36 protein-coding genes and 3 pseudogenes (2 of these 39 cut by a window edge) are annotated in these 57671 nt (G+C 64.5%); 16 read left to right on the plus strand and 23 right to left on the minus strand.

Going from position 1 to position 57671, the window contains the following annotated elements; genetic code table 11:
* On the minus strand, positions 1-149 hold the beginning of the coding sequence (gene uvrA, locus ABLI39_RS09240) for an excinuclease ABC subunit UvrA (protein WP_349413117.1). The gene continues 2422 nt to the left of window position 1, outside the view; 149 of the gene's 2571 nt are visible here — the first part of the coding sequence; it begins with the start codon at positions 147-149; its stop codon lies off the left edge, out of view.
* Positions 150-214: 65 nt separating this feature from the next.
* Here uvrA and ABLI39_RS09245 point away from each other — a divergent pair, with 65 nt between their 5' ends.
* Positions 215-1327, plus strand: coding sequence for an adenosine deaminase (locus ABLI39_RS09245; protein WP_349413118.1), 1113 nt, complete (start codon positions 215-217; stop codon positions 1325-1327).
* Positions 1328-1405: 78 nt separating this feature from the next.
* On the opposite strand, the gene ABLI39_RS09250 is transcribed toward ABLI39_RS09245, so the two are convergent.
* Positions 1406-2380 (minus strand): aldo/keto reductase, encoded by a 975-nt coding sequence (locus tag ABLI39_RS09250; RefSeq protein WP_349413119.1) that lies wholly within the window; start codon positions 2378-2380, stop codon positions 1406-1408.
* A gap of 226 nt (positions 2381-2606) precedes the next feature.
* Here ABLI39_RS09250 and ABLI39_RS09255 point away from each other — a divergent pair, with 226 nt between their 5' ends.
* Positions 2607-3482, plus strand: a complete 876-nt coding sequence (locus ABLI39_RS09255; RefSeq protein ID WP_349413120.1) for a pullulanase X25 domain-containing protein — start codon at positions 2607-2609, stop codon at positions 3480-3482.
* 124 nt (positions 3483-3606) lie between these two features.
* Entirely contained in the window at positions 3607-4404 is a 798-nt protein-coding gene (locus tag ABLI39_RS09260) for an alpha/beta fold hydrolase (protein ID WP_349413121.1), read from the plus strand.
* Between the two features lie 355 nt (positions 4405-4759).
* On the opposite strand, the gene ABLI39_RS09265 is transcribed toward ABLI39_RS09260, so the two are convergent.
* Positions 4760-5971: a mechanosensitive ion channel family protein gene (locus tag ABLI39_RS09265; protein WP_349413122.1), complete on the minus strand. Its 1212-nt coding sequence runs from the start codon at positions 5969-5971 to the stop codon at positions 4760-4762.
* A gap of 212 nt (positions 5972-6183) precedes the next feature.
* Here ABLI39_RS09265 and ABLI39_RS09270 point away from each other — a divergent pair, with 212 nt between their 5' ends.
* Positions 6184-6942, plus strand: coding sequence for a hypothetical protein (locus tag ABLI39_RS09270; protein ID WP_349413123.1), 759 nt, complete (start codon positions 6184-6186; stop codon positions 6940-6942).
* Positions 6943-7126: 184 nt separating this feature from the next.
* Positions 7127-7696 carry a hypothetical protein gene (locus ABLI39_RS09275; protein ID WP_349413124.1) on the plus strand — a complete coding sequence of 190 codons (570 nt, stop codon included), beginning with the start codon at positions 7127-7129 and terminating at the stop codon, positions 7694-7696.
* Positions 7697-7750: 54 nt separating this feature from the next.
* Here the strand turns inward: ABLI39_RS09275 and ABLI39_RS09280 are convergent, their stop codons facing one another.
* Entirely contained in the window at positions 7751-8017 is a 267-nt protein-coding gene (locus ABLI39_RS09280) for a YegP family protein (protein WP_349413125.1), read from the minus strand.
* Between the two features lie 155 nt (positions 8018-8172).
* On the opposite strand from ABLI39_RS09280, the gene ABLI39_RS09285 reads away from it, so the two are divergent.
* On the plus strand, positions 8173-8490 hold the full coding sequence (locus ABLI39_RS09285) for an acylphosphatase (RefSeq protein ID WP_349413126.1): 318 nt from the start codon (positions 8173-8175) through the stop codon (positions 8488-8490).
* Here the strand turns inward: ABLI39_RS09285 and ABLI39_RS09290 are convergent.
* Positions 8465-10231: a RecQ family ATP-dependent DNA helicase gene (locus ABLI39_RS09290; protein WP_349413127.1), complete on the minus strand. Its 1767-nt coding sequence runs from the start codon at positions 10229-10231 to the stop codon at positions 8465-8467. The genes ABLI39_RS09285 and ABLI39_RS09290 overlap by 26 nt on opposite strands.
* Before the next feature lie 154 nt (positions 10232-10385).
* On the opposite strand from ABLI39_RS09290, the gene ABLI39_RS09295 reads away from it, so the two are divergent.
* The 4 genes from ABLI39_RS09295 (at position 10386) to ABLI39_RS09310 (ending at position 14757) form a co-directional block, all read left to right on the plus strand.
* Positions 10386-10721 (plus strand): cupin domain-containing protein, encoded by a 336-nt coding sequence (locus ABLI39_RS09295; RefSeq protein WP_349413128.1) that lies wholly within the window; start codon positions 10386-10388, stop codon positions 10719-10721.
* A 175-nt stretch (positions 10722-10896) separates the two neighbouring features.
* The gene (locus ABLI39_RS09300) at positions 10897-11217 is read left to right on the plus strand and encodes a GYD domain-containing protein (protein ID WP_349413129.1); all 321 of its coding nucleotides are present in this window, start codon (positions 10897-10899) and stop codon (positions 11215-11217) included.
* A 93-nt stretch (positions 11218-11310) separates the two neighbouring features.
* Entirely contained in the window at positions 11311-12675 is a 1365-nt protein-coding gene (locus tag ABLI39_RS09305; RefSeq protein ID WP_349413130.1) for an MFS transporter, read from the plus strand.
* Positions 12676-12858: 183 nt separating this feature from the next.
* A complete protein-coding gene (locus ABLI39_RS09310; RefSeq protein WP_349413131.1) occupies positions 12859-14757 on the plus strand; it encodes an FAD-binding monooxygenase in 1899 nt (632 codons plus the stop codon).
* A 29-nt stretch (positions 14758-14786) separates the two neighbouring features.
* Here ABLI39_RS09310 and ABLI39_RS09315 read toward each other — a convergent pair whose 3' ends face one another.
* Positions 14787-15371, minus strand: coding sequence for a histidine phosphatase family protein (locus ABLI39_RS09315; protein ID WP_349413132.1), 585 nt, complete (start codon positions 15369-15371; stop codon positions 14787-14789).
* Between the two features lie 120 nt (positions 15372-15491).
* On the opposite strand from ABLI39_RS09315, the gene ABLI39_RS09320 reads away from it, so the two are divergent.
* Entirely contained in the window at positions 15492-16580 is a 1089-nt protein-coding gene (locus tag ABLI39_RS09320; RefSeq protein WP_349413133.1) for an AI-2E family transporter, read from the plus strand.
* Here the strand turns inward: ABLI39_RS09320 and ABLI39_RS09325 are convergent.
* Entirely contained in the window at positions 16577-17335 is a 759-nt protein-coding gene (locus tag ABLI39_RS09325) for a DinB family protein (RefSeq protein ID WP_349413134.1), read from the minus strand. The two genes, ABLI39_RS09320 and ABLI39_RS09325, sit on opposite strands and share 4 nt — an antisense overlap.
* Before the next feature lie 284 nt (positions 17336-17619).
* Here ABLI39_RS09325 and ABLI39_RS09330 point away from each other — a divergent pair, with 284 nt between their 5' ends.
* On the plus strand, positions 17620-18000 hold the full coding sequence (locus ABLI39_RS09330) for a VOC family protein (protein WP_349413135.1): 381 nt from the start codon (positions 17620-17622) through the stop codon (positions 17998-18000).
* A 96-nt stretch (positions 18001-18096) separates the two neighbouring features.
* Here the strand turns inward: ABLI39_RS09330 and ABLI39_RS09335 are convergent, their stop codons facing one another.
* From ABLI39_RS09335 to ABLI39_RS09345, 3 genes and pseudogenes are all read right to left on the minus strand, one after another.
* The gene (locus ABLI39_RS09335; protein WP_349413136.1) at positions 18097-19698 is read right to left on the minus strand and encodes an alpha-amylase family glycosyl hydrolase; all 1602 of its coding nucleotides are present in this window, start codon (positions 19696-19698) and stop codon (positions 18097-18099) included.
* Between the two features lie 8 nt (positions 19699-19706).
* A pseudogene (locus ABLI39_RS09340) lies at positions 19707-20057 on the minus strand (carbohydrate ABC transporter permease); the annotation flags it as partial.
* 4 nt (positions 20058-20061) lie between these two features.
* Positions 20062-21303 (minus strand): hypothetical protein, encoded by a 1242-nt coding sequence (locus ABLI39_RS09345; protein WP_349413137.1) that lies wholly within the window; start codon positions 21301-21303, stop codon positions 20062-20064.
* 597 nt (positions 21304-21900) lie between these two features.
* Between ABLI39_RS09345 and ABLI39_RS09350 the strand changes: the two genes are divergently transcribed.
* Positions 21901-25056, plus strand: coding sequence for a DEAD/DEAH box helicase (locus ABLI39_RS09350; protein WP_349413138.1), 3156 nt, complete (start codon positions 21901-21903; stop codon positions 25054-25056).
* A gap of 797 nt (positions 25057-25853) precedes the next feature.
* Here ABLI39_RS09350 and ABLI39_RS09355 read toward each other — a convergent pair.
* The 12 genes and pseudogenes from ABLI39_RS09355 to ABLI39_RS09415 form a co-directional block, all read right to left on the minus strand.
* Positions 25854-27953 (minus strand): DEAD/DEAH box helicase, encoded by a 2100-nt coding sequence (locus tag ABLI39_RS09355; protein WP_349413139.1) that lies wholly within the window; start codon positions 27951-27953, stop codon positions 25854-25856.
* A gap of 2 nt (positions 27954-27955) precedes the next feature.
* Positions 27956-29293: a BREX system ATP-binding protein BrxD gene (gene brxD / locus ABLI39_RS09360; RefSeq protein WP_349413140.1), complete on the minus strand. Its 1338-nt coding sequence runs from the start codon at positions 29291-29293 to the stop codon at positions 27956-27958.
* Entirely contained in the window at positions 29290-31980 is a 2691-nt protein-coding gene (gene pglZ / locus ABLI39_RS09365; protein WP_349413141.1) for a BREX-2 system phosphatase PglZ, read from the minus strand. The genes brxD and pglZ overlap by 4 nt, the downstream gene beginning before the upstream one ends.
* Complete coding sequence (locus tag ABLI39_RS09370) at positions 31977-35729, minus strand: DUF6079 family protein (protein ID WP_349413142.1); 3753 nt, start codon at positions 35727-35729, stop codon at positions 31977-31979. The genes pglZ and ABLI39_RS09370 overlap by 4 nt, the downstream gene beginning before the upstream one ends.
* Positions 35726-39318, minus strand: a pseudogene (gene pglX, locus ABLI39_RS09380) (BREX-2 system adenine-specific DNA-methyltransferase PglX). The gene ABLI39_RS09370 and the pseudogene pglX overlap by 4 nt, the downstream one beginning before the upstream one ends.
* A complete protein-coding gene (gene pglW, locus ABLI39_RS09385; RefSeq protein WP_349413145.1) occupies positions 39315-43541 on the minus strand; it encodes a BREX system serine/threonine kinase PglW in 4227 nt (1408 codons plus the stop codon). Before pglW ends, pglX begins: the two are co-directional and overlap by 4 nt.
* Positions 43542-43708: 167 nt before the next feature.
* On the minus strand, positions 43709-44023 hold the full coding sequence (locus tag ABLI39_RS09390; RefSeq protein ID WP_349413146.1) for a hypothetical protein: 315 nt from the start codon (positions 44021-44023) through the stop codon (positions 43709-43711).
* Between the two features lie 121 nt (positions 44024-44144).
* Positions 44145-46058, minus strand: coding sequence for a GmrSD restriction endonuclease domain-containing protein (locus ABLI39_RS09395; RefSeq protein ID WP_349413147.1), 1914 nt, complete (start codon positions 46056-46058; stop codon positions 44145-44147).
* Positions 46059-46129: 71 nt separating this feature from the next.
* Complete coding sequence (locus tag ABLI39_RS09400; RefSeq protein ID WP_349413148.1) at positions 46130-51346, minus strand: PDDEXK-like endonuclease domain-containing protein; 5217 nt, start codon at positions 51344-51346, stop codon at positions 46130-46132.
* Positions 51347-51865: 519 nt separating this feature from the next.
* Complete coding sequence (locus tag ABLI39_RS09405) at positions 51866-52603, minus strand: NAD(P)/FAD-dependent oxidoreductase (RefSeq protein WP_349413171.1); 738 nt, start codon at positions 52601-52603, stop codon at positions 51866-51868.
* A gap of 154 nt (positions 52604-52757) precedes the next feature.
* A pseudogene (locus ABLI39_RS09410) lies at positions 52758-53132 on the minus strand (NAD(P)-binding protein); the annotation flags it as partial.
* Between the two features lie 2 nt (positions 53133-53134).
* The gene (locus ABLI39_RS09415; RefSeq protein WP_349413170.1) at positions 53135-53524 is read right to left on the minus strand and encodes a TfoX/Sxy family protein; all 390 of its coding nucleotides are present in this window, start codon (positions 53522-53524) and stop codon (positions 53135-53137) included.
* 141 nt (positions 53525-53665) lie between these two features.
* Between ABLI39_RS09415 and ABLI39_RS09420 the strand changes: the two genes are divergently transcribed.
* Positions 53666-54160: an SRPBCC family protein gene (locus ABLI39_RS09420; protein WP_349413149.1), complete on the plus strand. Its 495-nt coding sequence runs from the start codon at positions 53666-53668 to the stop codon at positions 54158-54160.
* A gap of 142 nt (positions 54161-54302) precedes the next feature.
* Complete coding sequence (locus ABLI39_RS09425) at positions 54303-55541, plus strand: acyltransferase family protein (RefSeq protein ID WP_349413150.1); 1239 nt, start codon at positions 54303-54305, stop codon at positions 55539-55541.
* 22 nt (positions 55542-55563) lie between these two features.
* Here ABLI39_RS09425 and ABLI39_RS09430 read toward each other — a convergent pair whose 3' ends face one another.
* Complete coding sequence (locus ABLI39_RS09430; RefSeq protein WP_349413151.1) at positions 55564-56289, minus strand: YoaK family protein; 726 nt, start codon at positions 56287-56289, stop codon at positions 55564-55566.
* Positions 56290-56820: 531 nt separating this feature from the next.
* On the opposite strand from ABLI39_RS09430, the gene ABLI39_RS09435 reads away from it, so the two are divergent.
* On the plus strand, positions 56821-57671 hold the 5' portion of the coding sequence (locus ABLI39_RS09435; protein WP_502935214.1) for an ABC transporter substrate-binding protein. It continues 538 nt past the right edge of the window; only the first 851 of its 1389 coding nucleotides appear in the window; it begins with the start codon at positions 56821-56823; its stop codon lies beyond the right edge, outside the window.

Genomic DNA, 57671 nt, shown 5'->3' on the forward strand with positions numbered 1-57671 from the left:
CCGGTGAAGGCGACGATCGCGTCGCGGGGCACGTCCACGTCCACGTTGCGCAGGTTGTTTTCCCGGGCGCCGCGGACCCGGACAAAGCCGTCCGTCGCATGGTCCGGCGCCTGGCCGGCGGGATCGGAAGCCTGCTGGGTATTCTGCATCTGTTCGACTCTATCCGCCCTGCCCCGGACGGGCATCTCGGTGCCGGCGGGCATATCCTTACCGAATGGAAACTTACGACGGCGGCGCTCGGGCGCCGCGGGCGGACCAGGAGGCAGATCAGGATGCGGAGCGGGAAGCTGCCCCGGAAGCTGAGGGCGTTGCCGAGTTCGCCGAGATCCCCGAAGCGGTGCACGCCGCCCTTCCGGTCGCGGAGCTGCACCTGCACATCGAGGGCACCCTGCAGCCGGAACTGATCTTTGCGCTCGCCGAACGCAACGGGATCACGCTGCCGTACGCGGACCTGGACGAGCTCCGCGCGCGGTACGAGTTCACAGACCTGCAGTCGTTCCTGGACCTCTACTACGCCAACATGGCCGTGCTGCAGACCGAGCAGGACTTCGCGGACATGACCCGCGCGTACCTGGCCCGGGCCGCGACCGCCGGGGTGCGGCACGCCGAGATCATGCTTGACCCCCAGGCGCACCTGTCCCGCGGGGTTTCCCTGGCGACCTGCGTGAACGGCGTGGCCTCGGTGCTGGCCACCTCCCGGGAGGAGTTCGGCATCTCCACCCTGCTGATTACCGCGTTCCTACGCGACCAGTCCGAGGAATCGGCGCTGGAGGTGCTGGAGCAGCTGCTCGCCATGGACGCGCCGATCGCCGGGATCGGGCTCGACTCGGCCGAGGTGGGCAACCCGCCGTCGAAGTTCGAGCGGCTTTTCGCCCGGGCCAAGGACGCCGGGCTCCGGCGGATCGCGCACGCCGGCGAGGAGGGCCCGCCGTCGTACATCATCGAAGCGCTGGACCTGCTGGACGTGGAGCGTATCGACCACGGCATCCGCTGCATGGAGGATCCCGAACTGGTCGAACGCCTGGTCCACGAGCTGATGCCCCTGACCGTCTGCCCCCTCTCCAACGTCCGGCTCCGCGCCGTGGACACGCTGGCCGAGCACCCGCTGCCGGGCATGCTCGCGGCCGGGCTGAACGTGAGCGTGAACTCGGACGATCCGGCCTACTTCGGCGGGTACGTGGATGACAACTTTGCCCAGCTCAGGTCCGTGATCGGGCTCTCCGAGTTCGACTGCGTCCGGCTCGCCGCCAACTCCATCCGGTCCTCCTTCGCGAGCGAGGAACGCAAGACCGAGCTGCTGGCAGAACTGGCCGCCTCGGGCCGCTAGGCCTTTAAAGCAACGCGGGGTCACTTACGGCCCATCCGAGAGGTCGGAATCGGCCGTAAGTGACCCCGCGTTGTCTTCTTAGACGTCGATGCTGTCCATGTGCGGGTACCGTGCGCCGGCTGCGACGCCGGCCGGAGCCAGCTCATCGAGCCGGGCCAGGTCGTCCGCGGAGAGTTCGACGTCGACGGCGCCCAAGTTCTCGCGCAGCCGTTCGCGCTTCTTGGTCCCGGGGATCGGCACGATGTGCTCGCACTGGGCCAGCAGCCAGGCCAGGGCCAGCTGCGCCGGGGTGCAGTCCTTCTCTGTAGCGAGTTCGGTGACCCGGTCCACGAGTTCGAGGTTGCGGGTGAAGTTCTCGCCCTGGAAGCGCGGGGAGTGGCGCCGGAAGTCGTCCGACGCGAAGTCCTCCTCGCTGCGCAGCTGTCCGGTGAGGAAGCCGCGGCCCAGCGGGCTGTAGGGCACGAAGCCGATGCCGAGCTCGGCCAGGACCGGGAAGATCTTGGTCTCCGGCTCCCGCTCCCACAGCGAGTATTCGGTCTGCAGCGCGGCGATGGGGTGCACGGCGTGGGCGCGGCGCACCGTGTCGGCGCTGGCTTCGGAGAGCCCCAGGTGCTTCACCTTGCCGGCCTGGACCAGCTCGGCCATGGCGCCGACGGTCTCCTCGATCGGCACGGTCTTGTCCACCCGGTGCTGGTAGTACAGGTCGATGTGGTCGACGCCGAGGCGTTGCAGGCTCGCGTCGCACGCCGCCCGGACGTACTCCGGCGTGCCGTTGATGCCCACCCACGAGCCGTCCTCGCGGCGTTCGTTGCCGAACTTGGTGGCCAGCACGACGTCGTCGCGGCGGCCGGCGATGGCGCCGCCCACGAGCTTTTCGTTGGTGGAGGGGCCGTACATGTCCGCGGTGTCCAGCAGCGTGCCGCCGGCGTCGAGGAATGCCTGGATGGTGGCGACGGATTCCTGCTCATCGCCTTGGCCGTAGAACTCGCTCATGCCCATGCAGCCCAGGCCGAGGGCCGAGACAGTGAGCGAGCCGAGGGTGCGTGATTCCATGGGGATCTCCTGAAGCAGAGGGGGATGGAATGCCGCCGAGGAGCCCGGGCAAAGCGGGCCGGCTGTGGCGGCGATCAAGCCACTCTAGTCAGCTTGCTTGCCATGGGCAACGGTTGTCTGCCTCGTCACAGTGGGTCATGACGCACAAAGTTAACCTTGTCCAGTCGCGGAACCCGGGCGAAGCTTGGCAAAATGCAGGTGGATCAATTGCTGCAAAAGGAGACCCATGGGCGCGAACGCTGCGGAAAACACCAACCTTCGGCTTAAGGCTGTGCTGGATGTCCTGGCTGAGGGGGTGTGGTCGGGCGAGAAGCTGAACGCCGGCGTCGTCCTCGGCGAGGCGATCGCGCGGGTGCCGCTCAACGACCACGAGCGCGAGCTGCTCAGCGGCGGCATCCCCCGCGGCCACAAGGCCCTCACCAGCGCCACGGCCAAGCTGGTCAAGGCCGGCTGGCTGGTCAAGGGCCGCTCGGGCTGGACGATCACCGAGGACGGCCAGCGCGCCACGGTCGCCTTCGCGGATCCCGCCGCCTTCACTGCAGCGCTCGACGCCGGCACCCCGGTTCCGGAGGGCACCCCGCTGCCGTCCGCCCCGGCAGCAAAGCGGGCACCCAAAGCCAAAGCCAAGACGGCAAAGACCGCCCCGAAGGCCGTCAAGGTAGCCGAAGAGGTCGCCGAGAAGATGGCCGAGCTGGTCGAAGAGGTCGTGGCTCCGGTCGCCAAGGCCGTCCGGAAGCGCAAGGCCGCCGCCGGGGCGCCCGCGTCCGCAGCCCCGGCTGCCCCGGCAGCGGTGGAGACCGTCGAGCAGCCCGCGGAGGTTGCCGTCGCCGGCGACTTCAACGTCCTGCTGGGCGCGCCCGCGAACTGGGCGCCGCAGTACGACGAGTCCCAGATGCAGCTGGACGAGGTGGACCAGCTCTGGAAGCTCGCCGCGGACCTGCCGGCCGGGTCGTACAGCTTCAAGATCGCGATCAACCGGTCCTGGGACGAGAACTACGGTGCCTTCGGCGTCTTCGACGGCGCCAACCACGAGGTGCACCACCGCGGCGGCCTGCTGGTTATCCGGTACGACCACCGCACCCGCGACATCGTCTCCGGCTAGGCACCGACAAGAAATCGTCCTGCCGAAGCGCAAAAGAGCTTGCGGCACCCGAAATCGGGTGTCGCAGGCGGATTCGCTGATCCTGAACCTGCCGGAAGGCCGCGGATCGACCTAGCATTGCGGTATGGACACCGTCGACGTTGCGGGCCTGCGCATCCGGTACCGGCGTGCGGGCGAGGGGCCGCCGCTGGTCCTCCTGCACGGCGCTTACGAAGATAGCCGCATTTGGAAACGCCAGCTCGACGCGCTGTCGGATGAATTCACGGTCTTTGCCTGGGACGCACCGGGGTGCGGCGGATCGGACGATCCGCCGGCGGACTTCACCGCCCATGACCTGGGCGACGCCCTGTTCGGGTTCCTCCGGGAAGCGGTACCGGGCAAGCCGCACCTCCTCGGATTCTCCATGGGCTCCGGCATCGCGCTGGAGCTCTGCCGGGCTCACCCGTCCGTCCCCGCGTCGCTGCTGCTGGTCTCGGCCTACGCCGGCTGGGCGGGATCCCTGCCGCCCGAGGAAGTCGAGCGCCGCTATGCCCAGGTGCTGGCCGAACTCGATCTGCCGCCGGAACGATTCATCCCCGCGTGGCTGCCAACACTCTTCACAGACCGTGCAGTTCCTGCGGTTGTGCAAGAAGCCAGCGCCATCATGGCGGACTTTCATCCGGCGGGAATGCGGGCACTCTTGAACGCGAGCGCACGTGCCGACTACCGCGATGTCCTGCCGACCATCGCGGTGCCCACGCTGCTCCTGTACGGTGCCGAAGATGTGCGCGCGCCAATGAGCGTGGCACGCGAGATGCACCGGCAGATCCCGGGCTCGAAGCTCGTCATTATCCCCGACGCCGGACACATGGCGGCGCTCGAGGCGCCGGAGGCCTTCAACGCCGAGGTGCGCCGCTTCCTGCACGGCGTTACCGAAGGTTGACGCGGGCTAGAACCGGGTGGGGTCCGGGCTCGGTGGAACGGGCGGCGGCGCGACCGGTCCGGGATCCGGTATCGGCAGCGGGCCGGGCGTGGGCGCGGGGCCCGGCGTCGGGCTTGGACCGGGCGCGGGGATCGGGGCCGGCGGTGTAGGGCCGGGTTCGGGCGGGAACGGGTCGCCTGGCTGCGGCTCCGGCGACGTCGGCCCGGGCTCGGGAGGGAACGGATCGGGCTCTGGCGACGGGGGAATGGTCATGGCACCGATTATCGACCCGCGCCCGTCGGGAGGGAAGACGCCGGAGCGCCGACCGGCCCCGGCCAGCGAAAGTGACCAGGGAAAGCGGACCGGCAAAGCGGCCCTAGTTCTGCGCCGCGACCGACTTGTCCCGGTCCTCGAATACGTCCTCACCGGGGCCGGAGAACGCCCGGGATCGCTGCACGGCCTCAACCGAGCCGGTGAACAGCTGGGAATCGTGCGGATCGGACGGAAGCCGCGATGCGGTCTCGTCCGACGCGCCGAGTTTGCCCGGACGGCGGGGCGCCGGCTGCGTGGAGGCCGCGGCCGAAGGCATGGTTTCGAGCCGGACGTGCGGCAGCGCTGTCGGGAATTCCTGCTGCAGGAAAAGCACCAGCTCTTCGCGGATCAGGCAGCGCAGGTCAAAGAGTGAGGCACTGTCCCCGGCGCTGACCAGGATGCGGACCCGGACAAAACCCGCCGTGGCGTCGGTGATCTGCAGGATGCCCACACGCTCGTCCCAGAGATCGGTCGTGGCCAGGACCCGCTTCAGTTCGGCCCGCATGGCTTCCACCGGGGCGCGCCAGTCGAGGTCGAACTCAACCGTGCCCATCACCTCGGACTGGCGCCGGGTCCAGTTCTCGAAGGGGGTGGTGGTGAAGTAGGTAGAGGGCAGGATCAGGCGGCGGTCGTCCCAGATGTGGACCACCACGTAGGTCAGGGTGATCTCTTCGATCCGGCCCCACTCCTTCTGGACCACCACGACGTCGTCCACCCGGATCGCGTCCGTGAACGCGAGCTGGATGCCGGCGAAGACGTTGACCAGCGAGGTCTGCGCGGCGAGGCCGGCCACAATCGAGATCACCCCGGCGGAGGCCAGCAGCCCGGCGCCGAGGGCCTGAATGGCTGGGAACGTCAGCATGATGCTGCCCAGGGCCACGATCGCGATCAGCGCCACGCCGATCCGCCGGGCCAGGATCACCTGGGTGCGGAGCCGCCGTGCACGCCGGTTGTCCGCCACGTCCACCCGGTAGCGGGTGAGGACCAGGGTCTCGATGATCAGCAGCACGGCGATCGCCAGCCAGGCCACTGATCCGATCAGCGTGATTACCAGGGCATGGTCCACGTTGCGGCGCCACTCGGCGTCGTCGGTGGTGAGGGCCAGTGCGATCCGCACGCCGATCAGGCAGAGCGCCAGGCGCAGGGGCGTTCGCGCCACCCGGGAGGTTTCCCGGAGGGCTTCCTGCTTGCGGTTGAGCCGCAGGACCACCCGGCGCAGCACCCACGAGGCGATCAGCCCGGCGGCCACGGCCAGGGCCACGGCGAGGAAAGGCATGGCCGAAGAAAGGAAGTCTTGCATCCTTTAAGGTCTAGCAAGCTTCACCGATCAACTGAAATCGGTGGAAAGTCAACGTGGGTCTGGTCACGCCAGTGCCCCCGGGCCGGGCGTTCCCGTGCCCGGCCGCCGATTCGGGACCTACGGCCCTACATTCCGCGGCGGAAGCCCAGAGAATTGTGCAACCACTTGCATCTCCGGGGGAGGGTGACATGCGTCGCACCGCATCATTGGCCACGGTAGGTTCTGCCGCACTCTTCGCCGCGGGGTTGTTGGCCGGGTGTGGGTCGCCCGGCGCCGCGCCGGCGGCCAGTTCATCCCCGGCGTCGAGCCCGGCAGCGACGTCGACGGCCGCCTCCGCGGCGCCGTCGGCGGGCGCCTCGCAGAGCGCCGCGTCGGGCACCGCGTCCCAGGCTCCGACCTCCCCGGCCCCGGCGGGCTGGAAGTCGTTCACCACCGGGGACGGCACGCTGACCTTCATTTACCCGGAGAAATGGACCATCAACGATGCCGCTCCCGGGGCCAACGGGGCGGCCGTGGATGTGCTCACGGACTACGGCAAGACGATCGCCTCGCTCCGCACCGGGGTGGTCACGGGGGCGCAGTGCACGGAGAAGATGCCGTTTATGCAATACGACACGGCGCCGGTGCCGGCCCTGGCCGAGAAAGGAACGGTTCCGCGCTTCGTCTACGAGGCCCGGACGGACCGGACCGCGACCGACCCGGCGAAGGCCACCATTTTCGCCTACGGCCTGACCTCCGAGCCGGAACCCATTGGGACCGAGGCATGCCCCATGACGCACTTCTTCAACTGGCCGCCCAGCGGCGCCTCGTTTGGCGGCGTCTACGACCCGTTCGACACCACACCGGGCGGTCCCATGCACGTGGACAGCCCCGAGGTGTACAAGGACACCCCCGAGTACCAGTGGGCCAAGCAGATGATCATGTCCCTGCGGCCGGCGGGAAAGTAGCGGCCAGGTGACGCGGGTTCGGGCGGCGGCGGCCGCCCTGGGACTGGCCGTGTTTCTCGGCGGCTGCGGCGCCCCGGCAGCACCGGATAGTCCGACGGCGCCCGCCTCACCTAGTAGCGGCTCACCCGCCGCCAGCACCCCGGCGCCGGGGAGCGGAGCGCCGGCGACCGGAGTCCAGGCGACCGTGACGCCGTCGGACTGGCAGACCTTCACGACGTCGGACGGGCTGTCCTTCGACTATCCGCCGGACTGGACGGCCCGGGATCCCGGCGGCAAGCTCGGCGGGGCGTTCGTGGACGTCACCAATGCGGCGGGGAAGGCGATGGCCCAGCTGCGCACCAACATTGTCACCGGCGCGGAATGCGCTTCCCAGTACCCCTATCAGGTCTACGATTCCCAGACCCTCCAGGGGCTGGTGGAGCCGGGCACCGCTGACCGCGGGGCGCCGCGCTATGTCTTTGAGTCCCGCGGCGACGGCACCGAGCCCGGGCCCACGCAGTCCACCACGGCCGGGTACGGGATCACCATGATGCCCGAGGAGACCGGGGCGCTGGCCTGCCCCATGTTCCACCTGTTCCTGTGGCCGCCGAGCGGGGCGCTGTTCGGCGGCACCTACAACCCGGCAAACAACACCACGCCGGGGGATCCGGCGCTGCCGTACCTGGAGAAGGCGAAGCTGTACAGGGACACGGCGGAGTATCGGCAGCTCCGGACCATGATCACCTCGCTGCGGCCGGCGAAAACCGCGGGTTAACGACGCCGCCCGGCCGGACCAGTGGTCCAACCGGGCGGGAGCCTCACACGATGCTCACACTGCCGGGAAGTGCCTCCGCCTCCGGGTGTGGCCGTGGGGCACCTGGCTGCTCTTGGTCCAGGTGGTGCCGCCCCAGGGGGTGGAATGCGTCTCCCGGATCAGCCCGGTGCCGGCGCACTCGCGGACCGCCATGATGCCGTCCGCCGCGGAACGTTTGTCCTCGAAAGCCTTTGAGACAGCGAGCACTGTGCCGTCAGCCCCCAGCAGCCGGAACCGGACGTTCGATTCTGCGTCGGTGAAGATCTCGAATTGTCCTGCCATTGTCTTTTCCTTTCAGGCGTTCCGGTGGGCGAGGCGGGGTGTCCGCAGCGCACAGTTCCGGAGGTCTCCCTCCACCCTCCTTGGGCGCCCGCGGTGGCTGAAAGGGGCGAAAGGCCCGGATGTGGGCGACCCGGGGCCGGGACTACATTGGAGGCATGGCTGAAATCGCTGAGGGGTCCGGAGCCGCAGACACCGGAACCGCCGTCCGGCTCACGGCCCGGGTGGAGGGCGTGGTGCAGGCCGTCGGGTTCCGGTACTGGACGGTGCTCAAGGCCGAGGAACTCTCCTTATGCGGAACCGTCAGGAACAACGACGACGGTTCGGTCGCCGTCGTTGTGGAGGGACCGCAGGCGGTGGTGCTGCAGTTCCGGAGCTGGCTGCGCTCGCCGGACGCGCCCGGGCGGGTGGATCATGTAGACGAATGGATCACCCCGGCCACCGGGGCGTTCAGCAACTTCCGGGTGGTGTACTGAGCGCGGGTCCGGCTCCCGGCGCCGGCGTGAGCAGCCCGCTCGCCAGCACCGCCTTCCGGGACAGGGTTTTGTAACCCTCGCGCTCGAACAGCACCGTGATCAGCCCGTCGTCGTGCCGCATCACCAGACCCGGGCCCCAGAGGGCATGCTCCACCGCCGAGTTCAGCGGGAACGCCGCGGCGTCGGCCGGGCCTGCGCCGGCCGACGCGGCCGCGGCAGCCCCGACGTCGTGCGCCCGGGACGCCGACCCGTCCGCGCAGTTGTCGCAGTTCCCGCACGGGGCGGGGAGGTCCTCGCCGAAGTAGCCCAGCAGGAACTGGCGCCGGCAGCGGTGCGTCTCGGCGTAGCTGCGCATCATGGCGATGCGGGACTTGTCCACGCGTTCGCGCGCCGCGGCGAGGGCGACGGCGCGTTCCACCAGCTGTGCGGGATCGGCGTCGGGGTCCAGGCGGATCCGGCCGTCCGCCACGGAGACGCCGCCGGTGTCCTGCAGCTGGTTCAGCAGCCCGGTGAGCCGGCGCCGCGGGTAACCCGTGGCGGCGGCCAGGTCTGCCGTCGGCACGGAACCGCCGGCGTCGCGCAGGACAGCAAGGACGGCGAGCAGCGCGGACTCGTCCGGGCGGTGGGTGGCGAAGTAGCGGCGCAGGCCCAGGTCCTCGGACCGGTAGTGCAGTACGGCCTGTGCGGGCAGGCCGTCGCGTCCGGCCCGGCCGATCTGCTGGTAGTAGCTGTCCAGCGACTCCGGGATGTCCGCGTGGAGCACGAACCGGACATCCGGCTTGTCGATTCCCATGCCGAACGCGGTGGTGGCCACCACTGCGTCGAGTCCGCCGGCGAGGAACTGCCGGTGGACCTCCTCCCGCTCCGTCGGTGTCCGGCCCGCGTGGTAGGCGGCGGCGCGCAGTCCCTTCTGCGATAGCTTCGCGGCGTACTTCTCCGTGTCCTTGCGCTTGGCGGCGTAGACCAGGCCCGGGCCGTGCAGTTCGCCGACTAGCGCGGCGGCCTGCCGCACCACCGCGCGGCGCTTCTCCTTGTCCTCGTGGTGCCGGACGACGTCGAGGCTGATGTTGGGGCGGTCGAAGCCCCGGACCAGGACCAGGGGATGCGTCAGCCTCAGGCGATCCAGGATTTCCTCACGGACCGGGGGAGCAGCGGTGGCGGTCAGGGCCGCCGTCCTCGGGTTGCCCAGGCGCTCGCGGACCTCGCCGAGCCGGAGGTAGTCGGGCCGGAAGTCGTGGCCCCAGGTGGAGACGCAGTGCGCCTCGTCCACCACAAACAAGGCGGGGTGGAGGGCCGCGATCCGGTTCACCGTGCCGGCCTTCGCCAGCTGTTCCGGGGCGAGGAACAGGAAGACGGCGTCGCCGCGCTCCGCCGACTGCCAGGCGCGCTCCTGATCGGAGGCGCTGTGCGAGGAATTGACGGCGACGGCGTGGTCCGGGCCGAGCGCTTCCGCGAGGCCGTCCAGTTGGTCTTCCTGCAGGGAAATCAGCGGGGAAACGACGACGGTGGGCCGCTTCAGCTGCCGGTGCAGGAGCAGGGCGGGGACCTGGTAGAGGGCCGACTTCCCGTAGCCGGTGGGCATTACCGCGAGGACGTCCTGGCCGGCGGCGAGGGCGCGCATGCCCGCGAGTTGCCCGTCGCGCAGTTCGGGAAGGCCGAAGGCGGTGGCGGCGAGGGTGCGGAGGGCGTCGTCGTCGGGCGATTCGACTGCTTCCCGGCCCGGGCCGATGGCCTCGCTCATAGGGCGCTTCCCTTTCGCGATCTCGAGGGCGATGGCGGCCGGTGCTGGCCCCTGAGTTCAGCGTAGGCGCAGGCGGGGGTTACAAGAAGCGCGTTGCGCGGGCCGGGACAAATGGCCCTCGGCACGGACCGCAGCGGTGGGTAGGGTGGCCCGCATGCAGAAGATATCGATCGATGCCCTGGCCCGTCAGCAGGTCACCGCGGCGCTCGCGGCCGGCAGCGGGCGGGCCGCCGACACCGTCTACGGCGGCCACGAGAAGGTGCTCCGCCAGACCGTGATGGCCTTCAAAGCGGGGACCCAGCTGAGCGAGCACCAGAATCCGGGGGATGCGACGGTCTACGTGATTCGGGGCTGTGTCCGGCTGCAGGCGGGCAACGAATCGTGGCAGGGGAAGGCCGGTGACCTGCTGATCGTGCCGGACGGTTTGCACAGCCTGATGGCGGAAGAGGATTCGGCCATCCTGATGACGGTGGCGAAGGCCAGGGGCTGAGCCAGGGGCGGCCCGCCCGCCGGACTTTCCGGAAGCTGTTGTCAGTGCGCAGGTGTGGGCCTACGCTGTGGTTCGGCGGCCCCATTCCGGGGACCGGCTCCAGGATCCTCCCTCATGGGGGTGCCATGCCCACCCCCGGATGCCTGCGTCCTGGAATCACGGGACAGGAAAGACCATGAGCAAATATCTGTTTGAAGCCAATTACCTGGGCGAAGGAATCAAGGGACTCATGCGCGAGGGCGGCAGCAAGCGCCGCGACGCCCTGGTGGACGCGCTCAAGTCCGTTGGCGGAACCCTCGAGTGTTTCTATTACGCCTTCGGGGACACCGACGTCCTGGGCGTCCTCGAGGCCCCGAGCGACGCCGACGCCGCGGCTCTCTCGCTGATGATCAATTCCACCGGCAGCGTCAACGTGCGCCTGAAGCCGCTGATGTCGGTCGAGGACATCGACGAGGCCGTCAAGAAGACGCCGTCGTACCGGGCGCCGGGGCAATAACGGGCTGCCGCCGGCCTGCTGTGTGACGCGCCAACCCGCCCGGGGCTGGCCACGGGTTCGGTCCGGGCCACCGCCGTAGGACAGACTGTTGCCGTGAGCAACTCTTCCCGGACCGGCGTCGCCATCGCAGGGCTCAGCCTCGGCACGGCGCTGAACCCGCTGAACTCCTCGATGATCGCCGTGGCGCTGGTGGTGCTGCGCGCGGATTTCGCGCTCGACGTCGCCACGGTCACCTGGGTGGTCACCTCCTTCTACCTCACCTCCGCGGCGGGCCAGCCGCTGATGGGACGGCTCGCCGACCGCTTCGGACCGCGCCGGCTGTTCCTGCTCGGCATGGCACTGGTGGCGGTGACGTGCGCGCTGGCCCCGTTGGCGCCGAACTTCGCGCTGCTCTGCGTGGCGCGGGCGTTTATGGCCCTCGGGACCGCGACGGCGTACCCCAGCGCCGTGGTGATGGTGGCGGCCCTGGCGCGGCAGGCGAACGTCAATTCCACCCGACCGCTGGGCCGGATCCAGATGGCCAACACCTCCGCGGCCGCCGTCGGGCCGGTGGTGGGCGGCCTGCTGGTGAGCCTGGTGGGCTGGGAGGCGCTGTTCCTGATCAACGTCCCGCTCGCCCTGGCGGCGATCCTGGTGGTCCGGCGGTTCGCCCCGGCGGACAAGGAACGCGAACGCGGCCGGGTGTCGGAATTGCTGCGCGACTCGGACCTGCCCGGCATCGGCGCGTTCATCTGCGCCCTCGTGCTGGTGATGATGGCGCTGCTCAACGTGCTGCCGGCCTACCGGTGGTGGCTGCTCGGCGCAGGCTTGCTGCTCGCAGCGCTGTTCGCCCTGCGGGAGCTGCGCTTCAGCCCGCCCTTCCTGGACCTGCGGCTGCTCGGCCGCAACCGGCCGCTGCTGCTGGTCTACCTGGGCTTCGCGCTGTTCAACGGCGTTTACTACTTCGCGTTCTTCGGCCTGCCGCAGCTGCTGCAGACCGCCGGCGGGTACGACCCGGGCATCGTGGGCCTGCTGATGCTGCCGCTCGCCGCCATCTCGGTGGTCGGGACACCCTTCGCGGTCCGCGCCATCGACCGGTTCGGCGTGCGGCGGGTGCTGATCGCCGGCGTCGTACTGCTAATCGCGGCGTCGGGCACCATGTGGCTGCTGACCGCATCGCTGGCCGCTCCGCTGGTGCTGGCGATGACGGCGCTACTGGGCGTGCCTTATTGCGTGGTCAGCATCGCCTCGAGCCAGGGCATGTACCTGTCCACCCGGCTGGAGGAGCGGGGGGTGGCGGCCGGGATCTACCAGACCTGCCGTTACCTGGGCGCGATCACCGCGACCGTCCTGATCGGCATCTTCTATGGCACCGGCGTGACCCAGGCGAACTGGGGGCTGATGGTCTTTGTCATGCTGGGCCTCGGCGCGGTGGTGTTTGTGGTGTCGCTGCTGTGGCGGGAGCGCCGGCCGGCATAGGCCGGCGCCGGGACATCTTGACGAGTGGAAGAGCTGGGTCCAGTGTGTGAGCGGAACCACAGAAAAGTTGCCCGCACCCTCACGCGACGCCTATAGTCAAGGCAGCGATTCGATAATCGAACAGGAAGTTCTATTATCGAACACACGGCGGCAGCCAACCCTACAAAGAAGTGAGGACAGCCCGTGCATTTCCACCACCACGGTTACGTATCCGGGGACCCGCGGGTTCAGCCCGCTGCCGACGTCGGCATTGACCGGCCCGCCGAACTTCCCGACGTCGTCGACGTCCTGATTGTCGGCACCGGTCCCGCCGGCATGGTCGCGGCTGCCCAGCTCTCCCAGTTCCCCGGCGTCACCACGCGAATCGTGGAGCGCCGGCCCGGCCGGCTAGCGATCGGCCAGGCGGACGGCATCCAGGCCCGCAGCGTGGAGACGTTCCAGGCCTTCGGCTTCGCCGAGCGGATCATAGCCGAGGCGTACCGCATCACCGAGATGGCGTTCTGGAAGCCGGACCCCAAGGATCCGTCCCGCATTGTCCGCGCCGCCCGCACCCTCGACGACCCGGCCGGGATCAGCGAGTTCCCGCACCTGATCGTCAACCAGGCCCGCGTCCTGGACTACTTCGCCGAGGTCATGGCCAACGCCCCCACGCGGATGACGCCGGACTACGGCTACGAATTCAAGACCCTGGAAGTCGGCGAGGGGGAGTACCCCGTCACCGTGACGCTCGCGCACACCTCCGGACCCGACGCCGGCGCCGAGCGCACCGTCCGGGCCAAATACGTCGTGGGCGCGGACGGCGCCCGGAGCAAGGTGCGGGACTCGATCGGCTGCACCATGGCCGGCGACAAGGCCAACCACGCCTGGGGGGTGATGGACGTGCTGGCCAACACCGACTTCCCGGACATCCGGACCAAATGCGCCATCACCTCGGGCAGCGGCGGCAGCATCCTGCTGATCCCGCGCGAGGGCGGCCACTTGTTCCGGATGTACGTGGACCTGGGCGTGGTCCCGGAGACCGACGCCGGCGCGGTGCGCAGCACCAGCATCGACCAGATCATCGCCAAGGCCAACGCCATCATCCACCCCTACACCCTCGACGTCCGCAACGTCGCCTGGCACAGCGTCTACGAGGTGGGCCACCGGCTCACCGACCGGTTCGACGACGTCCGCCCGGAGGACCGCGGCACCCGCACCCCGCGGGTGTTCATCACCGGCGACGCCTGCCACACCCACAGCGCCAAGGCCGGGCAGGGCATGAACGTCTCCATGCAGGACGGCTTCAACATCGGCTGGAAGCTCGGGCACGTGCTGGAGGGCCGCAGCCCGGAGAGCCTGCTGGCCACGTACTCGGCCGAGCGGCAGGTTGTCGCGAAGAACCTCATCGACTTCGACAAGGAATGGTCGACGCTGATGGCGAAGAAGCCGGAGGAGTTCGACAGCCCCTCCCAGCTCGAGGACTTCTACGTCAGCACCGCCGAGTTCCCGGCAGGCTTTATGACCCAGTACGCCCCGTCCATGCTGATCGGCGAGCCGGCGCACCAGGAGCTGGCCACGGGTTTCCCCATCGGCAAGCGCTTCAAGTCCGCGCCCGTGGTGCGGGTCTGTGACACCAACCCGCTGCACCTGGGCCACCAGGCCACGGCCGACGGCCGGTGGCGGATCTACGTCTTCGCGGACGGGGCTGCGGCCGGCGCGCCGTCGCCCACCACGGCCCTGGCCGACTGGCTGGCAAATGCGCCGGACTCGCCGTTGGCCGCCACCCCCGAGGGCTTGGACCGTGATGCATGGTTCGACCTCAGGGTCATCTACCAGCAGGACCACACCAGCGTGGACATCAGCGCCGTACCGGCCGTGTTCAAGCCGCAGGTGGGCCCGTTCCAGCTCAACTACCTTGAGAAGGTCTACGCCGCGGATCCGCGGGCGGACATCTTCGAGCAGCGCGGCCTGGACCGCGGCGGCGTCATCGTGGTAGTCCGCCCGGACCAGTACGCGGCCACCGTTTTGCCGTTGACGGCGACGGCGGAGCTAGGGACGTTCTTCGCGCCGCTGCTGGGGGAGCGGGTGACCGGGCGGCCGTAGCCGGAGGCGTCGGCGTCCGATGCTCGGGCTCAGACGCTTACGTCGGCCGGGAGCCGCTCGCCGTTGAGGTATTCGAGCTGCCAGCCGTCGACGTCGTGATGGTGGGCCAGGTTGAGCGCGGCATTGTCGATGCTCGGCAGCGGACGGCCCACTACCCGGCTGAGGCTCACCCGGAGCAGCGAACCGTGCGCCACCACCAGGACGCGGCCGCCGCGGAACTCGTCCGCCAGCGCTTCCAGTGCGCCCACCCCGCGGTCCGCGGCGTCGTCGTCGCTCTCGGCGCCGCGGAAACCGCCGGGGATGCGCAAGGCCTCCAGCTCCGGTCCCGCCTGCAGGCCCTCGGCCGGCCCGAAGGAGCGCTCGGTGAGTTCCGGGACGCGCCTGGCCACCCTGAGCCCCAGCCCGGCCGCGATCAGCTCGGCGGTCTCCGCGGCACGGCTTAGTGGCGAGGAGACGACGGCGTCCCACTCGTGCGCCGCCAGCACCGCGACGGCGTCGCGCGCCTGGCCGCGGCCGACGTCGTTCAGCGGAATGTCGGTGGAACCCTGCAGCCGGCGCTGCGCATTCCAGTCGGTCTGGCCATGGCGGATGAGGGCAAAGGTTGTGAGGGGCATTCGTCCATTGTGCCTTGAGCCGCCGTGGGCCCGACCATCCAGGCTCCGCACATATGATCGGAGGGCCGATTGTGGTGCGGCGACTGCCGCCCCGCAGCGCCAAGCGAAAGAGGACAACACATGCCTGATACCCGCGCCGGGCTGCCGGCGATCTGGACCGACAGCCTCGGTCGCGCCAGCATCCGGTCCCTCCAGGTCCTTGCTGTGGCCGCCTTAGCCTGGGCCGTCCTGTGGACCCTCACCCGGGTTCCGCTGGTCATCATTCCCGCCACGATCGCCGTGATCCTCGCTGCGGCTATCGCGCCACTGGTCCGCTGGCTCGCGGGCCACGGTTTCCCGCGGGCCCTGGCCGTTGCTGCCTCGTTCCTTGCGATCGTTGCCGTGTTCGGCGGCGTCGTCACGGGCATCGTGTTCCTGGTCCGCAGCCAGTGGAAGGAACTGAGCCAAAAGGCCGTGGCCGGCGTCGACCAGCTGCACACCTTCCTGAACACCGGCCCGATCCCGGTCAGCGACGAGCAGATCAATACAACCCGTGAATCCGTGCAGAAGTTCTTCACCTCCAGTTCCTTCGGCTCCGAGGCGCTCACCGGGGTGCGGACGGTCGGGGAGATCCTGGTGGCCATGATCCTCATGGCTGTCACCCTGTTCTTCCTGCTCAAAGACGGGTCAAAGATCCGGGACTTCCTCATCGGCTTCCTGCCCGCCGCCCACCGCGCCACCGCACACCTTGCCGCGGACCGGTCCGCCGTCGTCCTGGGCGGTTATGTCCGCGGTACCGCCCTCGTCGCAGCCTCCAACGGGCTCATCGTCGGGGTGGCCCTCGCCATCCTGGGTGTCCCGCTCGCACTGCCCCTCGGCGTCTTCGTGTTCATCGGCGGATTCATCCCGATTGTCGGTTCCACCGCCGCCGGGACGCTGGCCGTCGCCGTGGCGCTGATCTCCAACGGCCCGGTCTCGGCCCTCATCGTGCTCGCGGTCGTCGTCGGCGTGAACCAGCTCGAACACCACTTCCTGCAGCCGGTCCTGATGGGCAAGGTGCTGTCCATCCACGGCCTCGCCATCCTGCTGGCCCTGGCCGCCGGGACCATGCTGGCCGGTGTGATCGGGGCCCTGCTGGCGGTTCCGATCACCGCCGTCGGCTGGACCATCATCAAAACCGTGACCGGCCGCGAACCCGCCCCCGGTGCGGCCGACGCCGAGGCCTCCTAGCCGGTGAAGCCCGCCTGAATGACATCCAGGTCACGGACGGCGTAGCGGTGGTGCTCCCACTCCTCGTTGAGGATGGTGTGCAGGCACGAGCGAACGGTCACCGCGTGCTCGGGACCCCACGGGTTCCGGCGGGACGCGGACAGCTCCGCCTCGGTGACAGCGGCGAGGAAGTCGCGCACCCTGGCGGCCCTCTGGGCGCGGACCTCGAGCACCTCGGCATACGACGGCGGGACACTCGCGAAGACTGCCAGATCGTAACCGTCGGTCTCGTACTCGGCGTTGGGTTGGCCGATCGGGTGATACGGCTCGTCGATCTCCAGGATTGCTTTCCGAAGCCACGTGTCCGTGGCCATGACCAGGTGGCGCAGGGTCTGGGCGAACGACCACTCGCCGTCCACCGAGATGTCGACCGTGCCGGCCGGCATCGCCGCGACCCGCTCCACCGTTGATCGCCAGGTCCGCTCCAGTACGGCCCACGCGGCACGCAGCCCCTCCGGATCACCGGCGCGGCGTTGGGCGCGGCCGGGAAAGCGGCGGTTGAGTTCTGCCTCGACCAAGGGGACGACGTCGACGCCGTTGACGCGCAGGGCGCCGCCGCCGTCGGCCAACCACGGTGCGTCGATGTCCGCCCCGGTCACGTCGACCGCGCGCAGCACCGCGCCGGACAGGTCGGAGCGGACGAACCGGGCGCCCCGCAGGTCCACGTCGGTGAAGTGTGCACCCTGGAGGTCACTGGACTGATCAAAGGTTGCCATGCCGGCAACTTTGCCACGGCCAGGGCTGATCCCGCAGCACCCGGGCGGCACGGTGCGGCCGCCGGCCAGCGCCCTCTATTTCCGCAGGGTCCGCCGGTCCATAATGGCCCCATAAGCTTCGGGGGCCCCTTGCGCCGGTGATGGGTGGCGCGGCGTTGAAGAGGTCCCAGGTGGCCGCCCCGGTTCGGCGCGAGGGGCGGTCACGGGCTCCGGACAAGGGTTCCGGAGACCGACACCAGGGGGGCGACGCCAGCGCCGTCGTTGACGCACTGAAGGGAATCATCATGCTCGCGGATTCAAACATCATGGCCGTCCTGCCCGCGAAGGACATCAACAGGGCGAAGGATTTCTACCGGGACAAGCTGGGTATCGAACCCTCCGAATCAATGGAGGAGGGCAGCCTGATGTACAGCTGCGGCCAGGGAACCCGCTTCCTCGTGTACCAGACAGACAACGCGGGTTCAGCCAAGAACACCCAGATGGGCTGGGAAACGGACAACCTCGAAGCCGAGATGGCGGAGCTGCGAGGCCGCGGCGTCGTCTTTGAGGATTACGACTTTCCCGGCCTGAAGACAGAGAACGGGGTTGCCACCGCCGAGTGGGGGAAGGCCGCCTGGTTCCTGGACAGCGAGGGCAACATCATCAATATCGCCCAACGCGGGTAGGCGCGACGGCGTCACCCAGCGTCCCGGATGCGCTATCACCTATGGTCCTTCTCAAGGGCTGGGAACAGCCATAGGTGATAGCGCAACGGGTGTGAGTCAGTCCTGCAGCACCCACGCGGCGTTGTTGGGCTGCAACCAGCCGTCCTCGTCCAGCGGGATGGCGCTGAGCAGCACCGTTCCGGCCGGGAGCTTCACGGGTTCAGACCCCATCGCGACGGCGACGAAGAAGTCCGCGCTGCGTTCGCAGATCAGCAGGTTCCCCGCCTCGACACGCCAAGTGCCGCCGTCGTCCGCGGTGAAGGCCTCGTCGCTCCACAGCTTCCGACGCAGCGTTAGGGCAGCCTTGGTCAGATTCAGCACGGACTCCGAGTCCTGTTCCTGCAGCTCGACGGCGTGGCGGCCCCAGCCCGCGGGGACCGGGAGCCACGGCTCGTCCGCCGTCCCGGCCAGCGAGAATCCGTGGCTCAACGCGGGGTCCTCGGTCCAGGGCAGGGGAATGCGGGCGCCGTCGCGGCACACTCCGCCGCGGGCCCACATGGGATCAACCCTGGCCGCCAGCGGGACATCAACCTCGGGTAGCCCGAGTTCCTGGCCCTGGTAGATGTACGCCGGGCCGGGCAGGCCCAGTAGCGCCACCAGCGCGGCCCGGGCCCGCAGGGCGCCCACGTTGCCGCCGCCAAAGCGCTTCACGGACCGGACAATGTCGTGGTTTTCCAGCGCCCAGGTGGGGGTCGCGCCGTGCAGTTGGCGGGCAGCCTCGAGCTCGTTCCCGACGGCGGCCCACGCCTCCGGGTCCCAGCCGAGCTTCACGAACGCGAACGCGAAGGCCTGCTGCATCTGGTCGCTGCGGGTGAACCGTGCGGCTCGGGCCGGTTCCAGGTTCACCTCGCCCACCAGCAGGCGGTGCGGTTCATACTGCTCCGCGAGGGTGCGCCACCGGCGGTAAACCTCGTGGACTTCTTCCTGGTCGGAGACCTGCGGATTGGACCGAAGCCCGTCCACCACCCCGCCCTCCGACGGCGAATCCGGCAGACCCTCGGCCTTGAAGAGTGCATGCGCGACGTCGATCCGGAGGCCGTCCACGCCCTTGTCGAACCAAAATCGCAGCACGCCGTCGAAGTAGTCGCCCACCGCAGGGTTCCGCCAGTTCCAGTCCGGCTGCCCGGCGGAGAAGAGGTGCAGGTACCAGTCGAGATCTGTCTCGGACGAAGGATTCGCCCGGCTCCAGGCCCGGCCGCCGAACACGCTCTGCCAGTTGTTCGGCGGGGTGTCGGCGTCGATCCCTTCGACAAAGTGGAACATGTCCCGTTCCGGGGCACCCGGCCCGGCCGCCAAAGCAGCCTGGAACAGCGGGTGCTCCGAGGAGCAGTGGTTGGGGACGACGTCGAGCAGCACCCGCAGCCCCAGCGAATGCGCCAGTTCCAGCAAAGCATCGAACTGTTCCATGGTGCCGAACAGCGGGTCCACGCAGCAGTAGTCGCTCACGTCGTAGCCCTGATCCACCTGCGGGGACGGCTGGAACGGGGTCATCCAGATGCCGTCGACCCCGAGCGCTGCGATGTACGGCAGCCGGGCGTTCAGCCCGGCGAGGTCGCCCACGCCGTCGCCGTCGCCGTCCGCGAAGGAGCGCGGATAGACCTGGTAGATCGCCGCTGATTCCCACCAGGCGGCCGGGGCCAGGACGGTCTCTTCAACCAAAGCAGGGCTCATTTGCCGGTGCCCGCGGTGAGGCCTTCGACGATCCTGCGCTGGAAGACCAGCACCATGATCACCAGCGGCACGGTGACGATCACGCCGGCGGCCATCTGCTCGCCGAACGGCGCCTGGAATTCGGTGGCGCCGGTGAACTTGGAGATCGCCACCGTGGCGGTCTGGATCTTGGGGTCGTTGATCATGGACAGCGCGATGATGAATTCGTTCCAGTTGTGGATGAAGGTCAGGATCGCGGTGGTGAACACGCCGGGCGCGGCGAGCGGCAGCAGCACGCGGCGGAACGCCTGCCACTTGGTGCAGCCGTCGATCATCGCGGCTTCCTCGAGGTCGAACGGGAGGGCCTTCATCTCAAATGCTACTTCTACTGCTTTTGGCCCCAACCCGCCGGTTGGCCAAAGCCCGAGCAGCCCCTTCCCTATATTGAGGCGCTCCGGTCGAAAGGTGCGCCGACAGCAAGCGTAAGAGCAAATTGAGGAAGCAGATAATTGCGACGGCGGTGGTTATCTCTATCCGATCTGGGACCATTGCAGCGATTAATTGTTCCTGGCCAATCAATGTGACACGCCAATCAAAGCCGGCATCGCTCATGTACGTTTCAGGGTTATCGGGCAGGGAGAGCCCCCTGGTCAAGCGACCGCTCAGCGCCAACATGACGGCTGAGGGGCTCAAGGCAGCCGCCGTTACGTAGGTCGCCACGGGGAGAGCAATGTTCACGCTAATGCTTCCAAACCAGCCGTTCGCCGTAGTGGACGCTGAATTCCATATGAGAATGAAGCCTGCGATTCCGAACCCGACCATGGATCCAAGAACCGAACAATTGATGATGAAGTCGGTCGACAAGAATTTTTCGATGGTCGGATCCACCGGGAGGACAATAGATGACGCTACGGTCAGGACGCCGGTTATCGCCCCGGCCACCACTCCACGCCCCGCCAAATCGCCAGCCTTGGATAAAGCGCCTCTACCTGATCCGGAGCCTAGAACCAGCCCAAAGGCTAGCCAAGTAATGAAAGCTGGCACGCAAATCGATACGAGAGCAGAACTGCCCAGGAGAACCACAAAATTTATCGTCGTGATCCCCAAAGCCTCGCTCTGCGAAGGCAGTCCTCTGACAGCCATAATGGCCAACCCCACTGCCGCTGCCCAAAAGACCAGACGCCAGCGTCGCGAGACCCATTGGTGAGATCTAGCTGGTTTCCATTCTGGATCTGCTCCGAGGTGGTACACAGCCATGACATGACGTATCAGGTTGCGAAGGCGCTTACTGTTCTGCTGCAACATCAATGCCGGGAGGTTCGCATGGCCGCTGCGCATTGTCTGGTTGCCGATGGACCAGCGAGCTAAGGCGAACACGCCGACGACCGCGGTCCACGCGAGGAACGTGACGGTGGCTGTCGAGTCCGGCATCCACCCTGCTTGCTGCAAGCCAGCAACAAGCAACAGGTGCACAGCAGCAGTGAAGACACTGTGTCTAAGCAAAGTGGACGCTCGAACGCCCCAGCTTTCGTTTGTGTCAGACATGGTTGACCATCGTTGACTCGCTGTGCATAAAAAGACAAGATTTGCGCCAACCACGATCAATACAAACATGTATCCCCCAATATGTTGCTGCCTGTTAGCCCCAGTGTGTGATTCGGATGCGCAAAGTTCGGAGGCGTTTTGAGCCAACGAGTCAGTGGTCAGGTGGGAATCGGGTGGTATCACTCGTCCCCGACGGTTCCCTCCCGGCCAATGGACGCATCGAACGGGGGCAATCGCACACAATACCCGAATGACGGGTGAGGTATTTTCCTGTAGCGGCTCTTCATTGTTTGACTCTGTGTCGGGCCCAGGATGAAGCATGGCATGGATACTTTGATTAACCCGGTATGGTCGGGTTGGTCGCCTGCGAGGTGTCTTCTGAACCTTGAGGAGAATTTGCGGAGGACGGCAATGTTCTGCGGGAGCTTCGGGAAACCGTGAACAGGGATCGTCCACATCCGTCGCCGTGCAGGGTGACGGGCCGGCTTCCGAGGAGGTTGATATTCCGTTCACTGTTTCGGGTCGAGTCTGAGCCTGCCGTGACCTTCACGACTCTCAGGCCGAGGAAAGTGGGCTTGCGCCGCCACTTCAGCGGTGTCTGGGGCGCGCAATAATAGCCCGTCCAGAGATGCGCAGGTGAACGGTGTGGTGAAGTAGCCTGGCGCAGTGACTAATTTCGTTGGGGGAGTGGCCGCGGAGCAACTGCCCGAGGGCTTGTACGAACTTCTTAACACGGATGCCCTTGGAGTCCATCTGGGCCGTGAAGCCGACCTCCAGCCCGTCTTCGCAGACATAGAAGACGAAGACTCCCCGGACATCCTCTCCCGCCACGTAGCAGACGCCGTCCGGCGGGCCTTGGCCGCGGTCAGACCCGCCGACCGCGTGGTCCTCGCCAACAAGCTCCTCCAGGAACTGAACACCGGAGACCGCATCGCCGATGGTCCCACCCAACTCCATTCGCTCCACCGCCCGGACACCCTCAAGCGTCGCAACCTCCGCCGTCCCACCACGAAACTAAGCGACTCCGCACTGCTCACCAACAGCAAGGACGATCCCAACCTCGCGGCGGAGCTCAGGACGGAGATCGAATCAGCCAACACCGTCGACCTGCTCTGCGCCTTCGTCCGCTGGACCGGACTGCGGCTCCTCGAACCAGCTCTGCAGCAACTCAAGGAGCGCGGCGCCCGCCTAAGGGTCATCACCACCACTTACATGGGGGCCACCGAACGCCGCGCCATCGACGAACTCGTCAATCGCTACGGCGCCGAGGTGAAGATCAACTACGAAACCCAGGCCACCCGCCTGCACGCCAAGGCCTGGCTGTTCCGCCGCAACTCCGGCTTCGACACCGCCTACGTCGGCAGCTCCAACCTCAGCCAGGCCGCGCTCCTGGATGGCCTGGAATGGAACGTCCGGCTGAGCTCCGTCGGTACGCCCACCCTGCTGCAAAAGTTCGAGGTCACCTTCGACAGCTACTGGGAGCAGCGCGCCTTCCAGAGCTACGATCCCGAACGCGACGGCGAAAAACTGGACGCCGCCCTGGAACGCAACGGCGGACGACGCACCGCGGTCCCCGGGGCAGCCACCGGCCTCGAACTCCAGCCCTTCCTCCACCAGGAGGAGATGCTCGAAGACCTTGAAGCCGAACGGCTCAAGGGCTTCAACCATAACCTTGTCGTCGCAGCCACTGGCACCGGCAAGACCGTCATCGCCGCCCTGGACTACAAGCGCCTCTGCGAAGCGGCGGGCAAGGACCTGAAGCTGCTCTTTGTCGCCCACCGCCAGGAAATCCTCAAGCAGGCCATGCGAACCTACCGCGACGTCATGCAGGACGGCGCCTTCGGCGAACTCTACGTCGGAGAGCACAAACCGCAGCAGTGGAAGCACATCTTCGCCTCGGTCCAGTCGCTGGCCTCCCTCGGCATCGAGCAGTTGGAGCCGGATTTCTTCGACGTCGTGGTCATCGACGAATTCCACCACGCCATGGCGCCCACCTACCGCCGGCTGCGGGACCACCTGCGGCCGCAGCAGTTCCTCGGACTGACCGCGACGCCGGAACGCGGCGACGGCGTCGACGTCGCCCAGCAGTTCTTCGACGGCCGCACCGCCAGTGAACTGCGCCTCTGGGACGCCCTAGACGCGGATCTGCTGGTGCCGTTCCACTACTTCGGTGTCTCCGACGACGTCGACCTCAGCCAGCTGGAATGGAAGCGCGGCAACTACGACACCGCGCAGCTGAACAACCTCTATACCGGCAACGACGCCCGCGCCGCCAAGGTGATCCGCGAACTCCGTGACAAGGTCACCAGCACCGGGCAGATGCGGGCAATCGGCTTCTGCGTCTCGGTCCAGCACGCCCACTACATGGCGGAGGTCTTCAACCGCGCCGGGATCGCCTCCGTCGCGGTTGACGGCAGCACCGACGACGCCGACCGGGCGGCGGCGCTGAATCGTCTCGCCGCACGCGAGATCAACTGCATCTTCGCCGTCGACCTATTCAACGAGGGCCTGGACCTGCCGCAGGTGGACACCATCCTGATGCTCCGGCCCACGCAGAGCGCCACGATCTTCCTCCAGCAACTGGGGCGCGGGCTGCGCCGCGCCGAGGGCAAGGCGGTGCTGACGGTCATGGACTTCATCGGGCAGCAGCGCCGTGAGTTCCGCTTCGATCTGCGCTACCGGGCGCTCACCGGTTACGGGCGCAAGGAACTGGAGAAGGCTGTTGAGGACGAATTCCCGTACCTGCCGTCGGGCTCCCAGATTGTGCTGGACCGGGTGGCGCAGAAGGTCGTGCTGGACAACATCAAGGCGCAGTTGCGGTTCAACCGCGCCCAGCTGGTCCGGGACATCGCCTCCTACGCGGAGACGGAGCTGGAGGCCTACCTGGCGCGGTCCGGGAACGACGTGAAGTCGATCTACCGGTCCACCAAGGATTCGTGGACCGGCTACCTTCGCCAGGCCGGTTTGATTGAAGGGTTTTCGCCGCTGGAGACGGTCCTTAGCGGCCGGATTCGAGAGCTCTCCGACGCCGACGAGAAGAAGCTCCTCGGCCGGATGGCCGCGCTGATCCATGTGGATGATCCGGAACGCGCCGCGGCGTACTCGATGCTCGTCGGCGCCGACGCGCCCCGCTACGCGGAGCTGGGCAGGCGGGAGCAGACGTTCGCCCGCATGCTGTTCTACACGGTGTGGGACGACGGGGGTGGCTTCCCGTCGTACGACGCCGGCCTGGACTACCTGCGCGGCTACCAGTTTGTCTGCCGCGAGATCCGCCAGATCGTGCAGCTCGGCGTGGCCGCGTCCAAGCACGCTGCTAAGGGATTGGGTGCGGGGCTTCAGCACGTTCCGCTTCTCTCACACGCCACCTACCGGCGCGAAGAGGTCCTGGCGGCGCTGCAGTACGGATCGTTGGAGCTCGGCAAAAAAGTTCAGCACCGCGAAGGCGTTGCATGGTGTCCCGCGACGTCCACGGACGCCTTCTTCGTCACGCTCAACAAGGACGACAAGAAGCACTCAGCTACGACGATGTACAAGGACTATGCCATCAGTCCGGAGCTTTTCCACTGGGAATCACAGAACGCGACCTCGCCGGGAAGCCCGACGGGGAAGCGGTACCTGGACCGGGCAGCGCACGGCTCGAAGATCCTCATCTTCACTCGGGATACTTCAGAGGACGAGACCGGCCTGACCGTTCCGTACACATGCCTTGGCCAGGTGGACTATGTGCAGCACACGGGGGAGAAGCCGATCGCGATCACGTGGAAGCTGCACCGGCCGATGCCGGCGGATGTGTTTGCGACGGCTGCTGCGGTGGCGCAGTGAATTCAAATGGCCGGGAATGCCCAATGTGTGAAAAACACCTCGGCGTGCTTGCTGACATGGCCAGAATCCCGAATCACACGAGTCCACGAGGCCGCTACTGTTCGGCATCCGGATGGTCGTTCTCCGCGGTCGAGGCACAAATGAAACCCGTGGTCATCGAACCTGAACCGGACAAGCCGATAAGGATGGGTCGATGCCCTTCCTGCGGGCAAGAGAAGCAGCTGCTTACTGGGTCGACGCTCGTCCCAGCACACAGGTGGAAGTCCGGTCCGCGTTGCACGGGCGGCGGCCGGGAGGCGGAGCGGGTCCGCATACGCCGCCCGTTTCGGCCGAACTACGGTTTGCCTGAGTTTGGCACCGAAAGTGTTCGGGCTGCGCCATCGTCACCTCCAGGCACTGGCAAGCGACGCTAGTATGTCGAGTTTTCTCTAGCCCGTGTGCGTCTTTGCAGCTGCTTTGCATCGGGCTCCCTGGACCGGCGACGCCGGGCCTGAAGTCCTAACGTCGGTGTAGGCGACGGTATTTGAATATCCAACTTCCATGGGGGAATTGATGGCATCTGTTGCGAGCTCGAAACACAAAGGGTGGCAGTGTCTTGCCTGCCTCAAAACCCAGGCAGGGTCACCAAACATGAAAATGGCAGTCGTGATCTTGTGTAGGGGAGAAGACGAACCGGCTGTCGTCTCAGCTAAAGCACCGGAATGCTCGACGTAGGGGACCGACGGCGACGTCCACTGCAGATTCCACCAGCCGGGCCGACGGTGTGCTGACTTACGGCCGAACTGGGCGTCGTCAGGTCATTCTTGGTCAATACTTTCCGTGCCGGAGGACACGGTCATGGAGGACGAGGCAATAGCGGCCGCCGCATTAGAGTTGCTCAAACGTTTCGACAGGGTGGATTGTGCCAACGACAGTGGAAGCGCCGCAGAGAATTTCAGCCCCTGAATCATCTGCGGCGGTACAAACGGCAGCGAGTCGCCAACGCGGCTCCCTGCGTTACGGATATCGGCAACGGTCACGGATGCTGGAAGCCGGACCATGGCGTTATCGGCTCGCGCATCGTTGAGCTCAAGCGCAGCCAGCAGGGTGAGGTTGGCTTTCAACCCAGCCCAGGTCCAAAACACTTGGGTCTCTTCGGCACGCTGAAGGACCAGACTGGACTCTTCGACGGTTCCCGAGTGACCAGCTCGAAGCAGTGGCAGGTGCTCTTGGACACGCTTAGAGATTTGCACGTCGGGCGTGGCGCCCAGCAGGACCTCCCGCATGGCCTGCATCATCTCGTAGGACTCAGCGATGCTTCCACATTGCCATCGCGAACTACCCTTCTCAGTCATTTCGCTGACGCGGACAATATGCCTGTCCCAATCCACAGCCTCTACCAGCCACGAACGACCAGAAAGCAGCAGCTTCCGGGCAGCACCCTCCGGACCAGCCGCTACCAAACCAATTGGCGCAACTGAACCGATCTCGCGTTGGCCCGCGATCACGGTCAGTTCGGGCGCCGCAGTGAAAGCACTGAGAAGATCCATGAAGTAGCGGCGACCGAATTTCTTCTCCGCCTGAGGACCGATAAACAAAAGTCCTCCGTCCTCCGCCAGGAACTCTTCGGCCCGGAGGAACTTCAGAATTTCCTCCGCCTGGTCCATGACCGGCAGATCGCCCCACCAACTCTGCAATGCATCCGGGGCGAATTGCCCCTCCTGCAAAGCCAAGGCCAGGAGCTGCTGGGCAGCAATATGGTTAGGAGCGGCCGGTGGTTCAACGGCCTCCACGAAGCCCCGCTTCCAGAGCAACAGGACAGCGGACGCCCGAAGTAGTGTGTCGTAGTTGGTGGTCAGGAACAGCGCATTGAGCCGCGCACCCGCGCGTCGCCCCGTGCGTCCCAGCCTCTGGAGAAATGAGGAAACAGTCCATGTGGAATCCATTTGGATGACGCGGTCCAGGTCGCCTACGTCGATCCCGAGCTCAAGCGTGGAAGTCGCAACGATCACACAGTCTCGACTTTCCGCGAAAGCCCGTTCGCTAAGCCTGCGTTCGTCGGCTGACAGAGAAGCGTGCGAGACGAAGGCAGTGACGCCACGCTGCCGCAATGCGTAGGCCAGTTCTTCGCAATCTGACCGCGAGACGCAGAACGCGAGCCGCTTTTCTCCGCGGTGCAGTTGAGAAATGACCTGAGCCGCGTTCTCGATGGATCCGACGTAATCGAGCACAATGTCCACGTCAGGAGTCTGCGTGGCTTCTTCTGAAACAACCACGGCGGGCTTCCCCTGGGACACGGCCGACCCCTGCAGCCAGTCCAGAATCTGCTGTGGATTACCAACGGTCGCTGACAACCCGACGCGCTGGATCGGTCTGCCGGCAATTCGCTGCACACGTTCCAAGACGGAAAGAACATGCCATCCCCTGTCATCTCCAGCGAATGCGTGGACTTCGTCGACAACTATCGCCCGGATGTTCGCGAAGAAGGAGTGGTGATCTACGCGTCGGGACACCAGCATGGATTCCAGCGATTCCGGCGTCGTCAGCAGGATCTCTGGTGGATTGCTGAGAATGCGGTTGCGCTCCGACGGACCTATGTCCCCGTGCCAGAGTTCCGCGCGCCGGCCAACCCACGAAGAATAAGAGTTAATGCGCGGTTGGAGATTGTTCAATAGGGCCCGGAGCGGTGTGACGTAGAGGATGGAAAGACCGCTCCAATCCTGGTCGATCAAGTCGGACAGCAGCGGAAAGATGGCAGCCTCAGTCTTGCCGCCTGCAGTCGGGGCGAGCAGCAAGCAGTCGGATCCTGAACGAATCGGCTGCACTGCGGCTCGCTGGAGCGGCCGCAAAGCAGTCCAACCCAGTGAGTTCACAAGGTGGTACTCGAGAGCTTCGTTCAGGCCCGTCGGGTCACTCACGATCAGATTTCGAGGTCGACGTCGTCAACGGACCGGTCGCGCAGGTCACCCATCTTCGAAGCAGCCCGTTCTGATTCACTAAGCTCGCCGGCTCCCACCGTGAGCGAATAGTCCCTCCGCGGATCGAAATCTGGAAACTGGTCGACGCGATCGAGGACATCACCCACGAGCTTCTTGACAAAGAGCCTCGGGGCCACTCCGGTCCGCCCTCCGAGCTCCCCTGAGATGGACCGGGCAAGCAGCTGAACATAAGCGTCGTCCACAATTGACATAATTCGTTCCGGTGTGTCACTGCCCTGGGCGTAGATGTCCCGGACTCTGGTTCCCAGTTCTACCAGAGACTCCTGGCTGAACCCGGCAAGCCTGATTTGGGCTGCGCGGGGGTTGTCAAAGCGACTGTCGGTGCTGAAATCAACGGCCAAACGCTGGGCGAGCGGCTGTAGCCGCTGCATGCCCTGAGAGCCGTCGTAGAACGCTGGCGTACCGGTAATGAGGATGTACAAGCCGGGAAAGCGCCCCGCATCCACTTCATCCACAAGTTGTCGGAGTGCATTCAATGACTTCTCGCGAACATCCGAGCGGACCCGTTGGAGTGTTTCCACTTCGTCCAGAACGATAACCAGGCCCTTGTATTCGCTATCCCTGAGCACTGTGAGCAGCCCCTGGAGCGAGCCCAGGGCCCCGAAGTGGTCAAGCTCGCCTCTAATCCCTGCCGTCCGTCGGACCGAGGCTGCGACATGCGGCTGGCCGCCCAGCCATCCAAGAAGGCCTTCTGCCTGACCCGCGTCAGCGGTGCTGAGTGCTTCGCGGTAGCCACGTAGGACTGCCGAAAAAGCTGGGGCCGTGCGCGTGACGGCTTCCAGCCGGCGTTCCATCAGTGTCAAGACCGCAGCGTCAAATGCCTCGGAGTCGTCGCGGGAGGCGGAACCGGCCGCCACCACATCCTGCTCGAGGGCAAAAAACCACCCATCTACGATCTCTCGCAGGGCGCTCGGTGTGAACTCGGATGTCGCGAGGTTCTCGGTCACGCGACGGTAGACGGTCTCCAGCCGGTGAAGGGGTGTCTCCGTCTCGGAGACTTGAATCTCGGCAGTTGCGAACCCCCGTTTCTTGGCCGCTTCGATGAGCCAGCGGGCAAAAAAGGTCTTTCCCGATCCGTATTCGCCGCGGACCGCCTTGAAGGCGGCACCGCCCGAGGCCACGGATTCGAGCTCCTGTGCGATGGCGAGGTCAAACTTCTCCAGCCCCACCGCCAGCACATCAAGACCCTGCTGCGGGACTGTGCCTCGGCGCAAAGCATCGACGACTTCGCGGCGTCGGCGCGGGCTGATGTCAATCATCGGATAGCTCCGAGACCGAATTGTTCAGCCATCAGACCACCATCCAGAACGACTGTGACACCGTCGCTGTCCTGAGTCAGGACTTGATAGCCTTCGACGTTGAGAAGGCGCCGCAGCGCTGCCAACTCACTAGTCAGTTCCGCCACGGATACTCCACCGGCGCTTGCTAGCGAGTCCCTGTGGATTCGCCCGCTGTATTTCGCGAGGACAGAGAGGAGGTCGCCAACGCGAGAGTCTGAGAGCGCTCGGCGTCCGGCGCGGGTCCTCTGCTGCCCGTACATTTCGCTGCGGATGAGCTCTGGAATCCAGGCCCCGGGCGCCGCGGTCGCGGGTTCAGCCGCCGACTCCAGCCCGAATTGGAAGAGAGGTTGTTCCTGTCGCGGCCCTGCAGACCTGGCCTTCCTGGAAGCTCTCGGGCGAGTCTGTTCGTCGCCTGCAACTTGCGTGCGGACGGGGTCGTTCCACCAGCTGGGCATCTGGGGCGGAGCGGCGCGCCAACCCTTGGGAGCGGGGGCCCCTGCACGGTTAAGAACCACTACGGGGACTATCATTTCTGCCAGTGTGCAGCCCCCGTGATAGCCGGCCTGCTTCTGTGAATACCGGAGGTCCTCAACAATCGGTAGCACCGCAGAGCGACCGGGTGCCAGCACCCGTCTTCCCGAGAGCTGCACCTCATCGGCAGCTGGCGGTCCGGAGCTTGTTGGACGCCACCGGGCCCCTGCCTCTGCCACGGGCCGGTACTCGCTACCACGTTCGACGACGTGCCCGTGATCGGATGTCAGGATCAACGTCCGTCCAGCCACGGCGGCTGCCTGTAGAAGATCCCCCAGGTGTTGGATGTTGTTCAGCGCCCAGGTTGTTCCGCCTGGATCGTGTTTCGCGAGTGCATCGTCAATGGTGTTGAGAACGACGCCGACCATCGGCTTTCGGTGGTCGTTGAGGCCCGCGATCAGATCGCTGGGCAATCGTGCGCCGGCCGGCGCACGGAGATCGTCCTTGTGGAACAACGGCGCCCCGAAAAGGCGCTTCTCGTCTGCTTGCTGGCCGGCCTGAAGTTGACCGGCAAACAGCGACGTCCTGGAGAAAGTCGTCACGGACGGAATGACGGACAAAACACCCCGCCGTGTGTGGCCATTCCCTTCGTGGTCTGCGACCAATTCCTGCCACCCTGAATGAACCACGTCTTCGACGATCGAATTCGCGGTGGCCGCGCTCATGCCGTCGAGAACGATTAGCAGGCAGCTCGTCGTTGCAGCGAGCGGGTGGGCGACTTGAGGAAGGATGTCCTCCGTCCCGGGCGCGGTGTCAACAGGCGGCCCTGCTAACTCGTCGGCGATTCTCCGGGCTAATTGCAGGTCCCGCAGACGCCGGCGCTCTTGGACCATGTCCAGGACTGCGGCGTAGGCTGCGGCATTGGCTTCGAAATTGGATCCAGCCCAGACAGCCGCGGCAGCCCGGTCCACCCAGCTGCCGTCGGTCACGTGGAGCGAGACGCAATCATTGAGCGTCTGCGTCGCTGGCTCGTCCGAAGACAACCAGCGGATGAGCCGAACCACCATACGAGCGGCCAAAACTTCTCCTGTGGCGCCAGCCGCGAGCTGGTGGCCCAAAAGGTCCCCGAGCATGCCTTCGATACGCGGCAAATCCAGGGAAGCGAAGTCAGTCCCCGTCAGAGCATCCGCCAGTTGTCCTGCTCTTGCGGTGAATCCGGCGGGGAGCAGATCGGATCTTGAGGCGCCCTCAGCCCAGCCGATGTCCGCGAGCCACGTTTCGGCTTGTTGCATCACGGCGGCGACTAGTGAGTCTCCTGAGAGGCTCATTCGAAGCAGTGCCTGCCGTGTAACCGAGGCGAACGCGCGTGCTTCTCCAGAGGCGATCGGAGAACCACCGAAGAATCGTTCTGCACGGGTTCTTGCAGCGATTTGATCCGCCGCCGGCTGACCGACGCCTGCAGCGTCAGGCCACAGAACGTCCAGCGCGATTCCGAAGGCCAGGACAGAGATCTTGCTTCCGGAAGATGCAACCAGCGCGAGCTTGGCCGCGTCGCCTAAGCTTCGGCCGGCCCATGCAACTAGCGCGGCTCTGAGTTCAGCGCTGACGCCTGTCCACCTGGCCCGTGGTTCCGGGAGATCCAAAGCCATGAGAAGGCGTGTTTCGTCGATCGCGTCGTTGACGTCAAGTCCGAGTGCAGCTGCGAGGAGGCCGCCCATCGCCAGATCCACAGTGACTATTCCGGAGGGTGCTTTCGGCCAGCCCCCTGCCGGGCGGAGGGAGATGAGGCTTTGGGGGAGCCAGTTGCCGTACTCGCGCAGCTGGGAGTCGAACGATACCGCGCTGAAGAGCTCAGGAACCGTCGACCACTCGTCCAGATGAATGACCCGCTGACCCCGCGCAGGAATCGTGACTGCGTCCCCCAGGTCCTCCTCCGTTACGTCTGTGAGAATAATCAGGCCATCGCTGTCAGGCAGGTCTGCAATGGCTTCCAGTGCTGCAAGCTGCGACACTGCCGTACGGATCCGGATTGCCACGCCAGGAGCTTGGATAGTAGGGGGCCCCTGCCACACCGGGCGCGCGGCAATGAGCATGAGGCGCCCTTCTTCCGGGGACCGCGCCAGCCGCTGAGCGTATTCCTCAATGATCTGCGGTGAGGCTACCCGTAGGGGTGATCCAGTGTCAGAGACGGTCACTCAATCCACCACTTCACATGAACGGTCTTACCAGGGTTCTGATTCATCGCCCGTTTGAGCTCCAGCTCGAATTGGCCGAGGTCCGCGTTTATGCCATTCAAGATGAGATCGACCGCATTGATCTTGGCCAGAGTCCCCTCATCGTTGGAATCGACTGGTTTGGACGGTTCGGTCGCGGGTTTGTGTGGCTCGGGAGTCTGTTCCCGATCCTCAGAGCGGGTCGGTTCGACCTGCTCCGGCCGCGCCGTGGTAGCCGGAGGGCTTACGGGTGGCTGGCGCATAAGGATGTTAAGGGCAGCCGCCTGGGCTCCAGCAATTGCCGGCGCCAGCGGGGCATGCAGTTCGTCCGCCGCTGTTGCCGTCTGCATGGTTTCCAGAACGCGGACCCATTCGGACTCAGATCGTTCTGTGAGCTGATTCAGCATCTTCCACTCTGCAGCACGGAGAGCGGTCAAGACCGCACTCGCACTGGCAAGGGACGTTCCTAGGGCCTGCGGCTCATCGGGGATAGCAGCTGCAGCGAAGGCCCGAATCAGCGAAGTGTCATTCGCTTCACTTGCCAGGGCAGCGGTCAAGACCGAAGCCCCTTCAGCAGTTCTCAGCCGGTCGCCGGACGGCCGAGGGGTTGCCGCGTTGAGCCCCAGGGTTTTGGCGTGCCGCTGAAGCTCTTCGACGAGCCGGTGAGCATTCGCCCGGGCGTCTGATGCTGCCTGCCGGATCTGACGTGCCAGCCGGCTCACGCCTTGGGCGCTCAGACGGGGCTCGGCGGGAATCCCAAAGACAAGTGGTGCCCGGCGGTTTGCAGTCGTCCAATCCTCTGCGGATGGGAGGTCAGGCGTCCTGAGCGACATGTCGGACGTGATGCTGCCGACGGTGGGTGCAGACGGCAGCGGGGCCTGGGCACGGAACCATTGCCGGTCCTCGAGTAAGGACCAAGCCAGAATCAGGAGATCACCCACTTCGGTCGACACCCCATAGTCCTCAAGATGTGAGCGGAGGTTCGGTATGTTGACGTCAAGTGGTTCGGCGGCCGCCCACTTGGTGAAGTTCTCCATCCATCCAAAGTTGGATGAGTTCAGCGAGTAGACGCTTTCCCTCGGCTCACCGAGGTGAAGGGGCATGGCGACGCGGCGAAGCGTCGCAGCTTTGGATCGTTCAATTCCGTCCAGGCGGCCGCCTTTGGAGATGCAGTCCTCAACCAGGGATGCCACGACCAAGAGTTCCGTCTTCCTGATTTCTGTTTCGCTCGGCTCGAATAGCGGGTGTTTCGGGTGCAGATAAGTCAGGGCTTGGCCCAACGCGAGGTTGAGACCGCCGCGCAGATCGGCCGCCACCGGCAGTTGAATCTCGAGTCCGGGGAACAGGCTTGTGAATACCGAATCCGCAGTGATGACGGCGTCCACGTCGTCGGCCGTCGCTGTGTCAATGCCGTAGGCCTGAAGGAGTGCGCCCTTGAGACGTTCCTTGATGTTGGCGCGTTGGCTTTCCAGCTGACGTTTTGCGATCGGTCGGTCGGATACGGGCAAGTTGCTGGCGTTCGCTTCGAATTGCTCGCCAGAGCCTTTGAGGAGATGCTCCAGTAGGACGAGTCGGCCGACGTCGTTTAGCCGTGCCGCCGAGAGGAAATGGGGAACCCAAGCAATGGTTCGGGATTCCAGCCCGGCGTCCCGGAGCTGTGCCAGCCGATTCAAGTCCTCCTGGGCGCTGTGGTTCCCCGAGTCGAAGGGGACGTCGATGACGACTTTCCAACGATCACCATCTGCCCGTAGGGCATCGTCTGGGAGGGCAGACGCATCGCGGATGTTTCCGAAAACGACGTCAACTGACCGCTTGGTTCCGCGCCACACGTGCGTGAACTCGCGGGTCGACATCAGTCCGACGGCGGGCGGGAGGCCGATAAACTCACTCACCAGGTTGCGCAGCACCGCCTGCCGGGCTCCTTCGGTGTCCTCGTTTTGCACCCGGTCAACCACGGAGTCATAGTCCACGCCCGAGAGGCTGACACTGAGGACCGGGTCTGAAGAAGAACCGGCAACGTTGATTTCGCCGAACTCACCGGACCAGTCCCGGACCTTTTGGAGCACTGCAGTGGCTTCCTGCCCCGGAATAAAGCTCTTGATGGTGCCATAGTTCAACGCTGCCAGCTTTGCTGCTGTGAGGTTCTGCAAGGAGGGCGTCCCGGGGACGATCTCGGCCACCAGGAGCGTCTTGGCAAGTCGATCTTCCGCAACGAAGGCGTGCGTCCGGGGGACTGCCGCCGCCTCCGTTTCCGTGAGTCCGTGTTTCGAGAGAAGGTACGGACGCAGCTTGTTGAGGTAGAAATCGGCAGCAATCTGAAAGAGCTTCTCGATGTCTGAGCTGAGAGGCTTCTTGTCGCTCAACACCACGGATTCGAACAGATCGCCGACCGGGATGACGTCTGTCACCAGCAGCTGCTCGCGTCCCGCACTGAGTAGCTCGCCCATGACCTTGAGGGCGGTTCTTTCACGCTGCAGCAGCGAGGACAACGCTACAAGAGCGTCAATGAGCGCGGGCGAGAACGGGTAGACAAGTTCAAAGTCCACGGCACTGGACCCGGCTTCATCCGACAACAAGTGCCGCATTGCCCCAGGATTGGCCTTCACACTCGCCGTTGCGTTAGCGAGAGCACGGGACCCTTCATCGGACATCGGCTGCAGAAGCCGTTGGTTTACGATCCGGGGGAGGTCCGCCGCTTTGAGGGTTATCGCCTCGAACCGGTCCTCCCACCATGAAAAGCTTTGGCCAATGGCTTCGCGTTCGGCCCCAATCGCCGTACTTCCGAGGAAGTCCTTGAGATCGCGCTGCCGCGCGACGAATGAGATCAGAGGAATAGTGAGAGAACCTGCTCCTGTTTCCACGAGCTTGGCTACCTTGGATGTTTCCGACTGAATGAAGTCATTGTTCCCGAGATGCTGAGCAAGCCAGAGGACGAGCTCGTCCAGGAACAATACGACTCCGTCGTAGCCAAGCCCGTGGGCGTGCTCGGTCATGGCCCGGAGCCCGCTGCTGATGTCCAGCCATCGGCCGGTGTTCTCGTAGCTCTTAAAAAGCGTGGCTATCAGGTCCTGGGCCAGCCGGTTGCGGTCAGCGCTCCCGACAGGATCCAGCAAGGCTGCGTCGAACCTCTCCCCGTCCCAGCTGGCAGCGAAGTCACCCCAGCCGCTGCTGGTCTTCGAGTTGCTGTTGAGAATCCGGAAGAAGTGCCCGTCTCCGAGCTCTTTCCTCATGTTGGCAGCGTCGGTGAAAAGCTCGTCGCTGCGGTGCAGAACGGCGGCGGGCGCTTCGGGATGAAGCTTTCGGGTCTGATCCAGATAGCCCCGAAACAACGCGCTTTCGAAGTTCTCTGCCCCGAGCAGGTGGTAATCGACGGCCAGGAGTTTCTTTGACAGGAGGCCCTGACGTGCAGCGACGCTGGACTGGAGATTAGCTAGCTGGCGGGCACGGAGATTCCCGGCCAACAACAGGTGCAACACGGCCATGAAGTGGCTCTTACCCGCACCGAACGAACCGTGGACAAATGCGCCGTTGCTGCGCCCGCTCACGACGGAGCGTTCGACGAGCCCCAACGCATCATCGAAGGACTTCGCAAGGGAATCCGTCACAACGTATTCGCCGAGAGTCTTTTCGGCGGCCTCCACACCGCTGTGAAGCTGAAGAACATAGTCCGCCGCGTCAACGTGCGTGGGAATATCAATGACGTCTTTCAGCAGGCTGATGCTCGTGTTCATGCCTGAGTCTCCTGATCTTCGTTGCTTGCGATATTACGACGGCGCCCACGCGCCGTGGACGCGGCAGGCCGCCACTGCTTCAGGTCCGCTCGCGTCAACGCCAGCCGCGACAGGTATCCATCCAACATCCCGGTGATGGCTGAAGCGGGGCTTGAGCCGATCGCCGGGTCCACGTCCGCGTGCCATTGAGTCACCCATGGTTCGAGTTCGTGGAGGCCTGCCAGCAGGGGTGTCAGCTGCTCCTGCACAGCACCTTCTGCGTCGAGCTCGGCGATGGCCCTGGCAAGCGCCAGGGCAGCAGCTGCGTGGTCCCAGCCTGCCCAACCGAACACGGGCGTGGTATCGCCGCCGCGCAGGAGGCCAGGGTAGGAGATGAACCGTTCCTTGGGGACATCAAGCTTTCCGCGCGCCTGCCAGAAGCTGGTCTTCTGGAAGTCGACCGGCTTGTATTTGGGCGGTACGGGGATGTCGACCTTTTCTCCGGCGTCCTCACGTCGCTGCAACTCCCACACAGCTTGCCAGCCGCGGAAGTGCGTCAGGCCGGATTCCTTATAGCGGAGCTGAGCCAGGTACGGCACAGCCTCCTCCGACAGCAGCGATGTCAGGCAGGTACGAGCTCGATGTGGGAGGATCCGGCCAGAACCTGAAGTGCTTCTATGAGGACAGCGTCGTGCCGAGCAATGTCCGCCAACTGGGCCACCGACTTGCAGGCGGAACCTTGGGGGTCCGACCAGAGTGTCGCTGCTTCCAGCCGGTCCAGGACGAGTTCACTCAGCGCCTTGTGCTGCTGGGTATCCCAGGCTTCTGTGGCCCAGCGGCGTTTGAACTCCGGGCGTTCGAGCAGGTTGATTTGGGGATTGCTTTTAATCTCCTGGAGACGGCGCTCGACCAAGTCCTTGTAGTCCCCGGGCCATGTGGCGGGGATCGAAGTCTGAGGAGTCGTGTCGTGGCGCGCAAACCATGCAGTTTCTTCGATACCAGCTGCCTGTCGCTGCGCGAGCAGCAACTCGAAGGTCCTGGTGCCTCGGTCAAGACCGTTGATGTGGGTTCCCTTATAGGTCAGGTCGGCGGCTACCAGCCCGTAGGCGCTGTAGGCCTGCCAATCAAGTTCCTCTTGTTCGAAAATCATCCGTTGATTTGTTGCCTGCCAGGATTCTCTAGCTATTGCCAGTTCGCTGGCAAGCGATATTCCAGAGTGATCGCGGGAGAATTTCCGAACTGTTGACTGAGCCGAGTTGTCTCCAAGAGCCGACGCCAGGGCGTCGAGTGTTCGTCCGCGTGCGGTGAGGCGATTTGCGGGCAGAGGAAAATCTTGAAGTTTTGTGCCCGTGAACTCATACCGAGGCTCCCAGTCCTCGTCGCCGATGCCTCCGCCGATGCCTCCATTACCTTTGTTGTGGCAAACCTGTTTGAGCCAGAAGCAGGCTGTTGACGAATTGAGAATGGCGAGGAGACCGAGATGCTGTTCTTCTGTTGCGTCGGCAGGTAACTTGATCACTGGGGCCGAACGGTTGAAGACCTTGCCGCCGCGGTCCAAGACGAAGTGGTTGTGTGTCGCCACGAACGCGAAGGCAATGAGCATCGAGGCGTCGAGCCTGGGCCAATGGGGGAGGATGTATTCTCCCCACCACTTTCCCTGGTCTTCCCTAGTTCGGCCAAAAGCCAAGCCGTTGCGTAGGTTAGTTCGGAAGGGCCAGAAGACCGTTTCCGCTGCCATGGCCTCCGCGGCCGGATAGGGGAAGACTGCGAGATCGGCTCCCTTTAGTTGGAAGTCACGAACTTGATCGCCCTCTACGAATCGCCGGGTTGCTGCATTAGAGCCACGCAAAGGACCGGTCCTCCGCCGACGAACGTAAACGTCGTCATCGCCAGTAATCGCGGCAAATCCAATTGAATCCACTACAGAAGACAAGAGGACGGAGGCTGAAATCTCAATTCTTTGCAGAGTCTCCGACGAGGCGCCACCAGAAAGCGACCACGGATAGGAATGGAACACGGCTCGCTCTGGACTGGCCACGGTCACAAACTTGCCACTGAACGCTTCGTCGCCGACATGATCCACAATCTCGCTCCAGACCAGCCCCTTGGACGGTTCTATCGGCTGGCCAGGCTCGCCCCGAACTCCCAAGACTGCGCGCAGCTTACCTCCAATAGGTGCGCGCCTTCGCCCCACGAGAATCACTGTGGGGGTGCCGTGACCGGGAATGTAGGCCCCGGAGGTGTCGATGATGTGCGTGAGATCGACAGGGTTCGAGACGGTCTTTCCGGAAAGTAAGTCCTGGATCAGCTTCTTACCAAATTCCCGCTTCATAAAGGAATTGGACGTGATCTGTCCTACGTGGCCCGCGGCGGTCTCGGAGGACCCCCGGATCGCGAGGCGGAAGAAGAGCTCCATAAACGGGACGGAGAGGGCGTACTTGCCGGCGCAAGTCTCATATGCCTGGCGGTACCACTCATTGAGGGCCTTGTCCTTAACAGTGATGTATGGAGGGTTTCCAACCACGACGTGGTAGGTGCCCGGCGTGAGGATTCCCTTGTAGTCGGCGAAGTCCTCGGAGGCGTACGCGTACGGCTCCTGGGAGTCTTCGAAGAGGTCACCTTGGCGCCCTTGTTCGCCGATCAGCGAGTCCCCCACAGCCAAGTGGTAGGCGAAAGCTGGCGCTGTGACCAGTGACGACTCGCCGCACGCACGAAGAGCAGCCACAGTAAGTCGGAATCTGGCGATTGCCACCGCGAAAGGGTTCAAGTCGACACCGTGGATCGAATCCAGAGCGTTCTGGACCCGCTGACGCTTGGAAAGGCCAGGGTTGTCGGTTTCCCATTCGTGGTGGAGGCGCTCAAAAGCTCCGAGCAGGAAGTGTCCGCTTCCACAGGTTGGGTCAATCAATTTGAGCCCGACGATGCCAAACTCATTAATGGCTGGAGTGAGTGTCTGGTCGAGGATGAACTCTTCGATGAAGTCGGGGGTCTGCAGCAGCGCAAACGTCTTCTTAGCGTAGTCGGACAGATCCTGGTAGAGGTCTCCCAGGAATCGCGTTCCGAAATCTGGATCCGTGAACTCGTGAACGAGCGTGCCGTCGTCGTCCGTTTGGCGCCAGAACTTCAGTAGCGCGCTGGCTGACTCGGCACTGATGGGTGCCCGCCAAACGAGATTGTGCTGTCGGTCAACAAGTGCCCGTCCGGCAGGCAGGTCTGCCAGGGCGCCAAACGCTGTCCGGAGCCAGTCCCGGGCGTTGTCGGTAGGTCTGCTGGCGTAGTGAGCCATCTCGGCCTCGGAGGCGCGTTGGACGCGATCAGCTGGCCCGGCAATCCAAAGATCGTTCAGAAGAGCGTTGTCCTCACAAAAGCGGATGAAGACGCTGGCGACGATCCAGGCCACTGCGGCCTGGGATACTTCGCCGTCGAGCCAGTCATCGAAGGTGCGGGCCGTGCGCGCGTGCTCGCGGGCGTGCAAGTGCTCTTCGCGGAGCTCCTTGGCCCATCTTTCAGATTCGTCCCCGGAAGGGTTCGTAGCCTCGCTGCGGAGATCGGACTCCAGAAGCTTTACTTGCTTCTTAAGATCTGCGAGAAGAAGCTTGGAATCGATCACGGGATGTCCTTTCCGGACGACATAGTGCTTGCACGTTTATTAAGGGCCGAGGCGAGTCCCGGGGAAACATCAACAAATCCGTCCGGGCCCATAGGGGGGACATGACCGTCGGAAGAGGGTGCGTTTGCTGATCCACGCTTAGGTGCCATGACCCAACGCGCGGCTGGGCGCGCTACTGACATGTCAAAAAGCTGGGCCACCTCGGCGCCAAAACCAAACTTGATCAGAGGTCCGATGTTGGTCAGCAGCAGGGGCTCGGGATCTGCCGCCAGCCCCGACCATAGCGGCGCGACAGCCATTCGCACCAGCTGGGCCAAGTTGGCATGATCCGACGGTGAAGCAGCTTTGGCGTCTGCCAAGAGAACAACATCCCAATCAACGTTCTTGGACCGGGCTGTCGAGCGGACGGCTTTGAGAACCTCCGCCGAAACGTCCACGCGCTTCAACCCGAAAAGCTCAGACAAGGACTTGGCCGTGTTGATGAAGTCCTTGGGGCGGACGCCGAGAGTGACCGCAGATTTCCTGGAAAGTGACTGGGCCAGCTGCCGCTCTATATCGAGAATTTGCGCGGACGACAGCTTAGTGTGCGTCGTGGACCCGGCCGCGGAGCCAAAATCGGACCGCTCCAGCCTCGTATAGCTTCCGTCCCGCCACCGCATGCCGGGCATGGCTGCCTCGATGAGTCTGTCCAGACCGGGGCGCGGCGGCAATTCCCTGACGGTCGGAAAGCGCGAGGTCACACGTTTCTGCGCGCTCGATTCGCTAAGCTCACGCACGACGACGTCCCGAAGCGTGAATTCGAGAGCCTTCTCCGCCGGCAGCGACTTCGCGTAGAGCTCACCACGTCCCGACAGGGCACAGTTTCGGGACGCAGCGACGGCCAGACGCAGAATTCTGTCGTCAGGGAGTGCCACATCTTTGTCCAACTCACGCAAGGCTGGCCGGACAGCAGCGGCAGGCAGCAAGTTGAACGTCTCATCCTTCGAATCGATGAGGGAATCCACTTTTGCAGCCAAAGCCTGGGCGAGCACCAACAATGACTCGGGATCGGTGGATTGTCCGCCTTCGGTAACGACCGGTGCCGCGATCAGGATCCGTCCGCTGGGGCCGAGCCGCCGCTGGGCCCAGATGGCATTGGATGATCTCGTCTCCAGCTCGACGACGGCGCGGACGAGTCCTTGCGCCAGCCGCGTACGGTCGTTCCCGGTCGAGGACGAGCCGTGGGAAATCAAGAGCGCCGAGGCAAGCTCGGTGAGTTCGGCGACGCCGCCTTCGGCCGTCAGGATGCCTTGTACCTCATTCTTGGCGTCGGCTAGGGCTTGGCCTCGCTGCCAGCGGGTGGCGGCCGCGGCAACAATCTGAGACACCCTGCCGCTGCTGACACCGCTCAGCCCCGCCACTTGGGAGATTGTAGGCCATGCTGCGTCTGAGGCGATGAGCTCGGCCGGGTCCCCGCCTGGGCGCGGGGTCCGGATGCCGAGGAGCAAGCGAAGGACGAAAACCTCGGTCCCGTTCGCTTTGTTCGGCGCAGGCACCAGGCTCCCGAGAAGGGTGTCGATGCTTCTGTCGAGATTCCCTGGTGTTCGAGGAGCAGCTGCTGTCCCAGCGGTCAACAGCCGGGACTTCCATTCCCGGATACGGCGTTGGATTTCCTTCCGAGTCTTTTCGCCTTGCCCGCGAATTGAGTTGACCTGCATCGGTGAGGTGCCAACGAGCTCGCCGACAGTGGCAACTCCGAGCCTGTTAAGGGCGGAAAGCGCGCGGGCAGTCAGGCCGGCGTCGGCAAGCGGGGTATCAAGCACCGCTGCCGACGACGCGTCCTCGCGGGAAGCGTCATCGGCGTCGTCTCCGTCCGTGGCCTCGTCCAGCGAGCGGAAGACCGCGGACCAGCCAGAGGCCATCGAGTGGATATCAGAGAAGCGTGCAGAGACCACGGGAGCCAATGCAGACCGGAAGAAGTCCGCCAGTTGACCGGCGATGGCCGACTCGAAGGACTGCGGCACCAGGACGACTTCGTCGGAAGAGCTGCTGGGTCCTGCATCCCCGTCGCGCCACCAGGGCAGTGATCCTGTGGCCATCTCAAAGAGTGTGACAGCCACGGCGTAGAGCTCCGCCGCTTTGTCGTATTGCCTGCGCTTCGGCGGACCGAGGTAGGGATCCAGGTAGCCTCGCGTGCCGGACCCGATCATGGCAAGCGGTTCGCGCGCCAGCGACAGGTCGAACAGGACCAGTCGGGGCTTCCGCGTAGAGGAATCCCGAACAATTCCCAGGTTGGCCGGTTTAATATCGCGGTGGTAGATCCCCAGCGAATCGAGATATGCCACGGAGGCAAAGAGATCGGCACCGTAACTCTCCAGCTGTTCAATCGTGGCCCGGCCCTCCGACTGAATCCTAAGGGCCAAGGTCTCGTCTCCGGCATCCGTCAAGAGCAACGCCGTTTGACCGTCAACTTTGAGCGGCCCTTCGATCAGACGGACCAACCTGGGGCTGTCCAACGATGCGAGCACATCGGCTTCCTCGCGGAGGCGCACCGCAGCAGCGTCATCCCTGGAAACCTTGAGGATCAGTCCTTCTCGGCCCGTTTCGTAGTCGTCCACCTGGAACACGGTTCCGGTGGACCCACTTCCGCGTCGACCCTTCACCTCGAAACGGTCTCCGATCATCTGGCCGGTAGAGGCTTCCTGCGGCGTGCTGGCCTTGGGACGGTTGTTTGGGTCCGGCCGAGTTAACATCTCAACGGCAGCATCCAGCTCTTTGAGGAAGGTATCAATGCTCGGTGTTCGGTCGGCCTCCGCCTGTTTTGTCGCCGCGAGGACCAGCTCAACGAACGGCCCCTCCAACGCGCCGATGGCGCCGAGGTCCAGGCCGGAGTGATTGGCAAAGATTTCCTGGAGTTCCGCCAAGCTAGTCGCCGGAGGACGCCCGCTGAGGATGAGGAACGACAGCGCACCGAGTCCGTAAACATCCAAGGGGATGGGCGGTAGCTCAGAACGGGCGGTCAGGGTCTCGGGTGCCAGGTAGACCCAGCCCTCAGCACTTATGAGGTTTTGCGGCTCGACGTTGCCGAGGGACGTCTTCGACTGCGTCCGGGCGGCCGAAGTGGAGCTGAGGGACTTCGACCCTGTGAACCAGTCACGTATGGATACATGAAGGCCCGATTTGGATTCCCGGACGAAGACCTGTCGGGGCGTCAGAGCACGATGAGCCAGGCGCCGGGAATGAGCGAACTGGAGGATTTCGCCAATTTCACGGATAAGGCTGATCTTCTCATCGATGCCGAGCTCGCCGGAGCGCCGCTGGATGAAATCGCCCAAGGCGATTTCGCCGTCGTCGTGATCAAAGACCAAAGCCGGTCCGGAATCCGTCGCCAGGTAGTCCAGCGGTGTTGTTATTCCGCTGTGCGATATCCCGTGGGTGAGCGCATATTCGCGCTTCGCTGAGAGTTCGATTTCATTCCGGACCTCAGCGGATGCGCCGGGGGGAAGGTCGAACAAGCGGATGCGACGGATGGCTTTGATAGCCGGGTGGACGGCCCGAACGTCCTGCCAGTGGGGCCCTTCGCCCAGGGGATCGGCCTTTTCCAGGGAGTACTGCCCGACGAAGCGGGACTTTGGGGTCGGTTTGAGACCGGCCGCTTGAATCAGCGCCAGGATCTTCTTCGCGCGGTTGAAGTCGATAAGGTCGTATTGATTGGTGACCGGCGCTTTCAGGAAATCGCTGACGGAACGGTTCTTGAGCCCTGCTACCTTGTAGCCGTCGAGCGCCCAGACTCCTGTGGCGCCGAGTTCGTCGAGCTGAACTACTGAGTCCTGGCCGTGGAGGACGACCAACGGCCGGACAAACGGCACGTTCTTAGCGGCCGCAGTGTTGGGAGCTGTCAGCCTGAGCAGTCCGGCCAAGCGCTTGGCTTTACTGTCCGTTAAGATGAAGGGATTGGGGCGGACGCTCCTGGCGCCCATGGCGCTCGTCAGAGTCCAGTTCTGTTGGTCACCAGTTAACGTTCCGTGCCAGCCCTTGAGCTCAACGACGAACAGCCCCTGCTGCGTCAAGAGCAGTACGTCGACTTCATTGGTGCGGCCCGTGGCATCGATGAACGTCAAATTCGACCACGCGAAAGTGACCGAATCGTTGGGCAGCAGAGACTTGAACTTGTCTAGCGCGGCACGCTCCGCAGGGGTCGCTGCATCGCCGAGTTCAAACCAATGATTGGAATCCCAATCCAACGCTTACCCCCTGGAACGCGACCTTGTAGACACGGCAGCACAGACTTGTGCAGCCGGGCCGGCTCTATGTATTACTCGAAGCTCGTTCGATCCTATCGACCTTCCGACCGGTTGACTGCAACGACGCAGCGTCACAGTGCTAGTCCTGCACTAGTGCATTTTCCCGGCTAGAGCTTGTCGATCCAGGTGTCTTCCTCACGGTTGTCCCATGCCGAGCCAGAAGTCTCTTTGGGCGGTAGGCTCCGCTCTTCGATTCGCCGGAGGATCGGACGAACGTCCTTTGCCAGCAGCTCTCTCACTGACGCCACCGGACGAACGATGCAACTCTCTATTATTGCCCGGCGATCGTCCATTGATTCGATTCCCGCCGCGGCGAACGCCTGCCGAAGCTGGTTCACTTGGGCGTCGCGGATTGGAGTGTCGGTTAGCAGAGCCGGTGGCGCTACGGGCTGATCAAAGATGTCAAAAGTAGGGTCGTTCACGGCGCTTCCTCGTCGATTTTGCAGGGTTCAATTCTGCCACGAGTTCCAGGCAGATTGGTGCCCAGAACCTGGGGAGGTTGTCAGCGGACGCGAAGGACCCTGCCTCGAGCTGAATAGCAGACTAGACGGCTGGGGTGAGAGCGGTGTCCTTGGCATGCTGCCGAACAGCTTCCAGATCCGTGAAGACGAGATAGCCAAGGCTGGCAAGCTGGTTTAGCTCGTCGGCATTTCCGTCCAACTCCAATACGACCGGTGGGGTCATGCCGGGTTGCAGCCCATCAGCCCACTTCGCTTCAGCGACGCATACAAGATCTCCCGATTCCGGATCGCGGACTTCGGCATCGATTTCGCCTAATGCGAATCCCATGTCAGCTAGATCGCTGACGAGCGCCTGTACCTCTTTAGACTTGCTTGTCGAGACGTCATAGGCGGGGGTGGTCCGCTCCAGATCGGCAGAGCTGGTGCCGTGCCAGAGATCGTCCAGGACGAGGTTCATGGCATTGGCCAGCAGCTGACGGCGAGCCGCCAGAAAGTCTCGGTACTTGGCGATCGACCAGAGACTCCTGTCTTGCGGAATCCATTGGCTGGCCAGTGCTCCCGGGAAGGCTGATTCGACGGAGTGAAAGTACTCGGCGGGGTCGCGGTCTGTGATATCGAGATTCGCATCTTGCGTGAGGAAGCAATAGTTTGCGACCGCATTGACCTCCTCCTTCGTGTACCCGGCCTCGTAGAGTCTCGCCTTGGGGAAGATGTGGTGGACCTGGAGGGAAGAGTTTCGCCCGAGCATATGGGCGGAGAGCGCTATGCCGGTAGTGAAGTCCTTGGCCCCCTGCGTCCGAGTTAGCATGTAGAGCATCGGGTAGAAGCGGGCACCGATGGTGTTGCCTCCGAAATCTGCCTCTCTGACGGTCAGATCTCCGCGCGAACGAAGCATTTGCGTCATCAGGCCTTCAATCCCATTCTCGTCCACGGCTCTCAGGTCGACGTTGAGGTAGGACTCAGTGGAACCAGCGAAGCGCCCCCACATGGCCGCGTGAATGTACCACGTCAGAATTCGGTCTCGCTCGACAGCGTTCGGGAATCGTCCGTTGTTGTTGTGGAGATACCTGGCGATAATCGGTACGGCAAACCTGGCCGGGAAAACGCGGTCGAAATCGAGTCCAAGTCGGGCGGCGATAACGTCCAAAGCGACCGACACGAGTCCGGCAGTTTCCTTAAGCCCCTTCCGAATGTCCTCTTCGGCGACGGGAGCCAGCGCTGTGAAAAGCGCCTCACCGGTGACGACCGCGTTCACGTTGCGTAGGAGCCACTCGAGCGTAAACCGGTAGCCGGCTGCCTCCCACTTGGAGCGGTGTCCATTCATCTCGGCGCGGGCCTCCGGCCACGAAGCGCATATCTTGGCCAATGCCAAATCACCCTTAGAGAGTTTGGTCCCACCCGAGTTCACGCGATTGAAAATGTCGACGACGACATCGATGGTCTTGTCAGACCCGCTGACTTCCTCAATGTGAACGTCACGGTGCTGAACATCGGCGAGTTTAGTTATGCGGGCCATAACTCTGAGCATTTCGGCAGGCCCGAGTTTCGCAATGTCAGGGTGAGAAGACAAGTAGTTTTCAACGTTTTTGACCATCAGCTCAGAGACGTTGATCCATCCGGGATTGTCCTTCATCTTGACTGGCGCGTAGAACTCAAAGACCTCCTCGTATACGTTGAAGTAGAGATCGGTGAAAGCTTGGGCATTCCCCTCAAAGAATTTTGGGGGCACGCCGCGCATCACGCCGTAGAGAGTTGTGGCCCGCTGCTGACCGTCGAGGAGGAGTTTGACGCTGCCATCTCGGTCAATTTCGCCGCCTCGCGTTCGTGCCGTAGCTACGGCTGTGTTCCAAGTCATGAAACCGCCAATGGGGTAGCCCTTATAGAGCGACGTGAAGAGGCTGCGCACCTGCTGCCTGTTCCAGACATAGCCCCGCTGAAACTCCGGTAGAGCCATATCTTGGCTGTCGATCTGGTCAAGAATTGTGGATAGTTTCAATGTGACTCCTGATTGGTCGAATCGACAACGTTCCAGTTTTGGTCATCCCTGATGCAGAGATGCGCGACCATCTATGTAATCTTCCATGTGTAGCTTCGACACTCTTGCAGATAGTCGGCGGTCCGCTTGGTAAGTCGCTTCAGGCCAAGAGCGTTGAGCACTTCTCTATCCAGATCCCACTCGGGAACGCCTCGCTCGGTGATCAACTCGAAGAGCGTGGTCAGCTCGGACGGTGGAACTTCGAAGATGGTTCGGGGTCCGAGCTGCCGGACTTGCACTGGGTCTTGGCCGGGGATGTAAAGAGTGGAACCGACGACTCCTTGAACGCCGTCGTCGAGCCTGGCTATGGCTCCGGCGCGCAGGGCTCGGCTCGCGGCTACGTTGAAAATGCTCTGGAGGCTCTTCCCGACGCGTTGGCCTCCTGCCGCTTGTTGATACCTCAGGTACACCTGGCGCGCTATCATCGGTCCTTCGTGGCGGAGAATCTCTACCAAGCCCTGCTGGATGTGCTGAATGTTGCGATCGTTAACAGGAGGCTTCGGGACCAGCGGCCACGGCGTGTACAGGGCAAGGTTCACGTACTCGGTTGACGGCTCCGCTTCTTGGCCGAAGAGCCGAGCGCTAGTGTCGTCGTCGTCTTCGGTCAGCGGTTCGGGGACCACCTCGGCTTGGACCCCGACCGTTGGTTCTTCTTCAGATGAAGGAGTCGTACCTTCCGCCGGGGCCTCGGGGGCGGGGACTTCGCCTGGGCCTGCCTGAAAGGGCGACGGTGCGTCGAGAGACTCGAGAAATTCATCCCAATCAAAATCTGGGTCCTCATAGACACTCGAATTTGCAGCACTCGATTCAGATTCGTCGGATGCGCCGGGCAGATCCGCCATGGTGACTTCACGGACCACGGAACTTTTCGGTCCCTCCATCCAACCGCCTCCGGTAGGGATGCCCAGAGAGTCCAGGTGGCTCCAGACAGACACCATGGCAGCATCCGGGTCTCGGAAGAAGGCGGAGCCGCGAATACGTTCAAACGTCCAGCCGGCCCGCTCGAGGACTTCCTGCCGTGCACGGTCCTGGTGCCAGACATCCGGACCATGCCAGCGGTCGCCGTCGCACTCGATGGCAAGGCGGCGTTCCGGCCCGGAGACGACAATGTCCAGGCGGTAACGCCCGACTGTCTTCTGTACCTCGACGGCCCGGTACCCTCGGCCCAGCAACGCGCTGACGACTCTTCTCTCAAAAACAGATTCGCAGGCATCCAGGAGCTCTTCTTGTGCTGGGGCTTCAGCCACATAGGAGGCGCAGTGACGGATCAAGGCAGCACGAAGATCACCGTTGGGAAGCATTTCGGGATCGACAGAGGTGACCACCCACATTTGGTTCCGGGCCCGCGACGCCGCGACGTTGATCTTGCGCAGATCCTTGACACTTGTCATTGCACCGAACCGAGTCGTCGATTGACTCGGATCGATGGCCACAACCGTAGAGATGACTATCACATCTCGCTCGTCGCCCTGGAAGTTGGCGGCCTCGCCACAGCGGATCTTTCGTTCCTCCAGTTGTTCGGGACCGAGGCGATCGTAGAGTTTCTCCCAGATCAGCTTCGCCTGGCTCGAGCCCAAAAGGGTTACGACGCCGAAAGTCATACCGTCATATTGCTCGTCGTCGCACATGTCGGCGATGAGGTTAGCCGCTTGCAAAGCTTCCGGCTCATTGACATCGCCCATGCGATATCCGTCCATGACCCGCAGAACGCCGAGCGGCACCCAGCCCGGGCGCGGTGCCTGATCGCGGAGGGGAACGATCCGCCGGTTGTAGGCCTGTGTATTGGAGAAAGCAATGATCTCGGGCAGGCATCGGAAGTGTTCGGACAGCATGACAGGTGTCGCGAACTTCTGTGTTGCCAGATCGTACAGGCTGTTATCCGGATCAAAGAGCGTGCGGTATTTCGGAACCTCCGCAAGGTGGTCATCCATAATGTCGAAAATTTTCTGACGGTCCAGTCCAACGTGTTCCGGACTGGTCTGCTTGTCATCACCCACCACGATGGCTTTCTTGGCCAGGGATAGCAAGGGGAGTGCCTCGAATCCGATCTGTGAGGCTTCATCCACGATCAGCACGTCAAAGGGCGGAATGGCCGCGGGCCGGAAGCTGGTGAGTGCACGGGACGTTGTCATGATCCAGACTGGCACCGCGTCTTTGGAGTCGTTGAGCGCCTCGCGCATTTCCCGGATCCATCGCTGGGCGTACTTGCCGCCCGTCTTCCCGTACCGGGTGACGGCTTTCAGATACCCCTGAAGTGCCTGTCGTTGCTTGGGTCCAAGGTTGTCCGCCAGCCTTCGCCAGGCGAGAGCTTCGACAAGCTCGGCCACTGTACGCTGTCGCTGCCGTACGTGCTCGTCGATTCGTGACTGCAGCTCTGCGGGAGAAGCCTGCGACGTGGTCGACGCTACCCAACAATCAAGCTGTCGCCATTGCCAAGCACCGTTGATCGTTTCCGCCGCAGGTGCTTTGTCCGGAGCAGACGAGAGGGCCGCTGCCCACTTAGGAGCGGCACCAATGACCGCGTTGTGCAGCTCCATGAGCCTGCTGGCAGGTTCCACCAAAGCCGTCACACGCGTAGTCTCATCGAGCAATCGGCTCCAGCGTTCGACGTCTTGGATTTGGAGAGCTTCTAGCAGTTGGACCCACAAAGGGGACGCGTCTAGCCGGTTTCCACCAGCCTTCAACATCGTTTCGAGAGATTCGATCCGTGTAACGGATTCAACAGCGTCAAAGTGCTGCCTTGCCTCATCCATGTCCCGGACCAGGCATCCCGACTGTTCAGCACTGCTGAGTGCTGAGGTTCGGATGCCTACCGAACGGAGCTGGGTTGAAAGCTGATGACGTCGAGCTGGCAGCCCGAGTAGGTCTTCAAGTTGCCGAAGTTCGTTCGCGACGTCGTCCTCGGGCCGCGCGGTCAAGGTTACCTGAAGCGCGCTGGGTGATTGATTGACGAACAATCTGCTGATGTGTTGCCGTGTCAGGTCCAAGAGAGTTGCCGCAATGCAAAGCGATGCCTCATCTCTCGTCGAAGGTACACGCCCGTCAATGGTGAATATCGACAGGGTCTTCTTGTGCTGACGATCAAATAGACCGAGCTTCCCGGTAGTCGACAGATGCTTTTGCGCATCAATAATTCGATTGAGACCGTCCTGAGTGGCAGGCACCTCCAGCTCAACGACGGATGACATCAGCGCGCGCCGGTGTTGGATCGCCTGATGCCTCAGATCGGTCAAAGCCTTGAAGTAGTCGGTCAGTTCTTGTCTGAGGAGCTCGTCGTCGAGGCTGGCGAGCTTGGCGGCGTAAGGCGACGCTTCGATACCACTGAGTGCCTCGCAGTACTCCGCGGTTTGGGCTTGCACGGCGGTGATGATGTCGCGCGAGGCGGCGGTGAAAAGCGACCAGCTCGTGAACATGGATCGTACTGCAGCTGCCCGGCCTTGGCTCTCGGCTGCCGCCTTGAACAGGTTCGCCAGCTCAGCTGCTGTCGGAATCTCCGCGAGGGGTGGAAGGATCGTCAGGGCCCGTCTGGCCTGTTTGATTCCCACGGAGTTCAGAAGTTCTAGATAGCCCGCGTATTCAGCTGCCGAGAAAGGAATCGGGGCCGAAAGCTCGAGGGTGTCCGGGATGTGTGCAAACGATTCGGTGTTCTGTTGGACCCATTCGGCTGCAAGCTGGGGTGAGGGATTTTCGCCCACAATCCAGGAGCCGGGCGCCCTTTCGATCTCTGCCTGTCGGGCCCGCAGCATGTCAGTTGTCGTGGCAGCAATACCGCGGTTAGCGGCATCGAGGTCCAAACGAAGCCGCTCGATGGTCTCGTCGGCCCCGCGCGTGTCCAGGGTGCCAACCGTCCCCTGAATCGTGGTCACAGCCTTTTCCAGGGATTTCCGGCTTTCCTCGTCAGCTCCCAGGACCGACACAGTCAGATCACGAATGCCTGAAGGAATCTTGTCGGAGAGGACTTTCAGCGCTTGTTCCTTTTCCGCCACCACCAGTACACGCTGCCCGTAGGCGACGTAGTGGCTGATCAGGTTTGCAATGGTGTGCGACTTGCCCGTACCCGGGGGACCTTGAACGGTGACGCCTGGATGGATCTGCGCGAGTTCGAGAATTCTTTTTTGTTCTTCGTTTGTGGCCAACGGGAGCAGCAATGGGTCAGCGGGTGCGCGCCGGGCGAAGTTATCGGGGTTCGTCTGGATCTCAGCGCCCTGAGACTCGCCACCCGCGTGCGACACGACGTCGCGCAGCGGCTCCGGAATGATGCCGTCAGCAAGGTAAATCGCTCGCATCTCATCCAGAAAACCCTGAGAATCGGGCACTCGGGGGCGCAGGAACAGGGTCCAGCTTTGATCTGCAACCAACGTCGAAGCTGGCGTCCCGGCTGACGCTTCGAGGACGCCGTTGTCGTCAATCGATCTTGTTAGGCGCAGGAGGAGCTCTGACATCTCCTTCACATCCCACGGATCCAGCTCCAGCTCGGCAGTCGTCTGCCGCGCGCTGGTAATCGACTGTCGATCGTGAATGTCGAGCCCTGCCAGGTAGCGGATTTCGACCTCGGCCTGTCCTGCTGGAGTCACGGCCAACCTCTGTGACTTCGGATCCAAGGAGATCTCAACCGGGACCGTGATCAACGGGTGGTCCAGGACGTAACCCTCAATAGCCCATCGTGCGCGACCGAATCCCCAGACGAGTTCTACGGACTCACGGTCCAGCATGAGTCGCTCGCGCTGCTCAAAAAGATTTCGGTGGCGGCGCTTAACACTCGATGCTCGGGCATGTTCGGCAGACCATGGTTCCCACTGGCCTTGGATCCATCCCTCAGCATCGCAGACGAGTTGCTCGTACTGCTCGAGCTGGACCTGTTGCTCCTCCTCGCTGAATTCCTGAACGTGCTCGTTTTCATCACCACCCTGCGAGCTCAAGGTCTGGAACTCCGGCAACGGGACCGTCACATCCGGCCTGGCTACAGCGGACACGGGGCGCCCGCCGGCGATGTATTCCATGAGTTCCTCGGGCACACGGGGTGCTGGCGGCAAATCGACGAAGTCGATGCTGAGCCATTCGGGTTCCGCTGCGTGCACTTGTACCGCGCTGTGCGTCGGTAGGTCGTTTTCGGTCAGCCGGAAGAGCCGGTAGTCCGAGATGTTACGCACGGGCTTGTTGCGCTGGGCGTCATACTCGGAGAGGAAATCGATGAGTCTCAAGACTTGAATGCGGGCGTCCTGTGCGTTGACTTCGGCATCGACCGTCATATGAAACCCCCAGAGGTGGCCGTCGCCCAGCGCAGTCGGCCTCAAAACTCTCCCGATTATATGGTCATATGTCGTTCCCGCGGCTCAGGCTTGGCATGGACCAGCTTCCTCGACATACCACTGGTGCCCGGGAACGGGAGATTACATATGCGGCGTGCAGCAGGCGGGAAGAGCTTTGGGCTTATTGGTAGAGGGGGCCCAACGGTCCTGCCCGGTGCCGCCACGTTCCGGTCCCCGCTTGGTGACCGTGGCGCTCGTCAAACATGTACGCACCCGGCACCGCGTCGCCCCGCGAGCCGCCCCGGCAGCCAGGCTCCACCACAACCTCCACCCGTCCCCCGCTCCATCCCACGCCCCGTCCCGGCCCCGGCACCGGCCTATTTGCCCCGGTGGTCGGTCCAGCGCCGGTGGTTCGTCGCCGGCGACAAGGACGACTGGGACAAGGCCTTCCGGGACGCCGAGCTTCAGGCACAGGTCTGCGCCGCCGGACCCGTGGCCTACAGGACGTAGAACGCCCCGTCACCGCCCGGCGATGTGCCCCGCCACGAACTCCGCGTCGTCGCCCACCACGGACAGCGTGGCGGACAGGTGCTTCGTGAGCCAGGGGAGGCCCACGGCGTAGAGGCCCGGAACCTTGGTGACGCCGCTGCCGTGCCGCGGGTAGTTCCACTCGTCGAGCACCGGCACGTCGAGGAAACTGAAGTCCAAGCCGTAGCCGGTGCACCAGATCACCGTGGTGACGCCCTCGGCCTCCAGATTGAGCCGCGACCCCGGTTCTGCCGGCAGCCAGTCGTCCGCTGGCAAGGGCTCCGCGGGCGGGGCGTCGATGCCTGCCGCGGCGATGTAGGCGTCGGCCATCCGTCCCAGCCGCTCACCGAACCCGGCCTCCACCAGAGCGAGGCGTTCGGGGAGGTCATCGCTGAAGACAAGATCGTCGTCGTCCGTTCCCTCGACCCGGCCGTGCAGGCGGACGCCTCGGCGGCCGAGGTCCCGGAGGTGGATGCTGTGGCCGCCGCCGTTGCCGGAGATCAGCGGGTTGCACATGAAGCGCGCGGCCGGTGAGGGCAGCTGGTCCACCTGGAGGCCGTTGATGCCGAACTCGGGGCCGTGAAGGTTGAGCTGCAGGATCCAGTGGAAAACGTCCTGGCCGCGGTACCGACGCGGTGCCTCGGGGCAGGTGGAGACGGACAGGTGGACCTCCCGGCCGGCGTCGAGCAGGTTCTCGGTAATCTGGCCGCCGGACTGCCCGGTGCCCACCACCAGCACGGCGCCGTCGGGAAGTTGCTGCGCGTTGCGGTAGTCGTGGCTGTGCAGCTGAAGGATGTGCCGGGGGGAGCGTGGCGGCCGACGCCGGGATCCGCGGACGCTGGAAGGCGCCGTTCGCGAGGACCACGTTCAGTGCGAGCCAATGTCCCTGGTTGGTCTCGACCGTGAAGCCGCCGTCGACGACGCCGACCCGGGACACCTCCGTGCCGAGCCGGACCGGAGCCTTGATCCGCGCGGCGTAGTCACGGAAGAGCCCGATCACCTCGTCGCGGGGGAGGAAGGCGTCCGGCTGGGGACCGTCGTAGCTCAGCTCCGGCAGCAGGAACGCAAAGTTCGGGGTGTTCAGATAGAACGAATCCCAGCGGTCCTGCCAGGCGCCGCCCAGTTCCGGCCGCCGTTCCAGCAGTTGATGGTCGACGCCGTGCCGGCTCAACCAGTAGCTGGTCGCCAGCCCGGCCTGCCCCCCACCGATCACCAGGGTGTCGACCTCCTGGACTGGTCCTGCACCGGAGGAGGGCATGGCTACTTCTTCGAAACCCTGGGAGCCTTCGGGGCTTTGGGCGCCTTCGGCGGCAGGCCGGCCACGTGCTCGAACGCCTTCTCCACCCAGGCCCTGGCGCGCGCCACATCGCCGTCGCCCTCGGAGTTCCAGATCTCCGGGAGTCCGGTGTAGCCGCCCATGGGGCGCTCGGCCGGCCCGAACGGCACGGTCCGCTCGGTGCTTTCGAGCGTCGCCTTGTCCGCCGCGGAGAGCTTCACACCGATGGTGGGACCGAACAGGCCGGCGAACATGTTGCCGTTCACGAACGCCCCGAGGTTCCCGAACATCGGCTTGATAACCACCTCGGGAATCTCCGGCACCACAGCGCGGAAGTGCTCCTTGTCGGCGTCGGACGCTTTCGGCATTTCCATGGTGTTCCTCCGGGAATTGGTGGCCATTGAACGGGTCTTTCTGCAGGATATGCCCTCGAAAGTGCGCGGTACAGGCCGCGGGTAGGACGCCCGCGAACCGTCCGCCGCCCGGAAGAGGGAGCAGTCTGTAAGGATGGACCCATGAATCAGAGCAGCATCCGCCAGTACCAGGAGTCGGTCACGGTCAACGCATCAGCCGAGACGCTTTACGACCTTGTCTCAGATATCACCCGCACCGGCGAGTGGAGCCCGGTTTGTACGTCATGCTGGTGGGACGACGAGGACAGCGCCGGCCACGTCGGTGCTTGGTTCACCGGCCGGAACGAGCTCCCGACGCGGTCCTGGGAGACCCGGTCGCAGGTGGTGGCTGCCGAGCGCGGCCGCGAGTTCGCCTGGGTGGTGGGCGGCAAGTATGTCCGCTGGGGCTTCACCCTCACCCCGGACGACGGCGGAACCGTCCTGAGCGAATCGTGGGAATTCCTGCCGGAGGGGATCGCCATGTTCGGTGAGAAATTCGGCGACGGGGCAGACGCCCAAATCGCGGACCGCACCCAGCAGGCGCTCGACGGCATTCCGAGGACGCTCGCCGCGATCAAAAGGATCGCCGAGTCCAGCACTGCAAATATTGGCGCCTAGTCCTAGGACTGGAACGGCTCCAACACTGCACGGCGGCCCGGACGACGTCGGCTCGGATGACGTCGGCCGGCGCCGCTCTGCGGTTGGGCGGATGAAGACACCGCCACCCACCCGAATGTAACGAACTGGTAACATGGGGTTGATGCGGAATCAGTCTGGTCAAACCCGAGTCACGCAGTTGGACGGCCTGAGGGGGCTTGCCGCCCTGGTGGTGGTTGCCTGCCATGCGCTGTCCACGCTCCCCGACATCGGGCGGGTGGTGGCCGGCGACCGGACCGCGGGGCTCAGCAATTCCGAGGCTTGGGCGGTGTTCTCCCCGCTGCATATCCTCTGGAACGGCACCCCGGCGGTGCACGTCTTTTTTGTGCTCTCCGGCTTCGTGCTGATCCTGCCGTTCACCAAGGCGGGAGCCGCCAGGACCTGGGCGCCGTACTACGCCAAGCGGCTGCTCCGCCTCTACCTTCCCGCCTGGGCATCCCTGGCTGTGGCCGTTGCGTTGATTGCCCTTATTCCCCGCACGGTGTCGCCGCTGCAGAGCGTCTGGGCGGACATGTATGTGACCGACCCGAACCTGGGCCAGGTCCTCAAGGACGCCGCGCTCCTGCTTAACGCGAGCACCATCAACACACCCCTGTGGACGCTCAAATACGAGGTCGCGTTCTCCCTCCTGCTTCCGGCCTATGTCGCCTTCGCCGTCCGCTGGCGGAGCCTCTGGCACCTGAAGCTCGGCATCGCCTTCGCCTTGGCCATGCTGGGTGCGGTGCAGCACCTCGACTGGCTGACCTATCTCCCGATCTTTGCCATCGGGGCGATCCTGGGCGCCGAACGGGACCGGATCCGCGAGCTTACCCGGTCCTGGCCGCGCCTCGTCTGGCTGCTGGTCGCCGCCGCCGGCCTGTTCCTGGCCAACGCAGAATGGTTCAGCCGGGACCAGCCGATCCTCGGCGTCGAGGCTGTGGTCACCGTCGGCGCGACGCTGATCGTCCTGGTGTTCCTTCTGTGCGGCTCGGCGAAGAAGCTCGGGGACACCGCCGCCGCGCAATGGCTGGGCCGCGTCTCCTTCAGCCTCTACCTGGTGCACCTGCCGATCACCCTTGCCGGCGTCACCTTGCTGAGGCACGTCTCGCTGCCGCTGGCGCTCGCGGTCTCCGTCGCAGCCTCGCTCGTGGCCGCCGAGCTGTTCTACCGCTACGTGGAGCGGCCGGCCCACCGGCTCTCGATCGCCGCCGGGCGTGCGGTGGAGCGGCGGGTCCGCCTGCGGGCCGGCGACGCCACTGTGGCAGAGGCCAGTGTGGAAAGCCCGGCCGGGCCGGGCGTCGGGCGGGAGGCGGAGACGCCGGCCCCGGCCATGACGGCGGCGACGTCGGGACACCGCGGCTGAGGCGGCGCCCAGTCTCGAACGGCTAGTTTCCCACCCCGGCCCCAACCCCGGCGGTCTCCTCGACCTCCGCCAAGGCTGCCCGCGCGTCCTTCCTGTATCGCGCATGCCCAACCCCCACCACAACCGAGGCAATCACAGCGGCCACCCCGAGCCCCAGCCACAACCCCGCCAGCAGGGCCGCTGAACCGGTCAGTGCACCCAGCAGGATCAACACAATCGCCAGCGCCCGGCGGACCCAGTGGACACCGCTGCCGCCGGCCAGACGGGAGTCCGCAGCGAGCCCGGTAATGGTGGAGGTGACCACCACCGTAGTGATCTCGGCAACCTTGAGTTTCTTGGCCGTCGCGGCCTGGATCCCCATCACCAGGGCCATCGCCGAGGTGGTCATGTTGCCGAAGAGCTGTTCGGCATGCACTGGCGCCGAAGCCACGAACACGGTCAGTGCCCAGAGGCCTAGGGCCACCGCGAGGAAATTCGCGGAGGTCCTGAGGGTCCAGCCCTCGCCTCCGCGCCGCAGCACCCGTCCCGCCAGCGCTGCTCCCAGCATAAATAAAGCCAGCGCGAGGGCCGGGCGCAGGACGGGCAGGCCCGTGCCGCCCACGACGGCCATGCCCAGCAGCACCACGTTCCCGGTCATGTTGCCGGTAAAAACCCGGTCCAGCCCCAGATAGCCCACCGCATCCACCACCCCGGTGGAGAACGTCAGCATCAGCATCAGGACCAGATGCAGGCGGTCCGTACGGACCAAAAATTTTTGGCGATTCACAGAAATATCTCCGATACATCCTTGAAACAAAAGTATACGAATGTAGTATCCATACACAGATTGTATTCAATACTGACGTCGTCTTCGACCCGATGATTTGGATCCGCATGTCACTCTCGTTCCGCACCACCGCCGCGCCGGCCACCGGCCGGCGCCACGCCCGGGCAGCCGCCCTGGTGGGAAGCATCGCCATCGTTGCCGTTGCTGCCACCGGCTGCCAGCCGATCCAGGCCCTGCCCGCAGCGGTCACCCGCACGGACGTGATGTCCGCGCCGATTGGAAACCAAAAAATCCAGGAGGGCGGGGCGCTGGTNCGTTGCCGTTGCTGCCACCGGCTGCCAGCCGATCCAGGCCCTGCCCGCAGCGGTCACCCGCACGGACGTGATGTCCGCGCCGATTGGAAACCAAAAAATCCAGGAGGGCGGGGCGCTGGTGATGGCGCTCTCCGCAGAGCCCGACCGCCTGGACCCCACGACGTCGTCGTCCCTCTACACCCGCTACGTCATGCAGACGATGTGCCAGAAGCTGTACGACATTGACGACAAGGGCAAGATCGTTCCGCAGTTGGCCACCGCGCTGCCCCAGGTGAGCGCGGACGGCCTGGCCGTCACCATCCCGGTCCGGACCGGCGCCACCTTCGCCGACGGCACCCCGTTCAACGCCGACGCCGCCCGGCTGACGATCGAGCGCGGGCTGACCCTGAAGGGCTCGGCGCGAAAGAGCGAGCTGGGGCCGATCGCCAGCGTGCAGACCCTCAACGACACCACGCTGCGGATTAACTACAAGAAGCCGTTCGCCCCGATCACCGCGGCCCTCGCGGACCGTGCCGGCATGGTGCTCTCACCCAAGGCCGTGGCCGAGGCCGGCGCCTCCTTCGGTGACCACCCGGTGTGCGTGGGTCCTTTCAAGTTCGCCGGCCGGGTGCCGCAGACCTCCATCAAGGTCGAACGGGACCCGCTCTACTACGACGCCAAGAACGTCCACCTGGACACCATCACCTACCGGATCATGACGGATTCGAACATCCGGGCAGCGAACCTGCGCTCCGGCGCCGTCCAGGTAGCGGACTCCGTCTCGCCGCAGGACGTGGACGCCCTCTCTAAGGAGGACGGCGTCGGCATCCTGCAGGTGGGATCGCTGGGCTACCAGGGCCTGACCCTCAACCTGGGCAATACCGCCGGCGTCGGCAAACCCGTGGGCGAGATCAACACCCCCACGGCCAAGGACGCCAAGGTCCGGATGGCCCTTTCCATGTCCGTGGACCGCGCGGCCCTGGTGAACACCGTCTTCAACAACTGGTACGAGCCCGCCTGTTCGCCGATCGCGCCGTCCAGCCCCTTCGCGTCGGACCTGAGCAAGGCCTG

Origin of the sequence: Pseudarthrobacter sp. B907, assembly GCF_040137805.1 — a bacterium.
In the GTDB taxonomy this organism is placed as follows: Bacteria; Actinomycetota; Actinomycetes; order Actinomycetales; family Micrococcaceae; genus Arthrobacter.

Excerpts from the sequence above, each read along its gene's own strand:
- ABLI39_RS09245 (WP_349413118.1), top strand. The coding sequence starts at position 215 with ATGGAAACTTACGACGGCGGCGCTCGGGCGCCGCGGGCGGACCAGGAG.
- ABLI39_RS09250 (WP_349413119.1), bottom strand. The coding sequence starts at position 2,380 with ATGGAATCACGCACCCTCGGCTCGCTCACTGTCTCGGCCCTCGGCCTG.
- ABLI39_RS09255 (WP_349413120.1), top strand. The coding sequence starts at position 2,607 with ATGGGCGCGAACGCTGCGGAAAACACCAACCTTCGGCTTAAGGCTGTG.
- ABLI39_RS09260 (WP_349413121.1), top strand. The coding sequence starts at position 3,607 with ATGGACACCGTCGACGTTGCGGGCCTGCGCATCCGGTACCGGCGTGCG.
- ABLI39_RS09265 (WP_349413122.1), bottom strand. The coding sequence starts at position 5,971 with ATGCCTTTCCTCGCCGTGGCCCTGGCCGTGGCCGCCGGGCTGATCGCC.
- ABLI39_RS09270 (WP_349413123.1), top strand. The coding sequence starts at position 6,184 with ATGCGTCGCACCGCATCATTGGCCACGGTAGGTTCTGCCGCACTCTTC.
- ABLI39_RS09280 (WP_349413125.1), bottom strand. The coding sequence starts at position 8,017 with ATGGCAGGACAATTCGAGATCTTCACCGACGCAGAATCGAACGTCCGG.
- ABLI39_RS09285 (WP_349413126.1), top strand. The coding sequence starts at position 8,173 with ATGGCTGAAATCGCTGAGGGGTCCGGAGCCGCAGACACCGGAACCGCC.
- ABLI39_RS09290 (WP_349413127.1), bottom strand. The coding sequence starts at position 10,231 with ATGAGCGAGGCCATCGGCCCGGGCCGGGAAGCAGTCGAATCGCCCGAC.
- ABLI39_RS09295 (WP_349413128.1), top strand. The coding sequence starts at position 10,386 with ATGCAGAAGATATCGATCGATGCCCTGGCCCGTCAGCAGGTCACCGCG.
- ABLI39_RS09300 (WP_349413129.1), top strand. The coding sequence starts at position 10,897 with ATGAGCAAATATCTGTTTGAAGCCAATTACCTGGGCGAAGGAATCAAG.
- ABLI39_RS09315 (WP_349413132.1), bottom strand. The coding sequence starts at position 15,371 with ATGCCCCTCACAACCTTTGCCCTCATCCGCCATGGCCAGACCGACTGG.
- ABLI39_RS09320 (WP_349413133.1), top strand. The coding sequence starts at position 15,492 with ATGCCTGATACCCGCGCCGGGCTGCCGGCGATCTGGACCGACAGCCTC.
- ABLI39_RS09325 (WP_349413134.1), bottom strand. The coding sequence starts at position 17,335 with ATGGCAACCTTTGATCAGTCCAGTGACCTCCAGGGTGCACACTTCACC.
- ABLI39_RS09330 (WP_349413135.1), top strand. The coding sequence starts at position 17,620 with ATGCTCGCGGATTCAAACATCATGGCCGTCCTGCCCGCGAAGGACATC.
- ABLI39_RS09345 (WP_349413137.1), bottom strand. The coding sequence starts at position 21,303 with ATGTTTGTATTGATCGTGGTTGGCGCAAATCTTGTCTTTTTATGCACA.
- brxD (WP_349413140.1), bottom strand. The coding sequence starts at position 29,293 with ATGATTGACATCAGCCCGCGCCGACGCCGCGAAGTCGTCGATGCTTTG.
- ABLI39_RS09370 (WP_349413142.1), bottom strand. The coding sequence starts at position 35,729 with ATGAACACGAGCATCAGCCTGCTGAAAGACGTCATTGATATTCCCACG.
- ABLI39_RS09400 (WP_349413148.1), bottom strand. The coding sequence starts at position 51,346 with ATGACGGTCGATGCCGAAGTCAACGCACAGGACGCCCGCATTCAAGTC.
- ABLI39_RS09415 (WP_349413170.1), bottom strand. The coding sequence starts at position 53,524 with ATGGAAATGCCGAAAGCGTCCGACGCCGACAAGGAGCACTTCCGCGCT.
- ABLI39_RS09420 (WP_349413149.1), top strand. The coding sequence starts at position 53,666 with ATGAATCAGAGCAGCATCCGCCAGTACCAGGAGTCGGTCACGGTCAAC.
- ABLI39_RS09425 (WP_349413150.1), top strand. The coding sequence starts at position 54,303 with ATGCGGAATCAGTCTGGTCAAACCCGAGTCACGCAGTTGGACGGCCTG.